At 33.9% G+C, this 57,671-nt stretch carries 55 protein-coding genes (2 of these 55 running past the window's edge); 32 read left to right on the top strand and 23 right to left on the bottom strand.

What is annotated here, in order from left to right:
* From ES675_RS05570 to ES675_RS05600, 7 genes are all read left to right on the top strand, one after another.
* On the top strand, positions 1–499 hold the 3' end of the coding sequence (locus tag ES675_RS05570; RefSeq protein WP_066248436.1) for an O-acetylhomoserine aminocarboxypropyltransferase/cysteine synthase family protein. The gene continues 797 nt to the left of window position 1, outside the view; the window shows 499 of its 1,296 coding nt (coding positions 798–1,296); the start codon falls outside the window, past its left edge; the stop codon is at positions 497–499.
* 23 nt (positions 500–522) lie between these two features.
* Complete coding sequence (locus ES675_RS05575; RefSeq protein WP_066248439.1) at positions 523–972, top strand: OsmC family protein; 450 nt, start codon at positions 523–525, stop codon at positions 970–972.
* A 3-nt stretch (positions 973–975) separates the two neighbouring features.
* On the top strand, positions 976–4,374 hold the full coding sequence (gene thrA, locus ES675_RS05580; RefSeq protein WP_066248445.1) for a bifunctional aspartate kinase/homoserine dehydrogenase I: 3,399 nt from the start codon (positions 976–978) through the stop codon (positions 4,372–4,374).
* Positions 4,375–4,505: 131 nt separating this feature from the next.
* Complete coding sequence (locus ES675_RS05585) at positions 4,506–5,765, top strand: pyridoxal phosphate-dependent aminotransferase (RefSeq protein WP_066248448.1); 1,260 nt, start codon at positions 4,506–4,508, stop codon at positions 5,763–5,765.
* A gap of 44 nt (positions 5,766–5,809) precedes the next feature.
* Positions 5,810–6,901 carry an acyloxyacyl hydrolase gene (locus ES675_RS05590; RefSeq protein WP_066248449.1) on the top strand — a complete coding sequence of 364 codons (1,092 nt, stop codon included), beginning with the start codon at positions 5,810–5,812 and terminating at the stop codon, positions 6,899–6,901.
* A 3-nt stretch (positions 6,902–6,904) separates the two neighbouring features.
* The gene (locus ES675_RS05595) at positions 6,905–7,657 is read left to right on the top strand and encodes a head GIN domain-containing protein (RefSeq protein ID WP_066248453.1); all 753 of its coding nucleotides are present in this window, start codon (positions 6,905–6,907) and stop codon (positions 7,655–7,657) included.
* Positions 7,658–7,724: 67 nt separating this feature from the next.
* On the top strand, positions 7,725–9,083 hold the full coding sequence (locus ES675_RS05600) for a hypothetical protein (protein ID WP_148367290.1): 1,359 nt from the start codon (positions 7,725–7,727) through the stop codon (positions 9,081–9,083).
* 27 nt (positions 9,084–9,110) lie between these two features.
* On the opposite strand, the gene gldA is transcribed toward ES675_RS05600, so the two are convergent.
* Positions 9,111–10,004: a gliding motility-associated ABC transporter ATP-binding subunit GldA gene (gene gldA, locus ES675_RS05605; RefSeq protein ID WP_066248609.1), complete on the bottom strand. Its 894-nt coding sequence runs from the start codon at positions 10,002–10,004 to the stop codon at positions 9,111–9,113.
* Positions 10,005–10,314: 310 nt separating this feature from the next.
* Between gldA and ES675_RS05610 the strand changes: the two genes are divergently transcribed.
* The 10 genes from ES675_RS05610 to rlmN all read left to right on the top strand — a co-directional run bounded on the left by ES675_RS05610 (position 10,315) and on the right by rlmN (position 19,784).
* Positions 10,315–11,139, top strand: coding sequence for a prephenate dehydratase (locus tag ES675_RS05610; RefSeq protein ID WP_066248461.1), 825 nt, complete (start codon positions 10,315–10,317; stop codon positions 11,137–11,139).
* A complete protein-coding gene (locus ES675_RS05615; protein WP_066248463.1) occupies positions 11,139–12,281 on the top strand; it encodes a pyridoxal phosphate-dependent aminotransferase in 1,143 nt (380 codons plus the stop codon). The genes ES675_RS05610 and ES675_RS05615 overlap by 1 nt, the downstream gene beginning before the upstream one ends.
* Before the next feature lie 4 nt (positions 12,282–12,285).
* Positions 12,286–13,137 (top strand): prephenate dehydrogenase, encoded by an 852-nt coding sequence (locus tag ES675_RS05620; protein WP_066248467.1) that lies wholly within the window; start codon positions 12,286–12,288, stop codon positions 13,135–13,137.
* Between the two features lie 88 nt (positions 13,138–13,225).
* A complete protein-coding gene (locus ES675_RS05625; protein ID WP_066248470.1) occupies positions 13,226–14,308 on the top strand; it encodes a bifunctional 3-deoxy-7-phosphoheptulonate synthase/chorismate mutase type II in 1,083 nt (360 codons plus the stop codon).
* Positions 14,309–14,368: 60 nt separating this feature from the next.
* Positions 14,369–15,319 (top strand): ribosome small subunit-dependent GTPase A, encoded by a 951-nt coding sequence (rsgA, locus tag ES675_RS05630; protein ID WP_066248473.1) that lies wholly within the window; start codon positions 14,369–14,371, stop codon positions 15,317–15,319.
* 49 nt (positions 15,320–15,368) lie between these two features.
* Positions 15,369–15,821 (top strand): D-aminoacyl-tRNA deacylase, encoded by a 453-nt coding sequence (gene dtd / locus ES675_RS05635; RefSeq protein ID WP_066248478.1) that lies wholly within the window; start codon positions 15,369–15,371, stop codon positions 15,819–15,821.
* On the top strand, positions 15,821–16,147 hold the full coding sequence (locus ES675_RS05640; RefSeq protein WP_066248482.1) for a nucleotide pyrophosphohydrolase: 327 nt from the start codon (positions 15,821–15,823) through the stop codon (positions 16,145–16,147). Before dtd ends, ES675_RS05640 begins: the two co-directional genes overlap by 1 nt.
* A 145-nt stretch (positions 16,148–16,292) precedes the next feature.
* Positions 16,293–17,522 carry a 3-phosphoshikimate 1-carboxyvinyltransferase gene (locus ES675_RS05645; RefSeq protein WP_066248484.1) on the top strand — a complete coding sequence of 410 codons (1,230 nt, stop codon included), beginning with the start codon at positions 16,293–16,295 and terminating at the stop codon, positions 17,520–17,522.
* Positions 17,523–17,623: 101 nt separating this feature from the next.
* Positions 17,624–18,673 (top strand): tRNA preQ1(34) S-adenosylmethionine ribosyltransferase-isomerase QueA, encoded by a 1,050-nt coding sequence (gene queA / locus ES675_RS05650; protein WP_066248611.1) that lies wholly within the window; start codon positions 17,624–17,626, stop codon positions 18,671–18,673.
* Between the two features lie 70 nt (positions 18,674–18,743).
* Entirely contained in the window at positions 18,744–19,784 is a 1,041-nt protein-coding gene (gene rlmN, locus ES675_RS05655; protein WP_066248488.1) for a 23S rRNA (adenine(2503)-C(2))-methyltransferase RlmN, read from the top strand.
* 55 nt (positions 19,785–19,839) lie between these two features.
* Here the strand turns inward: rlmN and ES675_RS05660 are convergent, their stop codons facing one another.
* Both ES675_RS05660 and ES675_RS05665 read right to left on the bottom strand, forming a co-directional pair.
* Positions 19,840–20,739, bottom strand: coding sequence for a T9SS-dependent choice-of-anchor J family protein (locus ES675_RS05660; RefSeq protein WP_066248490.1), 900 nt, complete (start codon positions 20,737–20,739; stop codon positions 19,840–19,842).
* A 304-nt stretch (positions 20,740–21,043) separates the two neighbouring features.
* Entirely contained in the window at positions 21,044–22,201 is a 1,158-nt protein-coding gene (locus ES675_RS05665) for a T9SS type A sorting domain-containing protein (protein WP_170244072.1), read from the bottom strand.
* A 328-nt stretch (positions 22,202–22,529) separates the two neighbouring features.
* Here ES675_RS05665 and ES675_RS05670 point away from each other — a divergent pair, with 328 nt between their 5' ends.
* The 4 genes from ES675_RS05670 (at position 22,530) to ES675_RS05685 (ending at position 26,016) form a co-directional block, all read left to right on the top strand.
* On the top strand, positions 22,530–23,507 hold the full coding sequence (locus ES675_RS05670) for a polyprenyl synthetase family protein (RefSeq protein ID WP_066248499.1): 978 nt from the start codon (positions 22,530–22,532) through the stop codon (positions 23,505–23,507).
* Between the two features lie 62 nt (positions 23,508–23,569).
* Positions 23,570–24,151, top strand: a complete 582-nt coding sequence (locus ES675_RS05675; RefSeq protein ID WP_231931256.1) for an RNA polymerase sigma factor — start codon at positions 23,570–23,572, stop codon at positions 24,149–24,151.
* Positions 24,138–24,908, top strand: a complete 771-nt coding sequence (locus ES675_RS05680) for a hypothetical protein (RefSeq protein WP_066248504.1) — start codon at positions 24,138–24,140, stop codon at positions 24,906–24,908. The genes ES675_RS05675 and ES675_RS05680 overlap by 14 nt, the downstream gene beginning before the upstream one ends.
* 28 nt (positions 24,909–24,936) lie before the next feature.
* Positions 24,937–26,016, top strand: a complete 1,080-nt coding sequence (locus ES675_RS05685; RefSeq protein ID WP_066248506.1) for a hypothetical protein — start codon at positions 24,937–24,939, stop codon at positions 26,014–26,016.
* Between the two features lie 63 nt (positions 26,017–26,079).
* Here ES675_RS05685 and ES675_RS05690 read toward each other — a convergent pair whose 3' ends face one another.
* Positions 26,080–27,909 (bottom strand): Xaa-Pro dipeptidyl-peptidase, encoded by a 1,830-nt coding sequence (locus ES675_RS05690; protein WP_066248509.1) that lies wholly within the window; start codon positions 27,907–27,909, stop codon positions 26,080–26,082.
* Between the two features lie 131 nt (positions 27,910–28,040).
* Here ES675_RS05690 and dnaG point away from each other — a divergent pair, with 131 nt between their 5' ends.
* Positions 28,041–30,002, top strand: a complete 1,962-nt coding sequence (gene dnaG, locus ES675_RS05695; RefSeq protein WP_066248512.1) for a DNA primase — start codon at positions 28,041–28,043, stop codon at positions 30,000–30,002.
* Here dnaG and ES675_RS05700 read toward each other — a convergent pair.
* Both ES675_RS05700 and nadE read right to left on the bottom strand, forming a co-directional pair.
* Positions 29,997–30,623: a response regulator gene (locus ES675_RS05700; RefSeq protein ID WP_066248514.1), complete on the bottom strand. Its 627-nt coding sequence runs from the start codon at positions 30,621–30,623 to the stop codon at positions 29,997–29,999. The two genes, dnaG and ES675_RS05700, sit on opposite strands and share 6 nt — an antisense overlap.
* Positions 30,624–30,716: 93 nt before the next feature.
* On the bottom strand, positions 30,717–31,505 hold the full coding sequence (nadE, locus tag ES675_RS05705; protein WP_066248518.1) for an NAD(+) synthase: 789 nt from the start codon (positions 31,503–31,505) through the stop codon (positions 30,717–30,719).
* Positions 31,506–31,598: 93 nt separating this feature from the next.
* Here nadE and gldB point away from each other — a divergent pair, with 93 nt between their 5' ends.
* The gene (gldB, locus tag ES675_RS05710) at positions 31,599–32,564 is read left to right on the top strand and encodes a gliding motility lipoprotein GldB (RefSeq protein WP_066248520.1); all 966 of its coding nucleotides are present in this window, start codon (positions 31,599–31,601) and stop codon (positions 32,562–32,564) included.
* Positions 32,557–32,889 (top strand): gliding motility protein GldC, encoded by a 333-nt coding sequence (gene gldC, locus ES675_RS05715; protein ID WP_066248523.1) that lies wholly within the window; start codon positions 32,557–32,559, stop codon positions 32,887–32,889. Before gldB ends, gldC begins: the two co-directional genes overlap by 8 nt.
* A 132-nt stretch (positions 32,890–33,021) precedes the next feature.
* On the opposite strand, the gene ES675_RS05720 is transcribed toward gldC, so the two are convergent.
* The 8 genes from ES675_RS05720 to ES675_RS05755 all read right to left on the bottom strand — a co-directional run bounded on the left by ES675_RS05720 (position 33,022) and on the right by ES675_RS05755 (position 41,879).
* Positions 33,022–33,819, bottom strand: a complete 798-nt coding sequence (locus ES675_RS05720) for a neuromedin U (protein ID WP_066248526.1) — start codon at positions 33,817–33,819, stop codon at positions 33,022–33,024.
* 228 nt (positions 33,820–34,047) lie between these two features.
* Positions 34,048–35,325 (bottom strand): rod shape-determining protein RodA, encoded by a 1,278-nt coding sequence (gene rodA / locus ES675_RS05725; protein WP_066248529.1) that lies wholly within the window; start codon positions 35,323–35,325, stop codon positions 34,048–34,050.
* Positions 35,326–35,337: 12 nt separating this feature from the next.
* The gene (gene mrdA / locus ES675_RS05730) at positions 35,338–37,260 is read right to left on the bottom strand and encodes a penicillin-binding protein 2 (protein ID WP_066248533.1); all 1,923 of its coding nucleotides are present in this window, start codon (positions 37,258–37,260) and stop codon (positions 35,338–35,340) included.
* The gene (locus ES675_RS05735; protein ID WP_066248538.1) at positions 37,260–37,763 is read right to left on the bottom strand and encodes a rod shape-determining protein MreD; all 504 of its coding nucleotides are present in this window, start codon (positions 37,761–37,763) and stop codon (positions 37,260–37,262) included. The genes mrdA and ES675_RS05735 overlap by 1 nt, the downstream gene beginning before the upstream one ends.
* On the bottom strand, positions 37,756–38,580 hold the full coding sequence (mreC, locus tag ES675_RS05740) for a rod shape-determining protein MreC (protein ID WP_066248543.1): 825 nt from the start codon (positions 38,578–38,580) through the stop codon (positions 37,756–37,758). The genes ES675_RS05735 and mreC overlap by 8 nt, the downstream gene beginning before the upstream one ends.
* A gap of 11 nt (positions 38,581–38,591) precedes the next feature.
* The gene (locus ES675_RS05745) at positions 38,592–39,620 is read right to left on the bottom strand and encodes a rod shape-determining protein (RefSeq protein WP_066248546.1); all 1,029 of its coding nucleotides are present in this window, start codon (positions 39,618–39,620) and stop codon (positions 38,592–38,594) included.
* 158 nt (positions 39,621–39,778) lie between these two features.
* Positions 39,779–41,311, bottom strand: a complete 1,533-nt coding sequence (gene purH / locus ES675_RS05750) for a bifunctional phosphoribosylaminoimidazolecarboxamide formyltransferase/IMP cyclohydrolase (RefSeq protein ID WP_066248550.1) — start codon at positions 41,309–41,311, stop codon at positions 39,779–39,781.
* Positions 41,312–41,423: 112 nt separating this feature from the next.
* Positions 41,424–41,879 (bottom strand): GAF domain-containing protein, encoded by a 456-nt coding sequence (locus ES675_RS05755; protein ID WP_066248553.1) that lies wholly within the window; start codon positions 41,877–41,879, stop codon positions 41,424–41,426.
* Positions 41,880–41,973: 94 nt separating this feature from the next.
* Here ES675_RS05755 and xrtF point away from each other — a divergent pair, with 94 nt between their 5' ends.
* The 7 genes from xrtF (at position 41,974) to ES675_RS05790 (ending at position 46,717) form a co-directional block, all read left to right on the top strand.
* A complete protein-coding gene (xrtF, locus tag ES675_RS05760; protein ID WP_066248558.1) occupies positions 41,974–42,522 on the top strand; it encodes an exosortase family protein XrtF in 549 nt (182 codons plus the stop codon).
* Complete coding sequence (locus ES675_RS05765) at positions 42,519–42,947, top strand: exosortase F system-associated membrane protein (RefSeq protein WP_066248560.1); 429 nt, start codon at positions 42,519–42,521, stop codon at positions 42,945–42,947. Before xrtF ends, ES675_RS05765 begins: the two co-directional genes overlap by 4 nt.
* Before the next feature lie 66 nt (positions 42,948–43,013).
* Positions 43,014–43,415 (top strand): HYC_CC_PP family protein, encoded by a 402-nt coding sequence (locus ES675_RS05770; RefSeq protein ID WP_231931257.1) that lies wholly within the window; start codon positions 43,014–43,016, stop codon positions 43,413–43,415.
* A 125-nt stretch (positions 43,416–43,540) separates the two neighbouring features.
* Positions 43,541–43,750 (top strand): heavy-metal-associated domain-containing protein, encoded by a 210-nt coding sequence (locus tag ES675_RS05775; protein ID WP_066248563.1) that lies wholly within the window; start codon positions 43,541–43,543, stop codon positions 43,748–43,750.
* A gap of 1 nt (position 43,751) precedes the next feature.
* Positions 43,752–45,989, top strand: coding sequence for a TonB-dependent receptor plug domain-containing protein (locus ES675_RS05780; RefSeq protein ID WP_066248566.1), 2,238 nt, complete (start codon positions 43,752–43,754; stop codon positions 45,987–45,989).
* A gap of 57 nt (positions 45,990–46,046) precedes the next feature.
* Positions 46,047–46,403 carry a heavy-metal-associated domain-containing protein gene (locus ES675_RS05785; protein WP_066248568.1) on the top strand — a complete coding sequence of 119 codons (357 nt, stop codon included), beginning with the start codon at positions 46,047–46,049 and terminating at the stop codon, positions 46,401–46,403.
* A 107-nt stretch (positions 46,404–46,510) separates the two neighbouring features.
* Positions 46,511–46,717 (top strand): putative signal transducing protein, encoded by a 207-nt coding sequence (locus tag ES675_RS05790; RefSeq protein ID WP_066248571.1) that lies wholly within the window; start codon positions 46,511–46,513, stop codon positions 46,715–46,717.
* Between the two features lie 18 nt (positions 46,718–46,735).
* On the opposite strand, the gene ES675_RS05795 is transcribed toward ES675_RS05790, so the two are convergent.
* The 9 genes from ES675_RS05795 to miaB all read right to left on the bottom strand — a co-directional run bounded on the left by ES675_RS05795 (position 46,736) and on the right by miaB (position 56,919).
* Entirely contained in the window at positions 46,736–49,090 is a 2,355-nt protein-coding gene (locus ES675_RS05795; RefSeq protein ID WP_148367292.1) for a hypothetical protein, read from the bottom strand.
* A 174-nt stretch (positions 49,091–49,264) separates the two neighbouring features.
* The gene (groL, locus tag ES675_RS05800) at positions 49,265–50,893 is read right to left on the bottom strand and encodes a chaperonin GroEL (protein ID WP_066248580.1); all 1,629 of its coding nucleotides are present in this window, start codon (positions 50,891–50,893) and stop codon (positions 49,265–49,267) included.
* A 125-nt stretch (positions 50,894–51,018) separates the two neighbouring features.
* Positions 51,019–51,294: a co-chaperone GroES gene (locus tag ES675_RS05805; protein ID WP_066248585.1), complete on the bottom strand. Its 276-nt coding sequence runs from the start codon at positions 51,292–51,294 to the stop codon at positions 51,019–51,021.
* A 159-nt stretch (positions 51,295–51,453) separates the two neighbouring features.
* Complete coding sequence (gene secG / locus ES675_RS05810; RefSeq protein ID WP_066256321.1) at positions 51,454–51,807, bottom strand: preprotein translocase subunit SecG; 354 nt, start codon at positions 51,805–51,807, stop codon at positions 51,454–51,456.
* Between the two features lies 1 nt (position 51,808).
* Positions 51,809–52,783, bottom strand: a complete 975-nt coding sequence (locus ES675_RS05815) for a hypothetical protein (RefSeq protein ID WP_066256318.1) — start codon at positions 52,781–52,783, stop codon at positions 51,809–51,811.
* Position 52,784: 1 nt separating this feature from the next.
* Entirely contained in the window at positions 52,785–53,291 is a 507-nt protein-coding gene (locus ES675_RS05820; RefSeq protein WP_066256315.1) for an LptE family protein, read from the bottom strand.
* Between the two features lie 20 nt (positions 53,292–53,311).
* Complete coding sequence (locus ES675_RS05825; protein ID WP_066256311.1) at positions 53,312–54,580, bottom strand: sigma 54-interacting transcriptional regulator; 1,269 nt, start codon at positions 54,578–54,580, stop codon at positions 53,312–53,314.
* 4 nt (positions 54,581–54,584) lie between these two features.
* On the bottom strand, positions 54,585–55,472 hold the full coding sequence (locus ES675_RS05830; RefSeq protein WP_148367294.1) for a hypothetical protein: 888 nt from the start codon (positions 55,470–55,472) through the stop codon (positions 54,585–54,587).
* A 4-nt stretch (positions 55,473–55,476) separates the two neighbouring features.
* A complete protein-coding gene (gene miaB / locus ES675_RS05835; RefSeq protein WP_066256303.1) occupies positions 55,477–56,919 on the bottom strand; it encodes a tRNA (N6-isopentenyl adenosine(37)-C2)-methylthiotransferase MiaB in 1,443 nt (480 codons plus the stop codon).
* A 151-nt stretch (positions 56,920–57,070) separates the two neighbouring features.
* Here miaB and ES675_RS05840 point away from each other — a divergent pair, with 151 nt between their 5' ends.
* On the top strand, positions 57,071–57,671 hold the 5' portion of the coding sequence (locus tag ES675_RS05840; RefSeq protein WP_066256298.1) for a hypothetical protein. The gene runs 173 nt beyond the window's last position; only the first 601 of its 774 coding nucleotides appear in the window; its start codon is at positions 57,071–57,073; its stop codon lies beyond the right edge, outside the window.

Genomic DNA, 57,671 nt, shown 5'->3' on the forward strand with positions numbered 1-57,671 from the left:
GCGTGATTTTGGTGGTGCATTGAGTCCAACCAATGCTTTTAATATTATTCAAGGTTTAGAAACATTGCCCATAAGAATTAAACAACATTCTCAAAATGCATTAGCATTGGCTAAATGGTTGGAAGAACAAGAAGAAGTAAGTTGGGTAAATTATCCGGGTTTAGAAAGTAGTAAATACAAATCTTTGGCAGATAAATATTTGCCAAACGGGCAGAGTGGTTTAGTGACTTTTGGTGTTAAGGGCGGATTTGAATCAGCAAAAACTATTGCAGACAACACGAAGTTATTTTCATTATTAGCCAATATTGGTGATACAAAATCCTTGATAATTCACCCAGCGAGTACAACTCATCAGCAATTAGATGAAGCGCAACAAGCAAAGGCAGGCGTAAGTCAAGATTTAATTAGGTTGTCAGTTGGTATTGAAGATCTAGAGGATTTAAAAGAAGATTTAAAAGCTGTTTTTATAATAATTAACGAATCCATTTTACAAGATTAATTAAATTTTTATAGATACTAATTATGAGCGATTTAATATTTAAAGTACAAGGAGAAAGTGCTTCTCCTGCAAAATTCATTGCAACAACAAGGAATTTTAAATTAGTAATAGACGAACCAGAAGATTTAGGTGGTACAGATGAAAATGCAAATCCTGTAGAATATATTTTAGCCGGTTTAGCTGGATGTGTAAACGTGGTTGGACACTTGGTGGCCAAAGAATTAGGGTTTACAATTAATACCTTAAAAATTGAAGTTGAAGGAAATATAAATCCAAATAAACTATTTGGAAGGTCTAATGACGAAAGAGCCGGGTTTAAGGAAATTAGTTTAAAGCTAATTCCAGAAACAGAAGCGTCTATTGAAACATTGGTAGCTTGGTTGAAAATAGTTCAAGAGCGCTGCCCTGTTAAGGATAATTTATTGAATGCGACTCCCGTAAGTCTTGAGGTTGAAAAACAATATGCCATTTAAAGCATGTCAAAATTAGAACACATCCAAATTCCAAATTTCAAATTAGAAACTGGTAAGGCAATTACTTTAAAATTGTCTTACCAATTATTTGGAAAACCTTTAGGTACAGCTCCAATTGTGCTTGTTAACCATGCGCTTACTGGAAATAGTAATGTGTCTGGAGTAAATGGTTGGTGGAAAGACCTTATTGGAACAGCCAAAGTTATCGATACGCAGGTATATACGGTTTTAGCGTTTAATATACCGGGAAATGGTTATGATGATTTTATCATTAAAGACTATAAGGGTTTTGTTGCCAAAGATATTGCAGCGCTGTTTTTAGAGGGGTTAAAAGCACTTCAAATTCATAAGTTGTTTGCCATTATTGGCGGCTCTTTAGGTGGTGGAATTGCTTGGGAAATGTTAGTTCTGAAACCAGATTTAGCAACACATTTTATTCCAGTAGCCACCGATTGGAAAGCGACTGATTGGCTTATTGCCAACTGCCAAATTCAAGAACAATTTCTTGTCAATTCTAGCAATCCGGTACACGATGCGCGCATGCACGCCATGTTATGCTATAGAACGCCAGCGTCGTTTAAGGAGCGATTTCAACGAACTAAAAACACCGATTTACAGATTTTTAGTGTCGAAAGTTGGCTGTTGCACCACGGTAAAAAATTGCAAGAACGCTATCAGCTGGCATCTTATAAATTAATGAACCAGTTATTAAAAACAATTGATGTTACTAAAGGTGGTGAGTATAGTTTGAAAATTTTAGATCGCATTCAGGCCAATATCCATATTATAGGTGTCAATTCGGATTTGTTTTTTACAGCTGAAGAAAACCGCGAAACACAAAAATATCTAGCCTTAACACATCCCAATGTGACTTATAATGAAATCCATTCCATTCACGGACACGATGCGTTTTTAATAGAATTCGAACAATTAGAAAAAATTATTTCAGGAATTTTTAAACCTGAAACAAAAAGAAATAGAATGAAAGTATTAAAATTTGGAGGGAAATCTTTAGCAAATGGCAACGGATTAGAAACTGTTCTTTCCATTATTGAAGCAAAAGTAAAAAACAAGCAGAAGATAGCAGTTGTTGTTTCTGCCAGAGGAAATGCCACCAATGAATTAGAAGTTATTCTAGAAAAGGCAGCTACCAAACAAGTATATAAACCAGAATTGGAAGCATTTAAAACCTACCAAATGGAACCTTTAAAATCTGTTGATTTTTCTGAAGAATTTTCAAAAATAGATACACTTTTAGAAGGCGTAAGCTTACTTGAAGATTATAGCGAAAAAATTAAGGATGAGGTTTTATCACATGGTGAATTACTCGCAACAAAAATTGTTACACAGTTATTACGTGAACGCTACATAAAAGCACATGCAACAGATGCAAGAACTTTAATAAAAACCGATGAAAACTTTGGAGATGCCCAACCTATTTTAGCTGTTTCTGAACAGAATGTAAAAGCGCATTTTGAAAAATATAATAACGATACGGTTCATATTGTTTCCGGGTTTATTGCTTCCAATTTAAAAAATCAAACAACGACTTTAGGTCGGAACGGAAGTAATTATACAGCGTCCTTACTCGCAAATTATTTAGACGCCGAGGAATTGGAAAGCTACACACATGTAAATGGAATTTACACGGCTAATCCTGAATTAGTCGCCGATGCTAAAACAATTAGTCAATTATCTTATGAAGAGGCGAATGAGCTTGCTACGTTTGGAGCTACTATATTACATGCTAAAACAATCGTTCCTTTAATTGAAAAAAACATCAATCTACGAATTTTAAATACGTTTAATTCTAAAGATCAAGGAACTTTAATAACATCAAAAACAACCGTGGATGGTATTAAATCGCTTTCAGTTTTAGATCATGTGTCTTTAATAAATTTTGAAGGCAGAGGACTTTTAGGAAAAGTAGGTGTAGATGCCAGAATATTTAAAACCTTAAGTACACATCATATTAGCGTCAGTATTATTGCTCAAGGCTCGTCAGAGCGTGGTATTGGTTTTATTGTTGCAGCAAATAGAGCAAAAGATGCTGTTGCTGCTTTGGAACATGAGTTTGAACATGAATTTCACACGAATGACGTGCATAAAATTTCAATTATAGACGATGTTTCCGTTATTTCAATCATTGGATTGGATTTAAGTAAATTTCATGAACCCTATAATTCGCTTATAAAAAACCAAATTGTGCCTTTACTATTCAATAATACCATTTCTGGTAAAAATGTGAGTTTGGTGGTTAAAAAAAACCAATTGCATAAAGCTTTAAATGTTATTCACGGACAGGTATTTGGCGTAGCAAAAAAAATAAATATCGCCATCTTCGGAAAAGGCTTGGTTGGAAGTACTCTAATTGATCAAATTTTAGAAAATACAGCGTCTATTTTAAAGCGAAGGAACATTCAGTTAAAGATATTTGCGATTGCGAATTCCAAACACGTTTTGTTAGATGCTTCAGGAATAGGTGAAAATTGGAAGCGCAATTTAGAGACGAATAGTATTGCAAGCTGTTCTGCTCAAACTATTATCGACTATGCTAAAAAGCATCATTTAGAAAATTTAATTGCTGTGGATAATACCGCAAATCCTGATTTTATTGATCATTATATGCCTTTGGTGGAAGCTGGTTTCGACTTGGTGTCTTCTAATAAAATTGCCAATACGGTTTCTCATAATTTTTATAAAACCTTAAGAACTAAATTAGCCGAAAACAAAAAAGAATACCTATATGAAACTAATGTAGGTGCAGGATTGCCTTTAATAGATACCATTAAATTATTACATGAATCTGGTGAGAATATCACAAGAATAAGAGGTGTTTTTTCTGGTTCCTTAAGCTACTTGTTCAATACGTTTTCTTCAGAAAGCAGGCCTTTTTCAGAAATTCTTCAGGAAGCCATTGATAGAGGATACACAGAACCTGATCCAAGAGAAGATTTATGTGGCAATGATGTGGCTAGAAAATTATTGATCCTAGCTCGTGAGTTGGATTTAGAAAATGAATTTGAGGATATTCAAATAGAAAACCTAATTCCCGAAGAATTTAGGGGTATTCCAGCTTCACAATTTTTAGAAAATTTAGATGCTTTAAACACATCATTTCAAAATAAAAAAGAGGCACAGAAGCCAGATCACGTATTGAGATATATTGGTGATTTATCGGGAGATTTATTTCAAAGTAAAGGGCAGCTAGACGTACAATTAGTTTCTGTGCCTAAAAATTCATCTTTAGGAGCATTAAAAGGTTCAGATGCTATTTTCGAAATATTCACCGAGTCTTATGGCGAAAGACCTTTGGTTATTCAAGGTGCTGGTGCTGGAAAAGAAGTTACGGCTAGAGGTGTTTTTGGAGATATTTTACGATTGGCTAAAAACAGCAACTAACTGAAATTTGTCAATTATAAATGGGGAAATTGAACGGGTCTTTTAATTAATAAATCAAATTTCTATCCAGGAGAAATAATGTTTATTAATATGACTAAGAATCCTTATTTTTGACAAAACATGATGTATTTATGAAGATATCTAAATTAGCCGAAGGTTTAAAAGGTTCGGAGATTATTAAAATTGCTGGTGAAGTGAATGCTTTAAAAGCACAAGGAGAAGTGATATATAACCAGACTATTGGCGATTTTGATTCAGATATTTTTCCAATTCCAGACTTACTAAAATCAGAAATTGTTTCAGCATATCATGATAATCAAACTAATTATCCGCAGGCAAATGGTATGGAAGCTTTGCGTGTTACCGTATCTGACTACTTATCAAGAAATTTAAAATTAGACTATTCCAAAGATGAAATTTTAATTTCTGGAGGAGCAAGACCTTTAATTTACGCAGTTTATCAAACTATTTTGGATTTGGAGGATACGGTTTTGTATCCTGTGCCTTCATGGAATAATGATGCTTATACGTATTTATCACGAAACAAAGCCGTCATCCTAGAAACCAAGGTTGAAAATAATTTTATGCCAACGGCTTCTGATATAAAACCACATATTCAACAGGTTAATTTAATTGCTTTATGCTCACCATTAAATCCAACAGGAACGACGTTTACTAAAGAAGCACTTTTGGAAATTTCAGAACTCGTTATTGAAGAAAACAAACGTCGAACCAGCCAGGATGAAAAACCGCTTTATGTGTTATATGATCAAATTTACTGGCAGTTAACGTATGGCGAAACCATACATTACAACCCTGTGGAATTGGTGCCTGCCATGCGTGATTTCACCATTTTTATTGATGGAATTTCTAAAGCATTTGCAGCAACTGGTGTTCGTGTTGGTTGGGCTTTTGGTCCTGTACATGTTATTAATAAAATGAAAGCCTTATTGAGTCATATTGGTGCTTGGGCACCCAAAGCAGAACAATTGGCAACCGCTTCGTATTTAAATCAGACGGAAGCGGTTGCCGACTATCTAACACATATTAGAACCGAGTTAAATGATAGATTAGTTTCATACTACCAAGGTTTTAACGCATTACAAACTAAAGGGTTTCCTGTGCGCGCCATACAACCAGAAGCTGCTTTGTATTTAACGGTTCAGTTTGATTTAATAGGGAAAACAACGCAAGAAGGAACAACTCTTAAAACCATTCAAGAAGTGACTAGTTTTCTACTTCATGAGGCTAAATTAGCTATTGTGCCTTTTTATGCATTTGGGACTTCTACAGATTCCAATTGGTTCAGATTATCGGTAGGAACAGCAAGAAAAGAAGATATTGACACGGTTTTTGAACTGCTAGAAAGTGCACTTCAGAAATTAATATAAGATGCTTTTAAGAAATTACATACATTTGCGCCACAAGTTTTAGAATGAAGCACCTTTTTACTTTTTTATGTTGTATCTGTTTTGTTGCGCTTTTTGCACAAGATAAACCGACGAACTCCTATTTCGACTTAAATTATTTTAAGGGAAATATAGCCCTTCATAATAATGATATTTTACATCTTATTAAAGGGCATCCGGAAGGTTTTATATTAAGTTGGAATAAAAAAACTTTCGGAAATGAAGATTGGGAACAACGTTATGGCTATCCAGATTATGGTGTTTCTTTTGCTTATCAAGATTTAAAGAATGATGTTTTAGGGACAAACTATTCACTGTATGCACATTATAATTTCTACTTTTTAAAACGGAATTTAATGTTGCGAATTGGGCAAGGTTTGGGCTATACAACCAATCCGTATGATAAATTGGAGAATCCTAGAAACAATGCCTTTGGAACATCACTTTTAAGTAGTACCTATTTGATGTTGAATTACAAACGCGAACGTATTTTTGATAAGTTTGGACTTCAAGCTGGATTTAGCTTAATTCACTATTCCAACGCTAACGTGAAAGCGCCAAACACCAGTGTTAACTCCATTGCATTTAATCTAGGTGTTACTTATAATTTAGATGAAGTAGATTCTGAATATCAATACACCATTACCAAAGAAAAATTTACGGAACGCATTAAATATAATCTAGCTTTTAGAAGTGGAATTAATGAAAGTGATGTGGTAGGAAGTGGTCAATTTCCATTCTACATTGTTTCGGCTTATGCTGATAAACGCTTAGGACATAAAAGTGCCATTCAGTTTGGTGCAGATGTGTTTTTCTCCAAATTTCTAGAGGAATTAATTTATTATAAATCCGTTTCATTTCCTGAAGAGGATGTTACAGGTGATGAAGATTGGAAGCGCGTTGGATTATTTGTAGGTCATGAATTATTTATCAATAAAATGTCCATTGAAACCCAATTGGGCTATTACGTGTATTATCCGTATGATTTTGAAGGGCAAACCTATATTCGGATTGGCTTAAAGCGTTATTTTGGCAAAAAATGGTTTGGCGCATTAACCTTAAAATCTCATGGTGCTAAAGCTGAAGCTGTTGAATTTGGCGTCGGAATCAGATTGTAATTTATGATTAAAAAACTCACATATTTCGTTGTATTATTTGCACTTTTCTCCTGCAGTAGTGAAGATGCAAACGATTGTTTTCAAAACCCAGGAACAACTATCCAGCAAACAGTTTCGGTGTCAGATTTTGAACGCATTTTAGTAAATCGTGATGTGGAACTTATTCTAAACGAAGCTCCAGATTTTTCCGTTATTATTGAAACGGGCGAAAATTTATTAAATGATGTGCAAGCTATTGTTGTTGGTAATCAACTGCAATTAACCGATAATAACACCTGTAATATGGTTCGGGATTATGGCACAACTAAAATTTATGTGTCGGCTCCAAATATTAAAGAAATTAGAAATTCGTCACAGTTTGATGTGTCATCAAATGGTGTATTGAATTATCCAAAATTAAAACTTGTTTCTGAAAATTTCAATCAAACGGACGCCTTCACTATAGGTGATTTTAGACTGATAGTAAACACCACAGATTTAATAGTGACGTCCAATAACTTATCTTCCTTTTATATATCTGGAAGTGCTGATGATGTAACTATTGGTTTCTATTCTGGAATTGGTCGATTTGAAGGCCGTAACTTAATGGCTCAAAAAGTAAAAATTTATCATCGTGGTAGTAACGATATTATTGTGAATCCTATACAAGAACTTAAAGGTGATTTATATGGAACAGGAGATCTTATTTCAGTTCAAACGCCTCCCATATTAGAAGTTGTACAGCATTATCAAGGTCGCCTTATTTTGGAGGATTAAATACTCATGATTATGACCAAATTGTAATATGAAGTTTAAAAGTGTTTTTTACGATTCTTCAATTAACTTGAAATCTATTTCTAAAAATAGAATTATTTTGGCCATTGTGTTGTTAATCGCTTCGTCTTTAGTTATTTACTCTTTCTTTTATATTCTAAGAGAGACATTCAGGGTAATGACAAGTGGTTTTGATGATTTCCCGAATATTATTTCAGAAGAAAACAGGAACTATTATAATCTATTTTTTGCCTTTTTATCTGTTGTGTTTGGTAATTCTATTGCATTCAATTATGTTTTCAGTAAACCCCAAAAAATTACCCATAGATTTAATTCAAAACGAAAACGACTATTAAACGATAACATTTTTTTAAGTTTTAATTTCTCATACTGGTTTGCAAAAATTGGGCTCTCTTTCGGTGTGTTTGCAATGTGTTGTATGGAATTTGAATTTTTTCCTTATTTCAAGCAATTCTCATTTCTTCTTATACTAGTACTCTATTTAGAATCATTAAAGTCCTTTAGTTTTTTCTTAAACAATAAAAATCGCTTAAAATTTATAGTGTTACAAGTTCTATCTTTGTCAATTATATCTTTCGGGTTAAGTAAAATTAACGTTATTGACTATAAGGGATTAGATAATGTGATGCTCGAGAACAACCCTATAATAGATTTGCCTTATTCTATTTTTTCTAGTGAGTTAAAGTCCAGAATAAATCATAATATTAATATAAAATTGAAAGAAGATAGTTTGGGAATTCTACATTTTTATAGTCACAGAGTAAAACATACTTTGGACGATTTACCAACTTTTATAAATGATGAAAGAAATTATAGACGCGAAGAAACAATTCACTTTTTAACCATTCGCATTGAAGCAAACAAAAATTTAAAGGTTTATAGTTTAAAGCGATTCGAAAAAATGCTGCTTAATTCAAATCAGAGATTAATTTCATACGGTGTACAAACAGATGAAACCGTGTTTCCGAGATATGAGCATAAGGAAATTAGAAAACGTTTAAATGGAGACTTATTAAATATGAATGATGCTATAAGCTTATTGCCAGCATTATATTTTGATTATGATTTGCGAGATTCAACTAGAACCAAGTTAAAGGATAGTGTTTTAATTTCAATCGGTAAGAACATTTCTTGGAATACTAAATTAGTATTTAATGATGATTTAATTGAGAAATTTAAAAGCAGACAATCTAAAAAAACTGTTTTTATTTATCAGATTGAAGATGTCGCTACATATCAAAACTATATAACGGTTCTTTCGTCGCATTTCGAGGCAATAAATCAATTGCGGAAGGCAAAACAAACTACTTATAATGAAAAAATTTACTTTCAATCAAAGGAATATGAGGATGAACAATATAAGTTAAGGGAAGAATTTCCAATCATAATTATGGAAGTTTTGAAATAAGAATCCTAAAGTGAATTACTTTAATATCTATTTTGTCAATTCCCGGAACAAACTTTCCAAACTCGCATTTTTCTGATTTAATTGAAGAATTTTCAATTCGTTATCATGAGCAAAATCGAATACATGAGAGCGCATATCTTCTGAAGTAGCAAAGGTGATTTCATAAATAAAATCATGAACATTCACGACATCTTTTACATGTGGTAATTTCTGTAGAAAAACGGTTTCTACACGATAATCAAATTCCACGATTACTACCTGTTCTTTATCATCGCGTAATTCTTTCAACGTTTTATTAGCTACAATTTCACCTTTATTGATAATGATAACGCGGTCGCACATGGCTTCCACTTCTTGCATAATATGTGTAGACAAGAATACGGTTTTTTCTTTACCTAACGATTTAATTAAATTTCGAATATCCACCAATTGGTTTGGATCCAGACCAGTTGTTGGTTCATCTAAAATCAAGACATCCGGATTGTGTAATAAGGCATTTGCTAAACCCACACGTTGTCTATATCCTTTGGAAAGTTGACCAATTTTTTTATGCACTTCAGGCGTTAATCCTGTTAATTCAATAACGTCTTGAATACGCTTTTTATCCACACCATAGACTGATGCATTAAAAGCCAAATATTCCTTCACGTATTGATCTAAATATAGCGGATTGTGTTCCGGTAAATACCCAACACTTTGCTGAACATTTTGTTTTTCTGAATTAACATCAAAACCATTTACTTTAGCGTCACCTTCAGAGGCTTCAATATAGGTAGTTAAAATTTTCATCATGGTAGATTTTCCAGCACCATTTGGGCCTAAAAACCCCACGATTTCAGATTTATTAACTTTAAAAGAAACTTGGTTTAACGCTTTTTGAGAGCCGTATAATTTGCTGATGTTTTCAACTTCAATAGACATAAAGTAATTACGTTTTTTCAAAAATAACATATAAATATGAAATGGAACGTACAACGAAAACCTTATATTCTTAAAATAAATAAAAAAGATTTTGTTTATTCAATTTATTAACTAATTTAGCCTTTCAAATTATGAACACAAGTACGAATAACACATATCACAATTGGTATTATTTCTTTTTTAACAAAAGGAACGAGACGCTGTATGTGTAATTTTTAATCATAAAATTAAACTATTTAAAGTCTCGATGTAAATCGGGACTTTTTTTGTTTACACTAGTTTGGTTTTGAAATTTAATAAAGAAAACAACATGACAAAGGCAGTGGCCATACAAGGAATACAAGGTTCATTTCATCATATTGTTGCAAAGCAATATTTTGGAGATTCAGTCCTATTATTGGAGTGTTTATCATTCGATGAAGCTGTAAATTCCTTATTAAATAAGGAAACAGATGCGGTTGTTATGGCGCTTGAAAACTCCATAGCAGGTTCTATTATTCCCAATTATGCGTTAATAGATACGCATGATTTACATATTGTAGGTGAGCAGTATTTGGATATTCAACACCATTTAATGGCTTTGTCAGGACAAGAAATTCAGGATATTAAAGACGTGTATTCGCATCCTATGGCTTTGTTGCAGTGTAAAGCATTTTTTAAAAAACATCCACATATAAAGCTGATTGAAGATAAAGATACAGCTGAAGTGGCTCAAAGAATTCAAACGCAGCAATTAAAAGGCGTTGCAGCTATTGCAAGTCAATTAGCAGCCGATTTATTCAAGTTAGAAATTTTAGCCAAAAGCATTCAAACCATTCAACATAACGAAACTCGTTTTGTGATTGTGAAACGTGATAATGCAGACTCTTCAAATGAAGCAACCAACAAAGCGTCTTTAAAATTCGAATTAGAACACAAACGTGGCAGTTTAGCAACTATTTTAAATGTTATGAGCGATTGCCAATTGAATTTAACCAAAATACAATCGCTTCCAAAAATTGAAACACCTTGGAAGTATGCTTTTTTTGTGGATGTCACTTTTGATACCTACAGCAATTTCCAAAAAGCACTCTCAATATTAGAAATCATGGCCGAAGACTTCAAAGTTTTAGGTCACTACAAACACGCGAAATAATGATTGAATTAGCCAATCGCTTACAAACTGTAGAGGAATACTACTTTTCGAAAAAATTACGAGAAGTAGCATTGCTTATGGCAAACGGAAAACCTATAATTAATTTAGGTATTGGAAGTCCGGATTTAAATCCGCCACAAAAAGTTATAGATGCTTTAACGGAAAGTTTCAAACACCCTAAAGCTAATCAGTATCAAAGATATCAAGGGTTACCAGAATTTCGTGAAGCCATTGTGTCTTTCTATAGAGATCAGTATGATGTGTATTTAAGTCCTTCCACAGAAGTCCTTCCGTTAATGGGAAGCAAGGAAGGTATTATGCATATTTCTATGGCATTTTTAAACCCAGGAGATCACGTGTTGATTCCTAATCCAGGTTATCCAACCTATACATCGGTAACTAAATTAGTGGGAGCGGAACCTGTTTTTTACGATTTAACGGAATCTTCAAATTGGCTTATAGATATTGAGGCGTTGGAAGAACAGGATTTATCTAAAGTAAAAATTATGTGGGTTAATTATCCGCACATGCCAACAGGAACGAATGCAAGTAATGCTTTTTTTACGCGACTTATTGCATTTGCCAAACGGCATAATATTTTAATAATTAATGATAATCCATACAGTTTTGTTTTAAACAAGGAACCAAAAAGTATGCTTCAAATTGCAGGCGCTAAAGACGTGTGTTTGGAATTAAACTCTTTGAGCAAAACCTTTAATATGTCTGGTTGGCGCGTAGGTATGGTGCTTGGAAGAGCGGAATATATTAACGCTATTTTAAAGGTGAAAAGTAATATGGATTCTGGCATGTTATTTGGCATTCAGAAAGCAGCTATTCAAGCTTTAAATTGCTCTAAATTATGGTACGTGAGTTTAAATCAGGTTTATGAAGAGCGACGGCAACTGATCTGGAAATTGGCTGATGCACTCAATTGTACCTATAATAAAAATACGAGTGGGATGTTTGTTTGGGCCAAATTACCACCTTATATGAAATCGGAAGAGTTTGTAGATTTATTATTAAAAGAGAAAAACATTTTTATAGCACCAGGAACCGTTTTTGGAAGTAATGGTGAAGGTTATGTGCGCTTTTCATTATGTGCAAGTACCGAAATAATTGAAGAAGCGTTAGCTAGAATTTAATACTATGAAAAACATATATATTATAGGTGTTGGATTAATAGGCGGAAGTATAGCCAAGGATATCAAGCATTTGAATCCTGAAATTACCATTTTTGGAATCGATTCCAGTACGGAAAATTTAGATGAAGCGTTAACACTTCAAATAATTGATCAGAAAGCTACATTTAGTGATTTAAAAAATGCTGATGCCGTTATTGTCGCCATTCCTGTTGATGCAGCTGTCAATGTATTGCCAGAAGTTTTAAATTTAGTACATGATGATGCGTTGGTTATGGAAGCTGGCTCAACCAAAGTCGCTATTTGTAAGGCTGTTGAAAACCATCCAAAACGTCGAAATTTTTTAGCAACCCATCCTATTGCTGGAACGGAGTTTTCTGGACCAAAAGCAGCATTGGAAGGTTTGTTTCAAGGGAAAACAAATATTATTTGCGAAGTAGAGAAAACGGCTTTCAATTTGCAAGAACGTGCATTAACTATTTTTAAAATTATGGGTATGCGTATTCGGTATATGAATCCGGAAGCACATGATAAGCACATTGCTTATGTATCTCATTTATCCCATATTAGTGCATTCATGTTAGGGAAAACGGTTATTGAAAAAGAAAAAAATGAACGCGATATTTTTGATATGGCAGGAAGTGGGTTTGCATCTACAGTGCGATTGGCAAAAAGCTCTCCAGATATGTGGACACCCATTTTTAAGCAAAATAAAACCAATGTTATAGAAACTTTAGATGAATATATTCAAAACTTAACCACGTTTAAAACGTATTTAGAAACGGATCGTTTTGAGGAAATTCACAAAGAAATGTCGGATACAAATTACATTAAAGATATATTAAACGGAATACAATAAATTGAAATCAAATTCCAAAAACTAAAATCCAAAACGGATTTACTTTAAAAGCGATTGGGGTTTGTTTTTCGAAATAAAAAAGAAGATTATGGAAAATAAAAAAGAATTAGGAACTTGGTTAAATAACTTCGGATTAGATCATCCGTTAGTAATTGCTGGACCTTGTAGTGCCGAAACGGAAGAACAAGTTTTAAAAATAGCGCATCAATTAAAAGATACAGATGCAACAGTTTTAAGAGCTGGAATTTGGAAACCACGGACAAGACCTGGGAATTTTGAAGGTGTTGGTGCTTTAGGATTAAAATGGTTACAAAAAGCTAAAGAAGAAACAGGTATGTTGATTGCGACGGAAGTTGCTAACACAAATCACGTGGAATTAGCGTTAAAACATGATGTTGATGTACTTTGGATTGGTGCGCGAACAACAGTTAGTCCGTTTATTGTTCAAGAAATTGCAGATGCGCTAAAAGGAACGGATAAACCTGTTTTGGTGAAAAACCCTGTGAATCCAGATTTGGCTTTATGGTTAGGTGCTGTTGAACGTTTCTACACAGCTGATATTAAAAATTTAGGTGTTATACATCGCGGGTTTTCAACCTATGAAAAAACACGTTATAGAAATAATCCAGAATGGCAATTACCAATCGATTTGCAACATCGTTTTCCAGATTTACCGCTAATTTTAGATCCATCGCATATTGCTGGTCGTCGTGATATTATTTTCGACTTATGTCAAACGGCTCTCGATTTAAATTATGATGGTTTAATGGTAGAAACTCATTTTGATCCAGACAATGCGTGGAGTGATGCTGCACAGCAAATTACACCAGCAACGCTTGTTCAATTTATGGACGATTTGAAGATTAGAAAAGAAACAGGTGAAGCCACCGAATTCAAGAATAAAATCAACACCATGCGAACGCAAATTGATGTGATTGACCATCAGTTAATTGATATGTTAGGCAAGCGTATGAAAGTTGCTGATGATATTGGATCGCTTAAAAAAGCACATAATGTAGCCGTTTTGCAAACCAAACGTTGGAATGAAATATTAGGTAAGATGATTCTCCAAGGTGAAGAAAAGAATCTTAGCGAAGAGTTTATTTTACGTGTTTTTAAAGCCGTTCATCAAGAATCCATAAACCATCAGGAAAAAATTATCAAGAAGTAATTCATGTGTTTTTTTTCCGATTAATTTTTCGCTATAAATTAATATCGCATCTTTGTAATAATGACAGGAATCGTTTATAAATCTACAGGAAGTTGGTACACCGTGAAAACGGATTTAGGTGCCGTTTACCCATGTCGTATTAAGGGTAAATTTCGAATGAAAGGAATCAAGAGCACCAATCCGGTAGCTGTTGGTGATCGTGTGGATTTTGATCTGGATTATGACAATAACGAAGAACCTGTTGGTGTGATTACCGTGATTCACGATCGGAAAAATTATATTGTTCGAAAATCGGTTAACCTATCCAAGCAAACCCATATAATTGCCGCCAATATTGACCAGGTTTTTTTATTGATAACTATTGATAATCCACCAACATTTACCAGTTTTATCGACCGGTTTTTGGTGACGGCTGAAGCGTATTCCATCAAAACAGTTCTACTTTTTAATAAAGTAGATACCTATGATGAAGACACGTTGAATGAGGTGAAATATCTAGCACATGTGTATCGAAAAATTGGATATGAATGTATCGGTATTTCGGCAACAACCGGAAAAAATATTGAAAAGGTTAAAGATTTAATGACTGGGAAGGTTAGCATGTTTGCTGGACATTCAGGAGTTGGAAAATCTACTTTAGTCAATGCCATTGAGCCTGAATTGGATTTGAAAACTAAAGCCATTTCAACGCAACATTCGCAAGGGCAACACACAACGACTTTTGCTGAAATGTTCGATTTAAGTTTTGATGCTAAAATTATTGACACGCCAGGAATTAAAGGCTTTGGTGTGGTAGATATGGATAAGGAAGAAATTAGTGATTATTTTCCAGAGTTTTTCGCTTTAAAACAAGACTGCAAGTTTAATAATTGTATTCATGTTGAAGAACCACAATGTGCTGTTAAAGATGCCTTGGAAGCTAATGAAGTTGCTGCATCGCGTTACCGAAGTTACCTACAAATTCTAGAAGGTGATGAAGATCATTTCCGAACAGAAGAATGGATGAAATAATTTCTAAAAACTGATAAATAATATCCCCAAAAGTTAATTTCTTATTTAGATGAAAGCAGTTATTCAAAGGGTTTCTCAAGCAAGTGTTACAATTAATGATAAGAAAGTAGCGTCCATAAATTCTGGTTTATTGGTGTTATTAGGCATTGTAAATGCCGATACAGCCGAAGATATTACATGGCTTTCCAATAAAATTGTGAATATGCGTATTTTTCAAGATGCAGAAGGCGTCATGAACAATTCCATATTAGATAATCAAGGGGATGTTATTGTAGTCAGTCAATTTACTTTACATGCCAATACTAAAAAAGGCAACAGACCCAGTTATATAAAAGCAGCAAAGCCAGATGTGGCTATTCCGTTGTATCAGGATTTTATTAAGCAAATAGAGGCTGATTTAGGGAAGCACATTCAAACGGGTGAATTTGGTGGAGATATGCAAGTCGCATTAATTAATGATGGACCTGTTACAATTATTATGGATACTAAAAACAAAGACTAATGAATATTGAAAATGCACAATTAGCCGTTGATGAATGGATAAAAGAACATGGCGTTCGGTATTTTAACGAGTTGACCAATATGGCACAACTAACTGAAGAAGTTGGGGAAGTTGCTCGAATTATTGCCCGTCGTTATGGTGAACAAAGCGAAAAAGAAAGCGATAAAAATAAAGATTTAGGCGAAGAATTAGCCGATGTCGTTTTTGTGGTTTTATGTTTAGCAAATCAAACGGGTATTGACTTGCAAGCTGCTTTCGATAAAAAATTAGATATCAAAACGAAACGCGACCATGAGCGTCATCAAAATAATCCGAAGTTGAAATAATGTAATTGTTTTGTAATAAGTGACGGTTATGATTTTGTATGTAGATTAATTTTATCAATATGTTGCTCCTCCGGAGCTTTTAACCTGCAAATAATGCAAGTGCTATTAATATATCGCTCCTCTGGAGCATAAATTTGTTAAATTAATGAACCTCATACTTCAAAAATCAGTAATCAAAAGTCAGCAATCTCCAATCAACATCACAGGTTCAAAAAGTGAATCCAACAGATTGTTATTGCTACAAGCTTTGTATCCTGAAATTCGGATTCGTAATTTATCAAATTCAGACGATACGGTTTTTATGGCAAAAGCTTTGTCTAGCCATTCCAATTCAATTGATGTGCATCACGCTGGAACAGCCATGCGGTTTTTAACCGCTTATTTTGCGGTTCAAGAAAACCGAACGGTTACTATAACAGGTTCCGAGCGCATGAAAGAACGGCCCATTCAAATTCTGGTTGATGCTTTAAATCAATTAGGTGCAAATGTTTCTTATCTTGAAAATCCAGGGTTTCCACCTTTGCAAATAGAAGGTCAGAAACTAACTAAAAATCAAGTGACTATTAAAGCAGGTGTGAGTAGTCAATATATTTCGGCTTTATTACTCATTGGATCTAAATTGGAGAATGGACTGCATGTAACGTTAGATGGAGAAATTACGTCCATTCCATATATAAAAATGACGCTTCAACTATTGAATCAAATTGGTGTGGAAACCTCTTTTGAAAAGAATCTCATTCAAATTAAACCATTAAAAGAATTAAAGGAAAGGGAATTAACTGTTGAAAGCGATTGGTCTTCAGCTTCCTATTTTTACAGTTTAATAGCTTTAAGTACCATAGAAACTGAAATTTCTTTAACATCCTATAAAATGGATAGTTTGCAAGGCGATTCTGTTTTAGCCGAAATTTACAAACAATTTGGTGTATCAACATCTTTTCATGAGAATCGCATCACACTAAAAAAAGTAGCCGGAATAAATTCTTCTGTAGAAATAAAATTAGATTTAGTTAACGCACCAGATATTGCCCAAACTATTGCTGTTTCCTGCTTCGGTTTAGGAATAGCGTGTCACTTAACAGGTTTACACACGCTCAAAATTAAAGAAACGGATCGGTTAGTGGCTTTAAAAACAGAATTAGAAAAATTAGGCGCTACTGTAATTATTACGGAAGATAATTTGCAATTAAAAGCAACGTCCACCATAAAAAAAGATATTGCCATAGATACCTACAACGATCATAGAATGGCTATGGCTTTTGCACCATTAGCATTAAAAACAGACTTGGTTATTCATGACGCTGGCGTGGTTTCAAAATCATATCCGTCATTTTGGAACGACTTGAAAGCCACTGGAATTAGGCTATCTGAATAATAAATGGCTAAATACTTGACAACGCCTACTTTCAGGTTGTATATTTGCAACCTTTGCGAGTAAAATTATTAACTTCTAAAACATATACGTCTATCAAAAAAATGAAATTATCGCATTTTAACTTCGAGTTACCTGAGGAGTTATTAGCGGAATATCCTTCTGAAAACAGGGATGAGTCACGTTTAATGGTATTAAACAGAAAAGATCAAACGATCGAACACAAAATGTTTAAAGATATTATCGATTATTTTGAAGAAGATGATGTCATGATTTTAAACGACACCAAAGTTTTTCCAGCTAGACTATATGGAAATAAGGAGAAAACCGGTGCGCGGATTGAAGTGTTTTTATTGCGTGAGTTAAATGAAGAACAACGCCTTTGGGATGTGTTGGTAGATCCAGCTAGAAAAATCCGTATTGGTAATAAATTGTATTTCGGTGAAGGCGAATCTTTAGTTGCTGAAGTCATTGATAATACCACCTCTAGAGGTAGAACACTTCGTTTTTTATATGATGGTTCTTATAGAGATTTCAGAGTAAAATTAACAGAGCTTGGAGAAACACCACTTCCAAAATACATCAAGCGTGAAGTGGAGCCGGAAGATGAAGAGCGTTACCAAACTATTTTTGCTAAAAATGAAGGTGCTGTAGCAGCTCCAACAGCTGGTTTACATTTCTCGAGACATTTATTAAAGCGTTTAGAAATTAAAGGTGTTAAGTTTGCGGATGTAACCTTGCATGTTGGTTTAGGAACGTTTAACCCTGTTGAGGTTGAAGATTTATCCAAGCATAAAATGGATAGTGAAGAAATCATTATTAAGAAGCCGACAACGGAAATTATTAATAAAGCGATTAAAGAGAAAAGACGTATTTGTGCAGTTGGTACAACGGCTATGCGATCTGTAGAAAGTGCTGTTTCGTCTAGTGGAACCTTGAATGAATTTGATGGCTGGTCCAATAAATTTATTTTCCCACCTTACGATTTTAGTATCGCAAATTGTATGATTACCAATTTCCACACACCAAAATCAACACTTTTAATGATGGCTTCAGCTTTTGCTGGTCATGAATTTATTAAGAAAGCGTATGATGAGGCTGTTAAAGAAAAGTACAAATTTTATAGCTATGGTGATGCCATGCTAATTATATAATAAACATGTTTAAAAGCCTTGTTTTTACAAGGCTTTTTTATTTTATTTTTTTACGTTTTATAGATCTTATATGAGTGATAAAAAAGACATACGCGCTTTAACCAAAGACCAATTGCGAGGCTTTTTTGAAAAAGAAGGTGATCAAGCATTTCGTGGTAATCAGGTTTATGAATGGCTTTGGAGTAAATCGGCACATACCTTCGCCGATATGACCAACTTGTCCAAAGAAACACGTGCTATGCTTGAAAACAACTTTGTTATTAATCATATTAAGGTGGATGACATGCAAAGGAGTAGTGATGGCACGATTAAAAATGCTGTTAAGCTACATGATGGGTTAATTGTGGAATCGGTTTTAATACCTACTAAAACGCGTACAACGGCTTGTGTATCTAGTCAGGTTGGTTGTAGTTTGGATTGCTTGTTTTGTGCTACGTCTCGTTTAAAACGTATGCGTAATTTAAACCCGGATGAAATTTATGACCAGGTGGTTGCTATTGATAGAGAAAGTCGTTTATATCATGACAGGCCGTTAAGTAATATTGTGTTTATGGGAATGGGTGAACCGCTTATGAACTATAATAATGTACTGAAAGCCATTGATAAAATTACATCACCTGAAGGTTTAGGTATGTCGCCAAAACGCATTGTGGTGTCCACATCAGGTGTGCCTAAGATGATTAAAAAAATGGCAGATGAAAAGGTTAAATTTAAATTAGCCGTTTCCTTACATTCTGCTATTGATGAGGTTCGAACCACTATTATGCCCTTTAATGCTACGTTTCCATTAAAAGATTTACGTGAAGCTTTGGAGTATTGGTATGCCCAGACAAAAAATAGAATTACCTATGAGTATGTGGTTTGGAAAGGAATTAATGATCAGAAAAAGGATGTAGATGCCTTAATAGAATTCTGCAAGTTTGCGCCTAGTAAGGTGAATTTAATTGAGTACAACCCAATTGATGATGGTATGTTTCAACAAGCACATGATGAAGCTATTGATATGTATGTAAACATGCTAGAAAAAAATAATATTACAGTTACCGTAAGGCGTTCACGAGGTAAAGATATTGATGCCGCTTGTGGGCAGTTAGCCAATAAGAGTTCATAAAAAAAGGCTACTTAATTATAAGTAGCCTTTTTAATTTAATAGTAGTTATTTATAATTATTCAATAACCACTTTCTTTCTTTTTTGTGCGTTAGAATTCGCATCTGTAACCTCTACAATATAAATTCCAGAAGCTAAATTACCAGCATCAATGTTTTGAGATTCTAAACGTGTATTTCCGTTAAGAACTTCTTGTCCTGCAATATTCAATATGCGATAGTTAGCCTCTCCTTGAAGATTAGAAATGGTTACTACTTTGTCTTTACAACCGATAAACATGGAATTTAAAGCAAATTCGTCCGTGCTTAATAAAGATGTGTCAACCGAAAAATCATCAATCATAAATCCAAATTGATCGTTAGATATACAGTTTATACTAAAGTAAACAGCAGTGTCGTCGTAAGTTGAAGGTAAGCTGGCAGTGAATTGTCTCCATGTATTGTCGTTTGGCGGAACACTTTCTGGATTCGCAGAAATAATTGTAAAGCTAGCTGGTGACGTATCTGTGGTAGATATGCCTACAGTAAACATTTCTTCTGAATACGTTGCATCACATGCTTTATACCAAAAAGAAACAGTATTTCCACTGGCTGCTAATGTTACTTGAGGAGATATTAGCCAGTCGTTATTCACAACGCCTCCAGCAGGTACAGCAGCAAAACAAACCATTCCTTTGGTGCTATTGTACCCTTCCCAGTTGCTCGTAGCTGAAGAGGTTAAAGGAGGTGTCGTAGCTGTGTAATTAAATACTTGAAATGATTTTGCACTTGCGCTTTCAGGAAACGTTACACCATTGAAACCATATGTAGGTAATCCGTCTACATCAATTAAAGTCCATGATCCTACACCAGTAATAGCAAAATCTGTATAAGATTCAAAATCATCTTCAAACAAATTTGTTTGAGCACTCAACGAGTAGCAAATTAATAAGCTTAATAGTAAAGTAATTTTTTTCATAATATTATAATTTTCGAGATTAATATATAAAAATACAAAATTTTAATTATTTAAGCGATTTTCGTACGATTTTAACATGTCACCTAATTTGTAGTTATATCATGTTAGTGTTTATGCAGTTCTTTCAATTACGTCATTATTTCAATAATCCTAATGGCTGTTTGCAATTAGTAGAACATGGAAACCATGGTATAGCTTATTATCTGATTTAATAGTAAATGTTTGAAGTTTGCAGATAAAAGTCCATAAAAAAAGCGCTACTTTAATTAAAAAGTAGCGCTTTTATGTTTAATTAAAATAGTCGTTATTCTTTAACAATTTTAATAGTTTGCTTTTTACCTTCAGCCGAAATATTCATAAAGTAAATACCATTGCTTAATGTTGATACATTAATTGTATTATTTATAATATTTGCTTCATTTACTTGTAACACACGTTGACCTAATTGATTAATTACTTCAACGGTATTAATGTTTAAAGTCGTTTTAATAGTGACATTGTTGTTGACTGGGTTTGGGTAAACTGAAAACAATTCAAGCGTTTTTGTGTCAACAGATAAAGCTGGATCTACTTCTGTTGTAAAACTCCATATGCTAGATCCCACTGCTTCTCCAGCAAGATTTTTAGCAATTACTTGCCAGAAGTATTCTGTAGAGTAATCCATACCGGTAATATTTACCATATCATTTGGTGTATTCCCTAGTAAATTAAGATTATTAGCGGCATCACCTAAATAAATATCATAAGAAGTTGCAGCATCGCCAGTAGTAGCTGGCTCCCAATCAAAAGCAACTAGAAAATTACTAGCACTGTTATCTATAACCACATCAACCGCTCCGTCTGCCGGTGTTGGTGTTATTGCTGGATTTGGAACAGAACCTGTTGGCTGCTGAACCATTACATTGTCTAATGTCCAATAATAAGACCAGTCGCCTACCCATCTAAATCTAACTTGTGCATTAGTTACACCAGCTAATTCAGCAGAAACATCAATTGTTACAGCGCCAAGAGTAAAATAGTCAGGCGCAGGTACTGTAGTCTCATCATAAACAGCAACTTGTACCCATGATGTACCATTATACACTTCTACATAACCTTCTCCGCCATATTCTGTAAGAATAAGATGATTAAAAGTTAATTTTATCACGGTTAATGCTGAACAATCAAAAGCAGGACTTATTAAAGCCGCATTTTCTGGTGCACTATCATTACCATAAGCATCACTATTGAACATTGGATAGCTGCCAGAAAATCCAGCCGCACTGTATAAAACATCATTTGCCGCACCGAAGAATGGCGCTTCTCCACCTGTTTCAAAAGTCCAAACGCCTCCAGCTGCTAAATCCGTGTTAGACCAACCTGTTGGTGTAGAAAGACCAGCATTAAAATTTTCGTCTAAAACAACCTGTCCAAAAGAAAAGGAAATAGACAATAGAAATAAAAATAAAGTAATTTTTTTCATGTTTGTTAATTTTAATTTTAAAAAAAAGTTAACGCCAAAGGTATTGTTTATTTTCACAAATCCCATAAGATTTAGGCTACAAAATAAATTTCTAAAAAGCTACTCGAATCCTTTTATTGAAAGGCCTGTATCAGGAAAGCAGGAGTTCACTGATTTCGTGTTAGTTATGCCGTTTTTATTTAAGATTTGGGTTCTAACCTTCAAATTCAAAACACCCTTAACGGACAGTTGTTATGGAATATTTTAAATATGTGTCTACCAGAATCAATGTTAGTTTTTCACAGGCTTTTTTAGTAATTTCGCCATTCCACAATAGCCATATTTGCTTTTGAAAATAGTAGAACAAATAAAACAGCCGGTAGATTATGAAATGGAACTTTTCGAACAAAAGTTTCAGTTGGCTATGTCTTCTAAAGTGGCGCTGCTAAATAGGATTACCCATTATCTTGTTAATAGAAAAGGAAAACAAATGCGACCTATGTTTGTGTTTTTGGTTGCTAAAATGGTTTCCAATGGCGAAGTTAGTGAGCGTACATATCGTGGTGCATCCGTTATAGAATTGATTCATACAGCAACTTTGGTTCATGATGATGTGGTGGATGATAGTAATAGACGACGTGGTTTTTTCTCTATAAATGCGCTTTGGAAAAATAAAATTGCCGTTTTAGTTGGCGACTACCTGTTATCCAAAGGTTTATTACTCTCTATTGATAATAATGATTTCGACTTATTGAAAATCATTTCTATTGCTGTACGTGAAATGAGTGAAGGTGAATTGCTTCAAATAGAAAAAGCCCGAAAACTCGATATTACCGAAGCTATTTATTATGAAATTATCCGTCAAAAAACTGCAACTTTAATTGCAGCTTGTTGCAGCTTGGGTGCCGCATCAGTAAAACCAGATTCAGATCATGTAGAACGTATGCGTAAATTTGGAGAGCTTATTGGTATGGCGTTTCAAATTAAAGATGATTTGTTTGATTATGGTACCGAGAAAATTGGTAAACCTACAGGTATTGATATTAAGGAACAAAAAATGACCTTGCCCTTAATTTATGTTCTGAATACCGTTTCTAAAAAGGATAAAAATTGGATTATCAATTCCATAAAAAATCATAATAAAGATAAAAGAAGGGTAAACGAAGTCATTGCATTTGTTAAAGAAAACGGTGGTTTAGATTATGCCATTGTTAAAATGAAAGCCTTTCAAGAGGAAGCTTTACAAATACTTAATACCTATCCCAAATCCGATTTTCGCGATTCATTAGAACTTATGGTGAATTACGTTATTCAACGCAAAAAATAAATTTTTTTTAGCGTCAGGCAACCTTTAGTATAAAATTTGCGTCTTTATTAATAGAAGCTCTAATGAAAGCAATTTTGAAGGTTATTCAACTACATAAAAATAATACGACCCTTATTAAAAAGGCGGCTAAAAATGATCGCGAAGCGCAACAGGTGCTTTTTGATACTCATGCGCCTAAAATGTTAAGCGTTTGCAGATATTATGTAAAAGATTTCCAAAAAGCCGAAGAGGTCATGCTCAACGGATTCCTTAAAGCATTTACACATTTAAAACAATTTCAGGACACAGGAAGTTTTGAAGGTTGGTTGCGAAAAATAATGGTTCGTGAAGCTATTTCTTATTTGCGTCAAGCTAAAAAAATTGAATTTCCAGTAGATGATTTAGAATCTAACCAATACCAAGAAAGTTATAATAATGTGCATAGCAATATGGATGTGGCTCAAATTCAACAATTAATTGATGAGCTTCCCGAAGGTTATAAAATAGTTTTTGTTATGTATGCTATTGAAGGCTACAAACATCAAGAAATTGCAGATATGCTTAGCATTACGGAAGGCACCTCTAAATCACAATTATTTAAAGCACGAAAGCAACTTCAACAACAATTACAAGTACTTAATTCATCGCATTATGGCACCAAATAAATTTGAAAATAATATAAAGAAAACATTGGAGGAACGTCAAATTCAACCGTCTTCTAATGCTTGGAATCAGTTATCGGATTCATTGGATAAACAGAATAAAAAATCATCAAATACATATATCTGGTTTATGGGTATTGCAGCAAGTATTATTGGTTTGTTGTTTGTGGTGAATACTTTTCAGCCTTTTCAAGAAATAGAAAACACATCAAATCCAGTGGTAGTCGAAACATCTTCTGAAAATAATCTGGAGATTGATTCCAAAGTAGAAACAACAAAAATGGTTACTATCTCTGAAGAAGAGAATAAAAGCCTAGTTGAAAATTTAGCGACGGATATTCCCACTAACAATCAAACGTCAAAAAGACAAAAAGTATCAGCTAAACGTTATACATCGGTTGATAAAAATGAAGCGCGTGAAATGACTACAAATAATACGAATGTAGTCGAAAAAATATCTAATAAATCTAAACAAATAATTAACAATAATACATCTGAAAATACGATAGCCCAAAGCGAAGTTTCCAACGTGATTGTTGATTCCGATTTAAATTCGGAAGTAGATGCCTTGTTGAAACAAGCAACATCCAAGGTTTCGTCTGTTTCAGGTTCAGAAGAAACAGACTATAATATTAACCCAAATAATTTATTAGAAGACGTGGAAATGGATTTGGAAAAATCATTTCGAGATAAAGTTTTTGAAACAATAAAAACAAACTTCACCATTGTAAAAACAGCGGTTGCCGACCGTAATAATTAATAATTCATCAATTTCAAATCAAACAGTTATGCAAAACAGTATCAAGTATTTAGTAGGCTTTATGCTCACCTGTGTCGTATATGTTAATTACGCACAAGAAGTAAATAACAGCGAAAAAATTGAACAGCTCGAGAACCAGAAAACGCTAGTTCAAAATGAAGAAAAAGAGCAGTTAAAACAAGCCGTAGAAGCTATTAATGTCCGCTTGGATAATAAGGAAATTTCTTATGAAGAAGCTTCCAAATTAAAATCAGCTGCGGCGGAAAAACATGCTTTAAATATTGAAAACAGATTAGCAATTATTGATAATCGTAAGGCATTATTAGAACGTAATGCATATGTTACACAGGATACTGGCGCTAATCTAGACGGTTTTACACTCGAAATTGGAAAAAATAAAGATTCTGATGAATACGACTTAAAGAGTATTTATATTGGCCCAAAAACAAAAAAGAAACCTGTTGTTTATGACCGAAGAACTACGAGCGATTTAGTATTTGCCATCGGGTTTAATAATGCTATTATTGATGGGCAATCCTTAAACGATTCCCCATATAAAATAGGCGGTTCAGGATTTGTGGAATTAGGTTGGGCTTGGAAAACACGTATTTTTGAAAACACGAATGCCGTTCGTTTTAAATACGGTTTATCTGTGCAATGGAATAAATTAGACATTAAAGATAATTTGTATTTCACGGAAGAAAATGACGTGGTTACACTGGAAGAGCACCCACTAAACTTAAGTAAATCGAAATTTAGAACAACCAATTTGGTCATTCCAATGCATTTTGAATTTGGACCATCTAAAAAAATAGAACGTGATGATTACTTTAGATATTCTACTTATAAGAAATTCAAATTCGGAATAGGAGGTTATGGTGGTATTGTCATGCAGTCCTTACAAAAATTAAAGTATGATGAAAATGGCAGTAAGCAAAAAGATAAATTTAAGGATTACAACACCAATAATTTTGTGTACGGTTTAAGTAGTTATGTGTCTTGGGGAAATGTTGGTATTTATGCTAAATATGATCTATCAACCATATTTAAAGATCAAGCCATTGATCAAAACAATATTTCATTAGGATTGCGCTTTGATATGGATTAGATATAAGTGTTATTTGAATTAGTAAAAAAGGCTTCAATGTAATTGAAGCCTTTTTGTTTGTTGTTATTTAATTGCTTTTTCCAAAGCATCTTTACCGCCAACTATTGGAAGTTGTAACGTTGTATTATCTAAATCAATAGTTAATTCCGTTCCAGGTTTTGGCAATATGGTGTATTGATTATCACTAGAAAAAATCATTAATCCAATTTGTTGTCCTTTAGGAATAACTTGATCATCTGGTTGTAAATCGAAATTTACAGTATAAAACTTACCGGGTTTCAATGGTTCACTCTCGGAAATAGATTTATGGTTCTGAGGGTCTGCCCAACCACGCGTTATAATGTTGTCCGTAATTTTTGCGCCTTTTTCTCCATTCCAAGGTAAAGACACTAACCAAACAGATAAATTGGCTGCCGGTTTACTGCTAGCAAGCGTAACGGATATTTTGGCTAAACCAGAAATATGTAAGTCTTCCGTTAAAGTTGGTAATGCGTATAATAACCTGTTTTTAGATTCCGTTGCTTGTGCTAAATCTATTCCCGAAACTGTTGCGTCATCAACCACTATTTCGTGTCCTTGTTTTTTTGCTGCTATAGGTGTTAAACGACCTGCAGTCATGCCACCTTTTCCTAAATGAAGTGTTACATCCTTGGCATCAGGATTTGGATAATCTTCATAAGCAGTAGGTTCTTGTCTGTCGTCATTTTCACGAACAATCCATGCTTTCGCATCATTTTCTACACCATTATCAACACCATGTAAATAATGTGTAAACCAACGATTCATCATAGACATTGGAGGTGGACCTCCATGACCAAACTGGTGATAATAAATTTGTACCGGTAATCCCATGTCTTTAGCGGCTTGATAAATCCGGTAGCTGTGTTCTGGCATCACATTCCAATCGTTAAAACCATGAGACATCAATAAAGCGGCTTTCATAGGTTCCATCTGATTTAAATAATCACGTCCAGCCCAAAAATCATTATAATCGCCTGTTACGCGATCCATGCCATTTTTCATCTCCGTATCGCGAACCATCTTATTATTATAAGCGCGTTTTGATTCGTCACCACTATGAATAAAATCATATAACACATCAATATCTTCACCAAGATAACCACCCGGAGAGCGTACCAAACCATTGGAACGATAATAATGATAGTAAGATGTATTTGGTGCTACAGGAATTATAGCTTCCAGACCTTCAACACCTGTTGTAGCAGCCGCCAAAGGAATAGTTCCGTTATAACTTGTTCCAGTCATACCTACTTTTCCAGTACTCCAAAATGCGTCAACGGTTTCATTACCATCTGGTGTTGTATAACCTTTAGCACGTCCATTTAACCAATCAATAACCGCTTTTGGTGCTAACGACTCATTGATGCCACCAACAGTAGGTGAGCCTTGTGATAATCCCGTTCCGGGCGATGAGGAATGAACCACAATATAACCACGTGGAACCCACGTACGAATTTGTGAATTTGAAATAATAGGTCGTTCACCAGTACGTTTTACCTCTACTCTGGTTCTTGGCTTTTCTACCGCTCCAAGTTCATGATTTACATTCCAGAATAAGCCATCAACTTCACCAGCAACACCAGCATAATATGGACTAGATTCATATACAATTGGTAGCTTTAAGCCTTCGGTATCGGTTTGTTTAGGTCGTGTAACTGCTACATGCATCCGGTCCATTTTACCATCACCATCGGTGTCAAAGGTAGTTTCAACCCATAGGTCATGACGAATCCAATCATCTACATTACTAAAGGCTTCAACTATTTGCGCTTCGCCATTTTCAAAAACAGGAACTGCTTTTTCTTGTGCTTGAACATTGTAAAGCCATAGAAAGCTTAATAAAACGAGAAGTGAATATGTGTTTTTTTTCATAAAAATAATTTGTAAAAAATAAGTAGAACAAGTTAGCTGTTTTTATCAACAATCTCAAATTAGGGTTTGTAATAAATTTTAATTCCTATAAGTTTATAGTACTTTTACCAATCTTAAATTCACTTTGTAAATTGATATCAAAATCCACCATAGACCAAGTATTTGAAACTTCTCGTGTAGAGGAGGTTATTGGCGATTTTGTACAATTGAAAAAATCGGGTAGTAATTACAAAGGTTTAAGTCCGTTTAGTGATGAACGTTCACCAAGTTTTATGGTGTCGCCAGTAAAGCAAATTTGGAAAGATTTTTCAAGTGGCAAAGGAGGGAATGCTGTGGCTTTCTTAATGGAACATGAACATTTCACCTATCCAGAGGCTATAAAATATTTAGCGAATAAATACAATATTGAAATTGAAGAAACGCAGCAGTCTAATGAGGAAAAGGAACAGGCTGATGCGCGAGAAAGTTTGTATTTAGTAAGTGAATATGCGAGCAAGTATTTTCAAAACATCTTACATAAAACAGATCAGGGAAAAGCTATTGGTTTAAGTTATTTTAAGGAACGTGGTTTTACTGAAGAGACGGTCAAGACCTTCGATTTAGGGTATTCTTTAGATGAATGGCAGGCCTTTACCGACGACGCTTTAAAAAAAGGCTATCAATTAGAATTTTTAGAAAAAACGGGTTTAACCATTGTAAAAGGCGAAAAACAATTCGATCGATTTAAAGGTCGTGTTATGTTTCCTATTCAGAGTATGAGTGGTCGCGTTTTAGGATTTGGAGGCCGTATTTTAACAAGTGATAAAAAAGCAGCCAAATACTTAAACTCACCAGAAAGTGACTTGTACCACAAGAGTAAAGTGTTATATGGTATTTTTCACGCCAAGCAAAGTATTGCTAAAGAAGATAATTGTTATTTGGTAGAAGGGTATACTGATGTTATTCAGTTTCATCAACGTGGTATTAAAAATGTTGTGTCTTCATCAGGAACGGCTTTATCGCCAGAGCAAATCCGATTAATAAATAGGCTTACCAAAAACATTACCGTTTTGTTTGATGGTGATGCGGCAGGTTTGAGAGCTTCCCTACGTGGTATTGATTTAATCTTGGAACAAGGCATGAATGTTAAGATTTGTACGTTTCCTGCTGGTGATGATCCAGATAGTTTTGCCAAACAAAATACATTGGAGGAAATCACCACGTATTTAGAAGATAAAGCACAAGATTTTATTCAGTTTAAAGCATCGCTTTTGGTTAAAGAAGCAAAAAACGATCCTATAAAAAAGGCCGAAACCATCCGTGATATTGTAAACAGTATTGCAAAAATTCCAGATCGGATAAAAACGGAGATTTACATTCAGGAATGTGCCCGAATTATGGATATCAGTGAATCGGTTTTGTTTAGCACTTTGGCACAAATAACAAAAAAGGAAACCCAAGAAACTAATAAGCAGTTTAAGCAAGAGCAAAAAGCTTTTGATGTTATAAAGAATGAACAACAGTCTGCAAAAAAGGTTGATGTTCAATATGAATTAGAACGGAAAATTATTCAAATTCTCTTACTTTATGGGAATAAAACGGAAGATTTTGAAGATTTAATTCTGAAGGAAAACGATACGAATGAATTGGTTTTGGAACCTGTAAAGCACCAAGCAAAAGTATTTGAAAAAATATATTTAGACTTACAGGAAGATGAAATGCAATTTACTAATGACACCTTCAAAGATTTATATTATACCATTATTGAAAGTTTAAATCAAAACCCAGATTTACAAATTGAGAACATAGTTAATACAGTTGAACCTTTAATGGCTTCGGAAATCACCACTATTTTAATGGAAGACGAGCGTCATTCGCTTTCAGATTGGGAACGTAAAAATATTTTCCCAAAAGCTAAAAACACGACTGTTTCACAATTAGTTAGCGAAACTATTTTAAGTTTACGCTGTTATTTAATAGACTTGAAAGTGCGCGAATTTCAACAAGAAACGTTAAGTAATAAACTTGAAACGAACCGAAACATTTTAGAAGAAGTCAAGGATTATTCGAGTTTAAAAATGCTGCTTTCAAGAAAGCTTAATCGCGTTTTATAACTCTAACAGTTTTGCGCGACTAATTAAATCAACAATATTACTGACATTTAATTTTTTCATGAGTCGTGCTTTATAAGTGCTCACGGTTTTTTCATTAATGTCTAATTCTTGAGCTATTTCTTTGTTCTTACGGCCTGAAGCTAATAGTTTTAAAACTTCAATCTCGCGCATGGAGAGCTTCTTATAATAGGAGCCAGATCTAGAACCACGTCTTTTCGAGGACATTTGCTCGGCAATGTCATTACTTAAATAAACACTTCCTTCATAAACCTTTAAAATAGCTTCTTTAATGGTCATAATATCTACACTCTTCATCAAGTAGCCTTCAGCACCAGATTTAATGGTATTTATAGCATAAATTTCTTCTGGTTGTGCACTGAACATGATGGTTTTAACTTTCGGAAATTCTTTACGTAAACGACGCAAAGCCGTAATACCATTTAGTTTAGGTAAATCTATTTCACTTAAAATAATATCAACAGGATGTTGTTTTAGGAAGTCAAAAATGGCTTCGCCATTATTGACACCGCCTACAACTTGAATCTGTGGTGAGGTTACAAATAATAGTTCGAGCCCTTTTCTAACAATAGGGTGATTATCTACCACCAACAATTTGATCATAATTATTAAATTATAAAATTAATACTAATGAGGCGTTGCTATTTGTTGAAAGTATATCATAAAGATAGGAAATATCTGAAACATTTTTAATTATTATTTTAAATTATTTGGGATTTCACAAATTGGTATCGCATTCATTTTATGCTTATTAGCATTATTCAAGCGTTTATATATTTTGAAAACAGTGTGATTCCGGCCTTCAAATTCAGTCTCTTTTCTCCCAGCTTCATCCATGGTCATGGCCCATTCTAACTCGGGATAAGAGGCGCCAATCTGGTCTTCGTCACTTCGGGAATCGCCAAATAAACCATCACTTGGCGCAGCCTTCATTATGGTAGCAGGTACGTTTAAAAATTGACCTATAGCATAAACTTCAGATTTCATTAAATCGGCAATGGGGCTTAAATCCACACCGCCATCACCATACTTGGTGTAAAATCCAACGCCAAAATCTTCAACTTTATTTCCTGTTCCTGCAACGAGTAATTTTTGCAGTCCAGCATAGTAATATAGCGTCGTCATGCGTAATCGTGCGCGCGTGTTTGCTAAAGCCATATCTACAATGTCTTGATTGCCTTCTAAAGAAACTTCGGTTTTAAATTCTTCAAAAACTGGTGTTAAATCGGTTTGGGTATCGCGAACGTTTGGATATGTTTTCTTAAGAAAGGCTATGTGTTCTTGTCCACGTGATACGTGGCTTTGTGCTTGATGGATTGGCATTTCAATACACAAAACATCTAAACCTGTCTTGGCGCAAAGGGTTGAGGTCACTGCCGAATCTATTCCACCTGAAATACCTACAACAAAACCATTAACTTTAGCGTTTGTAGCATAATTAGTGAGCCAAGTTACTATGTGATCGATAATTTTTTCTGTTTGCATTTAATGGATTTTTTAAACAAAGTGATGTACCTTTGCCTCACAAAAATATAGCAATCGTTGGACTAATAAAAATTAACAACCTATAAGTTTTTTATGAAGTATTTAGTAAGTTTTCTTTTAGTTTTCTGCCTCTTTTCTTGCGAACAAGAAAGCCAAGTTGAACAGGACATTGAAAAGATAGATGTTAATTTTACAGTGGAACGTTTTGATAAGGCTTTTGGAAATGCAACTCCTGAAGAATTGCCAAAACTTAAAGCTGCTTTTCCATTTATGTTTCCAGAGCAGTATCCTGATGAGTTTTGGGAAGCACGAATGCAAGATACGTTGCAACAACAATTAATGACAGAAAGTAGTCAAATTTTTGATGATTTCAGTCAAGAGAAAGATGACATTACTAGACTTTTTCAGCATGTAAAATTCTATTTCCCAGAATTTAGAATTCCGCGAGTTATTACAACCACATCATCCGTAGATTATAGAAATAAAGTAATTGTAACAGATACCTTAGTGTTAATTTCTATTGACACGTATTTAGGAAAGGATCATAAGTTTTATGATGGAATTTCAACTTATTTAAAAGCTAATTTTGAAAGGAATCAGATGGTGGTAGATTTAGCTGCTGCTTATGCCGAAAAACAGGCCTATCAAACGGCAAGAAAAACCTTGTTGGACGAAATGATTTATTATGGGAAACAGCTGTATTTTAAAGATATGATGATTCCATTTGTTTCAGATGCTGATAAAATAGGCTATACAGAAACGCAATTAGAATGGGCCGTTGAGAACGAATGGTTTATTTGGAATTATTTTATTGGCGAAGAATTGCTGTATGATACCAATGCCAAATTACCATCCAGATTTATTAATCCTGCGCCTTTCTCCAAGTTTTATTTGGAGCAAGTAGATAATGAATCGCCAGGTAGAGTTGGTCAATATATAGGTTGGCAAATAGTTAAATCCTATATGGCGAATAATGATGTAACTATAAAAAGTATGTTAACGGCAGAACCTTTAGAAATTTTTAATAATAGTAAATATAAACCAAAAGATAATGGCTAATTTGAAATCAACGATAGAGCTAACAGTTGAATTAGATGAAAATCGTGTACCCGAACATTTAACCTGGACAGCCCAAGATGGTGGTATAGATAATGAAGAAGCAAAAGCAATGTTACTGTCTGTTTGGGACAATAAAAAGCAAGAAACGTTGCGTATTGATTTGTGGACTAAAGATATGCCTGTTGATGAAATGAAATTGTTTTTTCATCAAACTTTAGTTGCTATGAGTGACACGTTTAATCGTGCCACTCAAGATGAAAAAATGACGGCAACTATGAAGGATTTTTGCGATTATTTTGCTGAAAAATTAGAGCTAAAGAAATAGGAAAACGTTTTAAACAGCTTGTTGTTACCTGATAATCATTTAGAAAAACATTCGTTTTTCATTTTAACGGAAAAACTTGGGAACATGCTTATATTTGAATTGCAATGAAGAAAACGCATCACGCGTCACGTACTACTTCGAATTTATAATAAAGCTGGCTTCTACTTGAATCAACCAATCAGCATCCGAAGAGTGTGCAACATATTTATAAACACTCCCTTTTAAATTAAGTGGTAAATAGCGGTTTTGGGTAATTAATTTTCCTACTCCAGCTCCTAATGGAATAGTCCATTGCTTATTGCTCTCCGCATTCCAGTTTGCAGTAATATTGGGGCTAGAATAGACATACCAACCGTTTTTTAAATTCTTTGATAGTATAATTTCAGAATTCAAAAAATTAACCTTTTCTGTATTACTATTTCCCGCAATCGACAGAAAGTTTTGTAGCCTAAACCCGTAGGTAAAAGTATTTGCTTGCTTTATAATGACAACTGTTGGACTTACAGAAAGCTTATCAAACCCTAAAGATTTATTAATCGATGGAAACAGAATAGCAGGGCCAAATCCCCAAGTAAAATTGCTGATTTTTGAAGGTGTTATGACGGACATAATTTGGATATTTCCAAAACCATTTTCATAACCTCTAATTGAAGGCGCATTTATCACTGGTATTTTAACGTTATTTATAAGGAGCCATTTTTGAGATATTGCCGTAGGAATTGTGGTTTGTAATTTTAAAACATTCATATTTTCATTAGAAATAGAAAGATTATAATGAAGTGGAATAACCGCCAAATTGGCAATTGGACTTTGTATTTTGTACTCAAGACTTGTGAGATCGGAATTATAATCTTCAGAACCGAACTTTTCTTGTGTGTAAACAGGAAGTAGAAATAACCAAAAACATAGCAATAGTGTAAATTTTTTCATAACTGTATTTTTAAATTAATACTGAATTGAATTTATTGACTTACGCTATAAGTAATCAGAGAGTATTATAAAGATAGAAAAACAAATTGTAATAATTTGATAATCATACATTTAAATATAAAATTAATTTTACTTTTTTATGAATTAAAATTTTAATACGTTTCTAGTTGAAGAATATTTAATGAAATGAACCTACAGATATATGATGCAAAATTACATCAAGTATGCTTACCACTCATTAATCCGATTAGAATCCAGCTTAATAAAAATAAATAGTAAAATGGTAAAGCCCCAAAGTCCGGAACCACCATAACTAAAAAAGGGTAGTGGAATACCAATGGTAGGAATTAAGCCCATTACCATGCCTATATTAATCATGAAATGAAAGAATATTATGGAGGCAACGCTATAACCATATACGCGACTAAATTGCGATTTTTGGAGTTCCGCCAAATGGAGGATTCGTAATAATAGGAGCACAAAAACTAACACGACAAAGGTGGTTCCTGCAAAGCCCCATTCCTCACCAACAGTACTAAATATATAATCGGTATGTTGTTCGGGAACAAATTTTCCAGTGGTTCGTGTGCCTTCTAAATAGCCTTTGCCTTTCCAGCCACCAGAACTAATAGCTTTTTCAGATTCATAGAGATTATAAAGAATGTCGCGTTGCATTTCTTGAATTTTCACCGGATCCTTCTCTAATCGAAGCCATAAACTAATCCGATCCTTTTGATGCGCTTGTAAAATATTCGTATAAAAAAAGTTTATTGAAAAGGAGATAATAGCAGCCGCAATTAGCATAGCTAATGGTTGTAATAACGATGGTCGCCGTTTTCTTAAAAAATGAAATGCAAATATTAAAACAGCCGAAGCTACAATAGTAATTATAATGCCAAATTTTAAAGCGGCTATAGATATAAATGCCAAAACTAAAACAATAGATAAGTAAATTTTTGGTAAGCCTTCTCTATATAAAACAAAGAAAAAAGAGGTGTAAACAAGTGTGCTTCCAGCATCGTTTTGCATGAGCACTAAGATAGCAGGAAGTGCTATTATAATGCAAAGGCGTATTTGATCTTTAAAGGTCTTAATATCGGTATTTAAATCACTAACATATTTGGCAACCGCTAAAGCTGTGGCTGCCTTAGCAAACTCACTAGGTTGAATAGTCATACCACCAATACCATACCATGAAATAGCGCCATTTACTTTTTTTCCAAAGAGAAACAACCCAATTAAGGATAGCATGCTAATCAGGTAAATAACACTCGAAAACCGTTCATAAAATTTGGCTTCAATAGATAATATTAAGACAATAAGAAAAAACGTTAATATAATAAAAATGAGCTGCTTGCCGTATGGCTGCGAAAAATCAAAATAATCTATAGTTTCACCAATATGAGAAGCTGATAAAATGTTCATCCAACCAAACCCAACTAACATCATAAATAAAACGATGGTAATCCAGTCAAACTTAAAATATCTGTTTGTTTCTCTTGTCATAAAAATTAATTACTAATGTAATTTGCTTTTTAATTTTTCAACTTCTTCAGGTGGAATTGGTTGAAAAGTGGATTGCCTATTAATTTTGAATGGTACACCAGAATACGGTTTCAAATATTCATGTTCCAGACTATAGGTTAAAATCCAGTCTTGTAAATCGGTTCTTGTAATGGTTTCATTAATATATTTTTCAATCATTAAACTGGCAATTTTTCCAGCATAAGTAGAACCGTAATGGCCATTTTCAACAAAAACAGCAATGGCAATTTTAGGATCATCTTTAGGTGCAAATGCTATAAATAAGGAATGATCTGTTAATTGTGTTCGTTTGCCTTCTATTATGGCAAAATTTTCGGCAGTTCCCGTTTTTCCACAAATTTCAATACCAGGAACACGCAATGAACGTGCAGTTCCATTATTTTCATACACATCAAATAAGCCTTCTACTACAGGTTCAAAATATTTTTTATCAACGGTTGTATAGTTTGGTGTGGTAAACTTCGGGTCTAATTTTTGACCTTCAATATGCTTAATAATATGTGGTGTATAATAAAACCCGCGATTCGCAATTGTAGCGGTCATATTGGCTAAATGTACAGGTGTGACTAAAATTTCACCTTGACCAATGGAGTTTGAAATAATAGTAGTAGCACCCCAATTAAAATCGGGATACCATTTGTCATAATACGCACCATCTGGAATGTTTCCTTTTTTTCCGATAGGTAAATCGGTTCCTAAAAACTGCCCTAAACCAAAGCTTTTTACATGCTCGCTCCATATATCCATAGCTTTGCTAGAATTAGGAACAATATCCAAACTACGTCTAAATATGGTGGCAAAATAGGAGTTACAGGATTTAGCAATACCCGTTACTAAATCGCGATTGCCACCACCGCAGTGGCATGCCATTGTTCCCCGACGGCCATAACGGTAAACACCAGAGCAAAACACGTTAGTTTGTGGTGTAATTACGCCTTCTTGTAAAGCGGTTAAGGCAACAATAGCTTTAAAAGGCGATCCAGGTTCGTGAACCCTTAAAAGTCCTTTGTCTATTAGTGGTAAATGAATACTGTCATTATATAATTTGGTGTAGTTTCTAGAGCGTTTTCGTCCAACCAATAAATTTGGATCATATGAAGGTGCTGAAACTAAAGCCAAAATCTCACCCGTTTTTGGTTCTAGAGCAACTATACCACCACGTTTGTTGGACATGAGTAATTCACCATATTCCTGTAATCTTTGGTCAATAGTAATGGTGATGTCTTTACCTTGTTTAGGTATGGTATCATGAATGCCTTCTTGATATGGCCCAATATCCCGATTGAAACGATCTTTTTGAATGAATTTAATACCTTTTACACCACGCAACTCTTCTTCATAAGATAATTCTACACCTTGCTTTCCAATTAAATCACCCATAATATAATAGGGATTTTTTTCAATCTGACTTGGCGTAGCTTCAGCAATAAAACCTAAAACATTGGCGCCAACCGTTGTTTGATAATCACGAAGCAGACGTTTTTGAATATAGAACCCTTCGTATTTTCGCATTTTTTCTTGCAACACGGCATAATCTTCTTTTGATAAATGGGCTATAAAAACATAGGGTAATCTAGGCGAATAATTATAAGCACGCTTATAGGTTTTTATAAACTGCTCTTTTGTTATTTTTAAAAGTGAACAAAATTCGGTTGTATCCAATGGTTTTACGTCACGAGGGATAACCATCACATCATAAGATGGCTGGTTGCCTACTAAAAGCTTATTATTTCTATCGTAAACAAAGCCACGTTTTGGGTAATCGTATACTTTACGAATAGCATTGTCATTTAGGATATCATGCGCTTCTGCGGAATATATCTGCAAATAGAATAGCCTACCAATAAAGGTAAAACCTACTAGAATAATAATAAAAAAGAGTAAAAATTGTCGCATTAAGTTTTCCTACTGAATAAAATGGTTGTTATTAAACACAGTATAATAGTGAATATACTTGAAAATAACGTTTTTTGGAGCACCAAAATTATGTCATTAAAGTTAAATATTTCTAAAGCGAATAGAATGAAGTGGTGAATGAGAATTAAGATGACAAAATAAATGACTTTGGCTCCAAAATCGACATTTTTAAACTTAATAGTATGATGCTCATAGACTGATCCAAAGCAGAATTTAAGCACAACGGGCCTAATAAATGCTGTAGTTACTGCTGCAGCGGCATGAATACCTCCTGAATCTAAAAAAACATCAATTGTCAATCCCAAGGCAAAACTTAATAAAAGAAAAATAAGGCGGTTGTTATTTACAGGAAATAGTAAGATAAAAATAACATAAACATACGGATTTATAAACCCTAAAAAGTTAATATGATTTAATACCAAAACCTGCGCCAAAACAAGCACAATAAACTGAACGCTAAATAAAAGGACGTTATTATTCATTGTTAGGTTTTAGTAAACTGTTTATCTCTGATTTGTCAATATTTTCTATAATGTACACATATTCAATATCGGTCATGTCATTAAAAAGCTTGACGTCTATCGTGTAGAAATTTTCAGCAACATCTAATCTGAAATCTTGAATCGTTCCAATAGGAATTCCTTTTGGAAAAATTACCGAACGCCCAGAAGTTACAATAGTATCACCTTTTTTTAAGGGTGCAATTTTAGAAATTTCATTCAACTGAACAACGTGTGGCGATTTGGTATCCCACATCAATGATCCAAAATGATTGGTGTTTTTTAATTGGGCACTAATTTTAATGTTGGTATTTAAAATGGATAAAACCGTTGCGAATTTGTTGCTCGTTTGATCTACTATTCCTAAAATTCCATTTGGTGTAATAACACCGAAATCTTGTTGAATGCTATCACGTTTTCCGCGATTAATAAGTAAGACATTATTTTTTACAGAATAACTATTTTTTATCACACGCGCCGTTGTAAACTTATAATTCACACCTGAATAAATACTGTCTGATCTAAAACTAGAGTTAATAGTATCGTTTGGCGTGTATAGAATAGAATTTAAACGTGCGTTTTCTTCTTGTAAAAGTTGGTTTTGCGATTCTAAATTGAAATAAACGGTTAAGTTATTTACGGAATTATAAACACCGCCTGTAACAAAATTAGCCGAATTTATAAACTTACTTTTATGATAAGAATGTGATTGAATAGTGAAAACAACGGCAATAAAAAGCAACAGGAAATACAACAAAAAAGTTTTGTTTCTTAAAAAGAATTTAATGATTTGTTGCATGATTTAGTATGCTATTTTATCAAGACGCTTTTAAACTTTGATAAATTTTTAAGAGTGATACCTGTTCCACGTACTACTGCACGTAAAGGATCTTCAGCAATGTACACTGGTAAATCCGTTTTTTGCGATAAACGCTTATCTAATCCACGAAGCATAGAACCACCACCAGCTAAATAAATACCGGTATTATAAATATCGGCAGCTAATTCTGGAGGCGTTTGAGATAGTGTTTCCATAACAGCATCTTCAATACGTAAAATAGATTTATCAAGTGCTTTAGCAATTTCACGGTAGGAAATTTGTACTTGTTTTGGCTTACCTGTTAGTAAATCACGACCTTGAACACTCATGTCTTCTGGAGGTAATTCTAAATCTTCGGTAGCAGCACCAATTTGAATTTTTATTTTTTCAGCAGTACGTTCACCCACATATAAATTGTGTTGTGTACGCATGTAATAAATAATATCATTAGTGAAAACATCACCAGCAATTTTAACCGATTTATCACAAACAATTCCACCTAAAGCAATAACGGCAATCTCGGTAGTACCACCACCTATATCCACAATCATGTTTCCTTTCGGTTGCATAATATCCACGCCAATACCAATAGCTGCAGCCATAGGTTCGTGAATTAGATAGACTTCTTTACCATTAACACGTTCACAAGATTCCTTAACCGCACGCATTTCTACTTCTGTAATGCCTGAAGGAATACAAACAACCATGCGTAAGGATGGTGGAAATAATTTTTTCTTAAGGGCAGGAATATTTTTTATAAACAGACTTATCATTTGCTCACTCGCATCAAAATCAGCAATTACACCATCTTTTAGTGGTCTTATTGTTTTAATGTTTTCATGAGTTTTTCCTTGCATTAAGCTGGCTTCTTTTCCAACGGCAATTATTTTCCCAGAAATTCTATCGCGTGCAACAATAGAGGGACTATCTACAACCACCTTGTCATTATGAATAATAAGAGTGTTTGCAGTACCTAAATCTATCGCAATTTCTTCGGTTAAGAAGTCAAAAAATCCCATGTGCTTAAGTCGTTTATTTGAGGGTTGTTAATCAAATCTTGTAAATGTAATAAAAGTATTGCAATTATTATCTGTGGTTTACTTTTTGGATGATTTTTATATCTATTTTATTTGAAATTTCATTGAAAGCAAAAATGAATTTCACTTTCATAAAAATATTAGTGTTTAAAATGACGTGTTCCTGTCATAACCATGGATACATTATTTGCATTACAATAATCCACACTTAACTGATCTTTTATAGAGCCACCTGGTTGAATAACTGCTGAAATTCCTGCATTATCAGCAATTTCAACACAATCAGGAAACGGGAAAAAAGCATCACTTGCCATAACAGCACCTTTCAAATCGAAATTAAAAGATTGTGCTTTATGAATAGCTTGATTTAAAGCATCCACACGACTGGTTTGTCCTGTTCCACTAGCACATAATTGTTTGTTTTTTACTAATACGATGGTGTTGGATTTAGTATGCTTGCAAATTTTGGATGCAAAGATTAAGTCTTCTAACTCACTTTCGCTTGGATTATTGTTGGTAGCATACGTTAAATTCGTAATAGTATCTGTTAAACTGTCACGCTCCTGAACCAAGACACCATTTAAACAAGTTCTAACGGTTGTTTTTGGTAGGGCAATATCATTTTGAGTTAGTAAAATACGGTTCTTTTTACCTTTTAAAATTTCTAAAGCTGATTCAGAAAAAGAAGGTGCTATAACCACTTCACAAAATAAACTATGAATATCAGTTGCCGTTGCGTCGTCAATTTCGGTATTAGAAATTAAAATGCCTCCAAATGCCGAAACAGGATCGCCAGCTAAAGCATCCGTATACGCTTGTTTTACGGTGTTTCTTTGTGCGAAACCACAGGCGTTATTGTGTTTTAAAATGGCAAACGTTGGCGCTTCACCTTTAAATTCGTTCATTAAATTTACAGCAGCATCTACATCTAATAAGTTGTTGTAGCTTAATTCTTTGCCATGAAGCTTGGTAAACATAGCGTCAAAATCGCCAAAGAAAAATCCTTTTTGGTGTGGGTTTTCGCCGTAACGTAAAACTTGACCATTGTTTTCACTTAATTTAAAACTGGCAATCTCATGATCCTGGTTGAAATAATTAAAAATAGCCGAATCGTAATGAGATGATACATTGAAGGATTTTGCGGCAAAACGTTTTCTGTCTGCTTCCGTTGTTTCCCCTTTTTGAGTTTCTAGCAACTCTAAAAATTCGCTGTAATCATTTACTGAAGCGACGCAAACCACATCGGCATAATTTTTAGCTGCAGCGCGTATAAGTGAAATACCACCAATATCAATTTTCTCAATAATATCTTGCGTATCGGCACCCGAAGCTACCGTTTTTTCAAAAGGATATAAGTCTACAATTACTAAATCTATTTGCGGAATATTAAATTCTACTAATTCTGCAACATCACTTGCATTATTTTGTCTGTTTAAAATACCGCCAAAAACTTTTGGGTGTAATGTTTTTACGCGACCACCAAGAATAGACGGGTATGAGGTTACATCTTCAACAGGAACGACAGGAATGCCTAAATCCTTAATGAATTTTTCGGTTCCTCCTGTGGAGTAAATCGTAACGTTTTGTTGGTGTAATGTTTTTACAATTGGCGCTAATCCATCTTTACTGAAAACAGAAATTAATGCCGATTTAATAGTTTTAGTTGTACTCATGTGTGTTGTGTTGTTTTATGCCTGCAAAAGTAGGGAATTACATTAAAAAAAGTTGTTGTGTTTCGGTTTAAAACACAACTGTTTTTCAACTTAAAAAGGAAGTTATTAACAGTTATAAAATTGTAGCAACTTTTTTACAGACAAACTCCAAAAAACGTTCATCCATATCTGTAAATGGATCTGCTGTGTTGGAATCGATATCAATTTGTCCAATATTCTGACTATTCACAAAAATAGGCACGACAATTTCAGCCTTTACAGTTATGCTACAAGCAATATAATTATCTTGAGCTGACACATCGGGAACCACAAAATTCTGATTGCTAATGGCAACTTGACCGCAAATACCTTTTCCAAATGGAATAATGGTATGATCTGTAGGCTCACCAACATAAGGTCCTAATTTTAATTCGTTTTTATCACCATTTTTAAAATAAAAACCAACCCAATTATAATACGGAATTTCTTTTTCAAGTAAAGCGCAAACGGCTAACAATCTGTCATCTACAGGTGTTTCTGTTTGTTTAATAATTTCAGTTACTGCAGGTTTTAATTCTTGGAGTGTCATTAGTTTTTTAAGTTTCGGCAAAAGTATTTAAATTGCAGTGATTTATACGTGTCAATTTGTATAACTTTAACAACGAAAGGACTAAAATTTAAGCGTGAAAAAACTACTTCAAAAATACAAATCCGTTATTAAGTTTATTCTCACGTTTTTGTTGGTTTATGCGGTTTTGACGTTTGGGTATAAATTTTATTTGCAATTATCAACTGGGGAAGTCTATTATCCAGATTATATGACACATATTGTGGCGCAACAAAGTGCAGATTTGTTGCAAACATTGGGTTATGAGGCGCACGTTTTACCACATCCAAACGAAGCGTCCATGAAACTTATGATCAATGAGGAATATGTAGCACGTGTTATTGAAGGGTGTAATTCGGTAAGCGTTATCATTCTATTTATGGCATTTATCCTGGCTTTTTCAGGCCAATTTAAAACAACCGTTATTTATATTTTAGCCGGAAGCGTTTTAATTTATGTTGTCAATTTGTTTCGTGTGGTGATACTTTCCGTTGGATTATATCATTATCCATGGCGAAAAGATATTTTGCATACCGTCATTTTTCCTGCCATTATTTATGGTATGGTTTGCTTGCTTTGGGTCGTTTGGGTTAACCGATTTTCAAAAATAGCATCCAAAAAATGAGTAAAGCATTAACTTATTTAACCATTTGTGTTTTAGCTACATTGTTAGTGTTAATCCGTGTATTTGAACAGCAGTTGTTTTATGATCCGTTTTTGGCATTTTTTCAAAACGATTATCTTTATATTGATTCACCAAGACGTGAAGTATTTAAGCTCACCGCTTTTACCAGTTTGCGTTTTCTACTGAATACGGTTTTGTCTCTCGGTATTTTATTTGCCATTTTTAAAGATGTTAGCGTGCTTAAATTTTCGGCTTTGATTTATGGTGTTGCTTATGTGATACTCATTTTATTATTTTTGTATTTTGTAATTAATCCGAAGCAAGATGATTACTATTTGTTTTTTAATACGCGACGCTTTCTAATTCAACCACTTATTTTATTACTACTTATTCCGGCTTTTTTCTATCATAAGAAGAATGCCTAGCATTAATCAGCCTAAAAAATTATTTTATCAAACCCATTTATTGTAAATTTGCAGTGCAATTACGGTATGATAAAAACACTAGTATATAAATCATTTTCTGCAAGCATGGCTTTGTTAGTCTTGTTTTCAACAGTATCTTTTACTGTTGAAAAGCATTTTTGTGGCGATGTTTTAATAGATGCAGCCGTTTTTGATACCGCTGAAAAATGCACATCAGACAGTTATGAGCTAAAAGCAGCCATGGATTGCTGTAAAGACACGATTGATGTTATTAAAGGTCAAGATGAATTAAGTGTGAAGACGTTTAATGACTTAGATTTTGACCAGCAGTTGTTTTTAGCGACCTATACGCATACCTATATAAATTTATTTGAAGGACTGCCACAATTGGTTATTCCTCATGAAAATTATCTACCTCCCAACTTGATTTCCGATATTCAGATTCTGGATCAAGTTTTCATCATTTGATTATTTAACGATTTTTATTTTATGAGTTTTGAACTCATAAAATGCCATTGATTTTGTTATTCAATGTTTTTCATTGATTAGCAAAGCAACTTATAAATACGTTAAATTTTAATTCAAAATTACTAATGATACAAACATATACCATTTCAGGTATGACTTGCAGTGGCTGTAAAAATTCAGTTGAAGATGCGCTAATAAAATTGGATGCAATTCAAGATGTTCAAGTCAATTTGGAATCTTCAGAAGCAAGTATTACTTTGAAAAACGAGATAGAATTGCGCACATTACAAGAAGCACTTCCTAAAAATTTCACCATCAAACCAAATCTTTCCTAACATGAAAAAATTATTATTTATTTTAGGCTTTATGCCATTTTTGGTTATGTCTCAAAATGATTTGAAAGGTGTAATTTTAGAAGCCAATCAAGATCAAAAAGATATTCCTGTGGCTGGTGCTAATGTATATTGGTTGAACACAGCAGTTGGAGCAGTCACGGATTTTGACGGGAATTTTACCATTCCATATCAATCGGATTATAAAAAATTAGTCATCAGTTTTGTGGGTTATAAAACGGATACGATTTCTGTTAATTCTGCCAAACCCATAAACCATTTATTAGAACCAACAAGTGCATTGGATGAGGTTGTGGTAACATCAAGAAACAAAGCTACGGCAAAATCATATTTGCAATCCCAAAATATAATGGTTGTAAGTAGTGACGAATTATTAAAAGCAGCCTGTTGTAATTTGGCCGAAAGCTTTGAAACCAATCCATCTATTGATGTCAATTTTGCGGATGCCGTTTCGGGAACACGACAAATAAAAATGCTGGGATTAACAACGCCTTATATTTTAATTGCTACAGAGAACATTCCGTCAATTCGTGGAGCATCACAAGCATATGGATTAAGTTTTATACCAGGCACATGGGTGGAAAGTATTCAAATTGGTAAAGGAGCCGGAAGTGTGGTTAATGGTTTTGAAAGTATTGCAGGACAAATAAATGCAGAGCTTGTAAAGCCTACAACGGATAAAAAATTATTTGTCAACCTATATGGTGGCAGTAATGATCGTTTTGAATTAAATACTCATGTTAATACCAAAGTAGGTGAAAAATGGGCAACCGGTTTATACCTTCATGGCAGTACTCAAAATACAAAACATGATGTAAACGGCGATAATTTTATGGATATGCCAACCTACAATCAGATTAATGTAATGAACAGATGGCAGTACACAAATCCTGAAAAAGGTATTGTTAGTTTTATTAATTTGAAGTATTTAAACGATGGTAAGCAAACAGGAGAGGTTAATTTTAATCCAGACACAGACAAAGGAACTACGAATGCTTGGGGAAGTGAAATTGATACCGAGCGCTATGAATTATCTGCAAAACTAGGTTATGTAAACCCGAACATACCCTATCAAAGTATTGGTGTTCAAACAGCTTTTAGTAGACATGAACAGGATTCTTATTTTGGTTTGAACGTTTATGATATTGTTCAAAATAGTTTATATGCCAATGCAATTTACAATACCTTAATTGGTGATACACGTCATAAAGTAAAAACAGGATTAAGTTTTACTTATGATCATTATGATGAGTTGGTAAACACGCAAGATTATGAGCGAACAGAATCATCTGTTGGTGCATTTTTTGAATATAATTATGACAATTTAGATAACCTAAACCTAACAGCTGGTGTTCGTGTCGATCAGCATAATTTACTCGGATTTTTTGTAACACCAAGATTACATTTGCGTTATACACCTTGGGAAAAGTCAGCTTTTAGAGCATCCGTTGGTCGTGGAAAACGCAGTGCTAATATCTTTACAGAAAATCAGCAAATGTTTGCAACATCAAGAGCTATTAATATTATTAATTCTGGAGGTGCTGTTTATGGGTTGGATCCAGAAGTTGCATGGAACTATGGTGTATCCTTCCTACAAGGGTTTAATTTGTTTGGACGGAAAGGTGATGTGACTTTTGATTATTACCGAACCGATTTTCAAAATCAAATAGTGGTAGATTATGAAAACCCACAAGCGGTTAGTTTTTATAATTTGGATGGGGACAGTTTTGCCAATAGCTTTCAAGCGGAGGTGAATTATAATGTGTTTGATCGTTTTGATTTGCGTTTAGCTTATAAGTATTACGATGTTAAAACGCAATACCAATCGGGTAAACTGGATAAACCATTAACGCCAAAACATCGTTTATTTGCGAATGCTGGTTATGAAACAAACCTTTCGGATACAGGTGGTCATTGGAAATTTGATGCCACTTATAATTGGTTAAGTAAGCAGCGTTTTTCGTCCACGCAAACAAATCCGTTAGCGTATCAATTACCAACTTATACACCAACGGTTGGAACTTTAAATTTGCAGGTCACCAAAGTGTTTTCTCCTAAATTTGAAGTATATTTAGGTGGCGAAAACGTAACTAATGTACGTCAAGATAATCCAATTGTTGCAGCCGATGATCCGTTTGGCGCCAATTTTGATACCACATTTGTATATGGACCCGTATTTGGTAGTATGTATTACGCCGGATTGCGATTTAAAATTAATTAAGAATAAAAAATAATAATCAGATTTCTGCTTTTGCAGAATTCATAATTGTAAAACAAAATGAAAAAATTAGGAATATTAATAGTCATGCTTTTTGGTTTAACAGCCTTTTCACAAGATAAAAACGCCAGGGCCTCTATAGAAGTAGATGGTGTTTGTAATATGTGTAAAGAACGCATTGAGAAGGCGTGTATTAGAACAAAAGGTGTAAAATCGGCTGTATGGAATGTAGAGACTCATGAGTTAAAGCTGATTTTTGATGAACGTAAAACCGATTTAAAAACCATTAATCAAAGTATTGCTGATATTGGTCATGATACCAAAGAAATTAAAGCAAACGATGAGGCCTACAACAGCCTTCATGCCTGTTGTTTATATAGAGATGAAGTAGTACAAGATGATCATAAAGATGATTAAATGATTGTAAATTAATAAGAAAGCCCAAACGGATTGTTTGGGCTTTTTTTATGTTGGGAGTTTCCATTAAAATGATTAACTTACTATATCATTAAAAAAGAAGAACCATGTCAAGAAAACTAATCCTATCCAGTAATTCTCAAGTGCAAGTTTCAGGTGTAAAAAATGCCTTGGACGAAGCCCAAATTGCGTATTTTGAAATTAATAAATCTGATTCTTCCTATCCGGGAATTTTAGGTCAAATTGAAATTCATGTTCATGATGCTGATGAAGCCGAAGCTTTATTAGTAATTAAGGATTTGGTAAACAATTAACCGTTTCTCTTTTTCCTTTTATTTTAATTTAATAGTTTCTACTTTCGAAATTAAACTGCCATCTTCACACATACCTTCAATATAGAGATTTATTTCATTGTAGAAATAGTTCGGGATATTGAATACAAATTCGCCATTCTGATTGGGTGTCACATTCGGAATCCAATTTAAAACGCCCATTTTTGAAAATGCATCACGTTTGGTTGTGTTGTACATTGGCGCATAGTAGCTTTTAGGCATAGAGTAGCCTATTTTAATGGCATTGCTGCTAAACTTGCCTTTCGGATTGCTTTTGGATCTGCCGCCATCTTTAGTGAAAATGTTTATGGTGCCTCCAGCGCCATCAATACCATAACCTGTTTTTGCGACAAATAATTTTTCGACTTCTGCAACCGTTAAATATTGTATAAGTTCTAATTGATCTGAAACAATAATACCGTCCAAGTATACATTCGGGCTTAATCTACCTTGTAAGTTAGAGCTTCGCCTAGAAAGTAGTTTTATGGTAGATTGTCCAGATTCTATTACATCAAAACCATTACTTCGTATAACATCTAGAATCCGTGTTGAAAAGTTATAAACGTTCTTTAAATCTACAGAACGATTATTAACCCCTCCATTAATCATGAATTTTTCTTGTCTCGATTCTTTCTTAATTTTAAACATTATGGTGTCCAATTGGGTAATCGTATCGTCATAAATAAAACTATCACTATTTAAAATAATACTAACCGGTTTTTTAATGATGTTTTTGGTGTCAAGCGAATCATTTTCAAAGGTAGGGTACACATTATAATATACTCTAGGGGTTACTAATTTCCCGCGTTTATTCTTCGCACTCAAGGAAACTACCGAACTATCCATTAATGATAAATGTTCAAAACTGAAATAGGAGTCTTTAACTTCAGTAGATATCATTAATTCATTGTTAGCTGAAAAAAGTACGATTTCTTTATACTCATCAGCATTTGTTTCATTGATTTTTCCTTGTATTTGAAAGCCAGCTTCAAAATTATATTTTGCAATTTGTGGTACATGAAAGATGGTATTCCATTCATAACGACTCCAGCCTTGTGTAAGCAGCAATAAATCTAAATTATAATTGGTTTTTCGCTCGTTATCTTTAAAATATGCTTGTGGATTATCGACTGAACCTTTAATATATGGTTGTAATAGAAATGCTGAAGTAATGGTATTGCTATTGTTGTAAGATTCTGTTGAAGCTGGTAAAACAGAAACACTCATGTATTTTTTTAATGTATTTTTTTTATTCGAAACCAATCTGATTTGCGTAGAATCATAACCAACTTTTTTTCCTAAAAATGACACATCATGAATTAAATTTTCAGTTTTATGAAACACCAAGCGCTCTAAAACAGGTTGGTTTTTTTCATTAAAAACAGTTAGAATATTCATGCCACTATACAAATCAGTTTTCGGAATTGCTATAGTATATTCAAAGGTGTTAGCTTCAAATTTGATGTCTATTTTTTTAAGAAGCCCATCTCTATGAATCAATAAGTAGTGCGGTTTTTCCAATAAATATGGTAAGGTGCGTTTATTGGTTTTTACACTAACAAATAAGGTGTTTTGGTTAAGCGTATTTACAGATAGTGACAAACCTGTAACATCTGCTTTTTGCATATTTTGATTAATATTAGAACCGTTTTCTAATGTAGCTTCAACCGTATAGGTTTCATTTTCTGAAACTAACATGCTAAATTTTCCTATACCAAAGTCGTTACTCTTAAAGGTTGAAATGGTATTCCCCTTGCTATCTCGTACTTTTCCGGATGTTATAATTAAAGGGTCTCCGTTAATATCTGTCCCTTTAAAACCAATACTGTTATTTGTGTTTTGAAGTAAATGACCCCCTTCAGGTAATAATTGGAAATCGTATTTTTGCTCGCTTTCAGTTGGGTTTTCAGAATTTGAATCACTACCTATAATTTCAAATTGATGAAGACTGTAATGAGGTTCATTAAAGTTTTTCATCCAATTGGTTGTCACCTTTAAAAAATAGATGCCAGGAAAATAATTATCTTTTAAGTTGAAGTTTCCATGCGTTACACCATTTTCAGCATAGAACATTTTTTTTTCAATTAAAATGCCGTCAGCATCATAAACGCTAGCATGCACATTACTCGTTGTTAAATAGGGCTTTTGTGTTTGTGTATTATAAATGTACGTTTTAAACCAAAGCTCTTCTGAATTTGAATACTTCGATTTATTAACCTGTGTATAAATAGTTTCAGGTTGGAGTTTGTAGTAATCCAGATATTTGTTTTCAACGAAATTAAACTCTGGGTTTTGTGCAATGCCATAAGTTGAACAAAGCACAAATAGTAAGAAAGCTACTATGTTTTTAATCATCATTTTAGGTTAAAGTTATGAATGAGGCTTTTATGAGATTAAAAGTACTGTTTTTATTAATAATGAAAAAACGGTTTCCCGTCAATAATCCATTTTTTTCATGAATGGGAATAAAAAACGCCTCAATTTCTTGAGGCGTTTTTAAAATTATAATTTAAGTTATGAAGCTTTGGACTACATCATGCCTGGCATTCCGCCACCGCCCATTGGCATAGCAGGTGCATCTTCTTTAATATCAATTAAAGCACATTCAGTCGTTAAAATCATTCCTGCAACAGAAGCCGCATTTTCTAATGCTACACGTGTAACTTTTTTAGGATCGATAATTCCAGCTTTTAGCATATCAACATACGTTCCTGATTTGGCGTCAAAACCAAAGTCTTTTTTGCCTTCTAATACTTTAGCAATTACAACGCTTCCTTCACCACCTGCATTTTCAACAATGGTTCTTAAAGGTGCTTCAATAGCACGTGCTACAATTTGGATACCTGTAACTTCGTCTAAATTTTCAGCTGTTAATTTTTGTAATAAACCGATAGCTCTTACAAGCGCAACACCACCACCAGCAACAATACCTTCTTCAACGGCAGCTCTAGTTGCGTGAAGTGCATCATCAACACGGTCTTTTTTCTCTTTCATTTCCACTTCACTTGCGGCACCAACATAAAGTACAGCAACACCTCCAGCTAATTTAGCTAAACGTTCTTGAAGTTTTTCCTTATCATAATCGCTTGTTGTAGTTTCAATTTGCGCTTTGATTTGGTTAACACGATTTTTAATAGCGCTAGCATCACCAGAACCATTTACAATAGTTGTATTATCCTTATCAATAGTTACTGTTTCAGCAGTTCCTAACATGCTTAAATCGGCATTTTCTAATGAAAAACCACGCTCTTCAGAAATAACAACACCACCTGTAAGGATAGCAATATCTTCTAACATAGCTTTACGTCTGTCTCCAAAACCAGGTGCTTTAACAGCAGCAATTTTAAGTCCACCACGTAATTTATTTACAACTAATGTTGCAAGGGCTTGACCTTCTACATCCTCAGCGATAATTAATAATGGTCTTCCAGATTGGGCAACTGGCTCTAAAATTGGAAGTATTTCTTGTAGGTTTGAAATTTTCTTGTCGAATAATAAAATGTATGGATTTTCTAAATCAGCAACCATTTTATCAGAATCAGTAACAAAGTAAGGAGATAAATAACCTCTGTCAAATTGCATACCTTCCACAACGTCTACATAGGTTTCCATTCCCTTAGCTTCTTCAACGGTAATTACACCTTCTTTTCCAACTTTACTAAACGCTTTAGCAATTAAATCGCCAATAGTTTCATCGTTGTTAGCAGAAATAGAAGCAACTTGCTTTATTTTTTCAGAAGAATTCCCTACTTGTTTTGCTTGTTTGGCAAGGTCTTCAACAATAGCAGCAACGGCTTTATCAATACCGCGTTTTAAATCCATTGGATTTGCACCTGCAGCTACGTTTCTTAAACCTTCTTTTACAATTGCTTGAGCCAATACGGTTGCTGTAGTTGTACCATCACCAGCTAAATCGTTGGTTCTACTAGCAACTTCTTTTACCATTTGTGCGCCCATATTTTCAAGCTCGTTTTCAAGCTCTACTTCTTTAGCAACCGTTACACCATCTTTGGTTACTTGTGGTGCACCAAAACTTCTACTAATTATTACGTTACGACCTTTTGGCCCTAATGTTACTTTTACTGCATTTGCTAATGCATCCACACCACGTTTTAAACCGTCGCGTGCGTCAATATCAAATTTTATATCTTTTGCCATAATGAATAATTTTATTTAAAATTTTTAAATCTCAAAATTCAAATACTAAATCCCAAGCGGATTTACGATATGTAAATTTTAGGTTTTTGAATTTTGCTTTTTTATTTTTTGGAATTTTGCTATTGTTATACAATTGCAAGTATGTCGCTTTCACGCATAATCAGGTAATCTTTACCTTCTAATTTTAATTCCGTTCCTGCATATTTGCCATAAAGAACAGTATCGCCAACCTTAACAGTCATAGGCTCATCTTTGGTGCCTTTTCCTGCTGCCATTACTTTGCCTTGTTGTGGTTTTTCTTTTGCATTATCTGGAATAATAATTCCTGATGCTGTTTTAGTTTCAGCTGCTTCTGGTTCAATAAGAACACGGTCTGCTAATGGTTTAATTTTTAATGCCATTTTTTTATGTTGTTTATTAATTATAAAATTGTTTAGTGCTTAAGGACTGTACTAAAAATGTGCCAATAGCTATATACTGACAAAATTTCATTCATTCCCTTTAGGGTACAAAAAAAGCCAACTGAAAAGTTGGCTTTTTTTATTTTTTTGTAACACGTTCTAGTTAGAAGCGTCTGGTGTTTCAGTGCTTTCATTAGTTGCGGCTGGAACAGCTGGTGCAACAGGAGCAGGTTGTTGTGTATTGATTTGCTCAATAGCTTTTGATTCTGCAGTTCCTGTTCTGCTAATAGTAACATTAGAAACTAAAATTAACACCAACATAATTGTTGCTAGTGTCCATGTGCTTTTGTCTAAAAAGTCTGTTGTTTTTTTAACACCACCTAGTTGTTGTGTGCCACCACCACCAAAAGATGATGATAATCCGCCACCTTTAGGGTTTTGAACCATTATAACTACTATTAGTAAAAAGGCAACCACTACAATAAGTGCTAAAAATATGGTAAACGTACTCATGTTATTCGTTATTTTGTTCTTGTAATTGTTTTACTGCTTTAATTTGGTCTGCAAAGAAACCACTTTTTTCTGGATATTTCAAACTTAAAATGTTGTAAGATTGAATTGCCTTTTTATAGTTCTTTTGCTCTAGGTAAATTCGTGCCAAGGTTTCAGTCATTAAGGCTTCTGGCTGAATCATTTGCGCATCGGCAATATTGGTGTTTACCGTGGTTTTTTTACTAGGTTTTAACTTCGGGTTTTTAGTGATGAATTCATCAATTAAATCAAACTTTTTACTGCGTTCTGTTTCCGAATCGTCTGTGTTTTCTATTACACTTTCAATTGTTTTTTCGCTCTCTATGTTATCAGTTTCACGATTTATAGGTTCGAAACGCGTGAGCATTAACCATTCATTAAACGAATGTTTTTCTTGATGATCAAACTGTAACGGTTGACCTAATTTTAATACATGGTTAGGAGAAGTTGAATCATCTGTAGCCGTTTCAATAGCATTATCTTTTGAATCAGCTTCAATTGGTAATGCATCATCTATTTGAAAATACGCTATTGGTGGTTTGCTGGTTTTAAGTTGAAATAATTCTGGATCTAATGTGCCTTCCGTATCTGTAATTTGTTGCTTTAATACATCATCAACCCGACTTCTTTTATCAAATGACATATCTTCAGAATCGACTTCAATAGATTTAATATGGTCTAAATGTTGCTTAATATGCTGTGATATTTCATTTTGCAAAAAGGCTTCTGATGTAATAAAATCGAATAAAATACTTCTATCGGTTGTATATGCAGCCGTTACCTTTAACTCATTATTATATTTAATACTAGACTTGGATTTTAATCCTTTTAAATAACTAGCACGAGCCGCTTGAAAATAAGGATACTGCTCCACAATTGCTTTTATTTCCGCTGTTTGTTCAAGCGAAATATCTTTCGGTTCTTGGATGATTTTAGAAAATTCAGCAGCTGTTATCATTTTACCATTTTGCTAATGTTGCATTAAAAATATCTTGAGTAATACGCTCAAAAATTTCAGCTAAAGCGGTATCTTTTTGAGAGCCTGTCAATAACGCCGCTCCAGCATAATCATAAAAAAAAGAGAAACGTTGTTCTAAATAGTCTTCCTCGTCTTTCAAGTTATAAAATCGAACATTTACAGTAACGTTCAATCGGTTTTGAGCTGCTGTGTTATTTGCTGTTGCTGTAGTTGGCGAGATACGGTATTCTGTAATTTCACCTTCGTATACCAAATCACCACCAGATTTCACTAAATCTAAATTGGTTTGATTAATCAGTAAATCCGTTAGCGCATTCGTAAAATCCCGATCCAAACCAGGTTCTACTAAAATGGCATTATTTTGAAAATAATTGACTTGAAATGTTTTGACATCAGCAGCAATGGAAGCACCGGTAAACGAATAGGCGCCACAGCCTAAAAAGGTGATTAAAACAAATGCTGATAAAACTACTTTTATGATTTTCATAAATTAATTTTTAAAACCAATTACAGGTCGTATTGTTTAATTTTTCTATATAATGTACGCTCGCTAATGCCTAATTCGGCAGCCGCTAATTTACGTTTTCCGCTATGGCGTTCCAACGATTTTTTTATAAGTTCTAATTCCTTATCATGCAAGGACAGCGTTTCTTCTTCTTCAATTTCTTCAGCAAAATGGTATTTGTCTGTTGCTGTTTCAATAGGATCTTCAGAATACGTATCATTCGGTTTTTCAGGAATGGAAAGCACTTCTAAATCTTCATAAGCTTCCTGCGTGTCATCATCTACTTCGCCATAAATTTTATCAATTAGGCCTTCATTTTTCTTCTGAACTTCAGAACCGTTACCGGTTTTCATCAGTTCCATGGTGAGTTTCTTTAAATCGTTTAAATCACTCTTCATGTCAAAAAGTACTTTATACAAAATTTCCCGTTCACTACTAAAATCGCTTTCAGATTTAGTGGTTTTAATTACAGCAGGTAATTGGCTACCTTCCGTTGGTAAATAATGACGTAATGTTTCTACAGAAATTTCTCTTTTTTGTTCTAAAACGGAAATTTGTTCGGCCACATTGCGCAACTGTCTAATATTTCCATTCCAACGGAATTTCAATAATATAGCTACAGCTTCATCTGATAATTTGATGGTTGGCATTTTATATTTTAAAGCAAAATCACTAGCAAACTTTCTGAATAATAAATGAATATCATCTTTTCGGTTTCGTAATGGCGGTAAATTAATTTCAACGGTACTTAAACGGTAGTATAAATCTTCACGAAATTTTTCTTTTTTAATAGCATCAAACATGTTCACGTTTGTAGCTGCCACAATACGTACATTGGTTTTCTGTACTTTACTGGAACCTACTTTTATAAATTCGCCATTTTCTAAAACACGTAACAAACGTACTTGTGTGGTGAGTGGTAATTCACCGACTTCATCTAAAAAAATGGTGCCACCATCGGCAACTTCAAAATAACCATTTCTGTTAGCTGTTGCACCTGTAAATGCACCTTTTTCATGTCCGAAAAGTTCACTATCAATAGTGCCTTCTGGAATGGCACCACAGTTTACAGCAATATATTTACCGTGTTTTCTGTGCGATAAGGAATGGATAATTTTAGGAATACTTTCCTTACCCACACCAGATTCACCAGTTACTAAAACCGAAATATCTGTTGGTGCTACTTGAATGGACTTTTCTATGGCACGATTAAGTGTTGGGTCGTTTCCAATTATGCCGAAACGCTGTTTGGTTGCTTGTATTGATTCCATTGGATTAATAATAGGTAAACGTTAATGTTTCAATAGTTTGTTGAGACTGTAAGTTGCTGATAGTTGCTGAATATGGGTAGTCAAAAATATTATAATTGTAAGTATATGACTTATTGTGATAGTTGTCTATAAGAATGTTATTTGGGGAAATTAAGATTAAATTTTTTATGTTGATTCTAAAGTGCCCCTCGATAAGTAAAAGCCAAATGGCATTTTGTTTTAAAGATACAGCAAATGGGTTTACTTCATTATCATAAGTAAATATAAAGGACTCATTTCTTTCAAATCCGTATAGAAATTCGATACCATATCGCAATAAATTGTCTTGGTTGTCGTATTCAAAATTAAGTAGTGTGTAGGTTGTGGTGTTTCCTGCCTGTAATTGATTTATACGATACTCTATGATTTTCTCCAATTTATTGGTTTCAAATGTGATAATGATTTCGGCATCACCAGCAGAAAAGAATTCATAATCAGGAACCACAAAAGATAAAACACTATTATTTATAGTTATGATAGATTCAAAATTGACGTTGTTATCGGTGTTATTATAACCCACACGGATAGGAATATCGCCAGAAAACTGTATTGACGAGGTTAATGTAGCACCAGATTCAATAAACTCTTTATATTCAATTAATTGATTACTCGAGTTATAAGCGTAGTCAATGAATCTGTCATTTTGGTAATAATCCGTTACAATCTTATTAAACGACTGTAATCGGCCTGATGTGTTAAAGTCAAAGTCTTCCGTAAGCCCGTCATAGATACGTTCTTTATGCATTTTTTTTAATATTGGCGTTTCTGATATCTCGGTATTAGTAACCGGATTATCATCTGACGAACATGAATTTAAGGTTAAAGCTAACAATAATAAGATTGAATGTTTCATTGTATTAGTGATTTGAATACCCAACAGCCTCACCAATCAGGGTAGCTGTGGTACAATCGTTTATTTTTACGTTTACAAATTCGCCAACCTTATAATGTTCTTTCGGAAAAACTACAACTGTATTTTGTGAGGTACGTCCAGACCATTGTAAATCTGATTTTTTGGATGCTTTCTCAATCAACACTTCATGAATTTGACCTAAATTAGCCAGTGTTTTTTTATGACCATTAGCACGTTGCACATCAATAATTTCTTGTAAACGCCGTTTCTTCGTGGCCTCTGGAACATCATCTTCCATATTTCTACCAGCCATGGTTCCTGGTCTTTCCGAATAGGCATACATAAAACCAAAATCGTATTGTACAAACTCCATTAAGCTCAACGTGTCTTGATGATCGGCTTCTGTTTCTGTTGGAAAACCAGCAATCATATCCTGACTAATAGCGCAATTTGGTAAAATACGTTTAATATTGGTGATGAGTTCCATATATTCTTCACGTGTATGCTGCCTGTTCATTTCCTTTAAAATGCGGTTGCTACCACTTTGAATTGGTAAATGAATATGGTTACAAATATTTTTATATTTCGCCATGGTTTCTACAACATCCAACGTCATATCTTGCGGATTAGATGTAGAGAAACGAATGCGCATTTTTGGTTGTGCTTGGGCACATTGTTCTAATAATTTTGAGAAATTGATAGCTGTTGCTTTTTGCATGTCGCTAGCTTTTTCAAAATCTTTTTTCAGTCCACCGCCATACCATAAATAGCTGTCAACATTCTGACCTAATAGTGTAATTTCTTTATAACCTTTGCTCCATAAATCGTTTACTTCCTCCATAATACTTTGTGGATCCCGACTACGTTCACGACCGCGAGTAAAAGGAACAACGCAAAATGTACACATATTATCGCAACCACGCGTAATGGAAACAAATGCTGTAATACCGTTTGTGTTTAAGCGTACCGGAGAAATGTCGCCATAGGTTTCATCCTTAGATAACATAACGTTTATGGCATCACGTCCAGCTTCAACTTCAGAAAGCAGATTGGGCAAATCTTTATAAGCATCTGGACCTACAACGAGATCTACTATTTTTTCTTCTTCTAAAAATTTATGTTTTAATCGCTCTGCCATACAACCCAAAACACCCACTTTCATCTTCGGATTTATCTTTTTTACGGCGTTGTATTTTTCTAAACGCTTTCGAATGGTTTGTTCAGCTTTGTCACGAATTGAGCAGGTGTTTACTAAAACCAAATCAGCTTCTTCTAGCTTTTGGGTTGTGTTGAAACCTTCGTTGGTAAGAATGGAAGCCACTATTTCACTATCGCTAAAATTCATAGCACAGCCGTAACTTTCAATAAAAAGTTTCCGTGTATTGGTTTCTTTTGCTTCTAATATAAGGGTTTCACCTTGTTTTGATTCGTCTATAATCTTCTCCATAAATGCATCTGAAATGAGGTTCAGTCAATAAGTATGCAAAGTTACAATTATTTTTTACACTGTGACAAAGTGTCATATAATAAAAAATAATTTTGCGCATCCTATATAATTAGCCGTAATTTGAAATCTATCACTAACTAATTAACTACTTATGAACACAATGAATTCACTTTTAGAAAAAATCGCGAATGCACCTTCGTTAGATTTTGGAACTATTTTTAGCGACGCTTTTGATTTGTTTAAGAAAACTTGGGTACAAGGCTTTTTGTTGCAAATTATAACGTTCATTATTGTATTACCTTTTATTCTGTTATTATATTTACCATTGTTGGGTATAATTATTTCTCAAGCAACAACAGGGGATCAAGATCCTGAAGCGTTTCAGGCTTATTTTGCAGGTTTGGGAATTATGTATATGCTGTTTTTTATAGCAGGTATATTAGTGCTAAGTGTTGTTTCGCTAGCATTGAATGCAGGTTTTTTTAGAATTATGAAACGATTAGACCATAATGAGCCTATTAAAACATCAGATTTCTTTTATTATCTAAAAGGAAAATATTTTGGAAAGCTACTGATACTGATGTTTGCATCTTTATTTATTAGCTTAATAGCTGTTATGCTTTGTGTATTGCCTATAATTTATGTTGTTGTTCCCATATATTTCTTCTCCATTATTTTTGCCTTCAATCCAGAATTACCTGCTGGTGATATTATAAAGGCTAGTTTTAAATTAGGAAACAAAAAATGGTTAT

Origin of the sequence: Algorimicrobium algoritergicola (assembly GCF_008086165.1) — a bacterium.
GTDB lineage: Bacteria > Bacteroidota > Bacteroidia > Flavobacteriales > Flavobacteriaceae > Algorimicrobium > Algorimicrobium algoritergicola.

Bases quoted from the DNA above. Each gene is read 5' to 3' on its own strand.
- ES675_RS05575 (WP_066248439.1), top strand. From the start codon at position 523: ATGAGCGATTTAATATTTAAAGTACAAGGAGAAAGTGCTTCTCCTGCA.
- thrA (WP_066248445.1), top strand. From the start codon at position 976: ATGTCAAAATTAGAACACATCCAAATTCCAAATTTCAAATTAGAAACT.
- ES675_RS05585 (WP_066248448.1), top strand. From the start codon at position 4,506: ATGAAGATATCTAAATTAGCCGAAGGTTTAAAAGGTTCGGAGATTATT.
- ES675_RS05590 (WP_066248449.1), top strand. From the start codon at position 5,810: ATGAAGCACCTTTTTACTTTTTTATGTTGTATCTGTTTTGTTGCGCTT.
- ES675_RS05595 (WP_066248453.1), top strand. From the start codon at position 6,905: ATGATTAAAAAACTCACATATTTCGTTGTATTATTTGCACTTTTCTCC.
- gldA (WP_066248609.1), bottom strand. From the start codon at position 10,004: ATGTCTATTGAAGTTGAAAACATCAGCAAATTATACGGCTCTCAAAAA.
- ES675_RS05610 (WP_066248461.1), top strand. From the start codon at position 10,315: ATGACAAAGGCAGTGGCCATACAAGGAATACAAGGTTCATTTCATCAT.
- ES675_RS05615 (WP_066248463.1), top strand. From the start codon at position 11,139: ATGATTGAATTAGCCAATCGCTTACAAACTGTAGAGGAATACTACTTT.
- ES675_RS05620 (WP_066248467.1), top strand. From the start codon at position 12,286: ATGAAAAACATATATATTATAGGTGTTGGATTAATAGGCGGAAGTATA.
- ES675_RS05625 (WP_066248470.1), top strand. From the start codon at position 13,226: ATGGAAAATAAAAAAGAATTAGGAACTTGGTTAAATAACTTCGGATTA.
- rsgA (WP_066248473.1), top strand. From the start codon at position 14,369: ATGACAGGAATCGTTTATAAATCTACAGGAAGTTGGTACACCGTGAAA.
- dtd (WP_066248478.1), top strand. From the start codon at position 15,369: ATGAAAGCAGTTATTCAAAGGGTTTCTCAAGCAAGTGTTACAATTAAT.
- ES675_RS05640 (WP_066248482.1), top strand. From the start codon at position 15,821: ATGAATATTGAAAATGCACAATTAGCCGTTGATGAATGGATAAAAGAA.
- ES675_RS05645 (WP_066248484.1), top strand. From the start codon at position 16,293: ATGAACCTCATACTTCAAAAATCAGTAATCAAAAGTCAGCAATCTCCA.
- queA (WP_066248611.1), top strand. From the start codon at position 17,624: ATGAAATTATCGCATTTTAACTTCGAGTTACCTGAGGAGTTATTAGCG.
- rlmN (WP_066248488.1), top strand. From the start codon at position 18,744: ATGAGTGATAAAAAAGACATACGCGCTTTAACCAAAGACCAATTGCGA.
- ES675_RS05660 (WP_066248490.1), bottom strand. From the start codon at position 20,739: ATGAAAAAAATTACTTTACTATTAAGCTTATTAATTTGCTACTCGTTG.
- ES675_RS05665 (WP_170244072.1), bottom strand. From the start codon at position 22,201: ATGAAAAAAATTACTTTATTTTTATTTCTATTGTCTATTTCCTTTTCT.
- ES675_RS05675 (WP_231931256.1), top strand. From the start codon at position 23,570: ATGAAAGCAATTTTGAAGGTTATTCAACTACATAAAAATAATACGACC.
- ES675_RS05680 (WP_066248504.1), top strand. From the start codon at position 24,138: ATGGCACCAAATAAATTTGAAAATAATATAAAGAAAACATTGGAGGAA.
- ES675_RS05685 (WP_066248506.1), top strand. From the start codon at position 24,937: ATGCAAAACAGTATCAAGTATTTAGTAGGCTTTATGCTCACCTGTGTC.
- ES675_RS05690 (WP_066248509.1), bottom strand. From the start codon at position 27,909: ATGAAAAAAAACACATATTCACTTCTCGTTTTATTAAGCTTTCTATGG.
- ES675_RS05700 (WP_066248514.1), bottom strand. From the start codon at position 30,623: ATGATCAAATTGTTGGTGGTAGATAATCACCCTATTGTTAGAAAAGGG.
- nadE (WP_066248518.1), bottom strand. From the start codon at position 31,505: ATGCAAACAGAAAAAATTATCGATCACATAGTAACTTGGCTCACTAAT.
- gldB (WP_066248520.1), top strand. From the start codon at position 31,599: ATGAAGTATTTAGTAAGTTTTCTTTTAGTTTTCTGCCTCTTTTCTTGC.
- gldC (WP_066248523.1), top strand. From the start codon at position 32,557: ATGGCTAATTTGAAATCAACGATAGAGCTAACAGTTGAATTAGATGAA.
- ES675_RS05720 (WP_066248526.1), bottom strand. From the start codon at position 33,819: ATGAAAAAATTTACACTATTGCTATGTTTTTGGTTATTTCTACTTCCT.
- rodA (WP_066248529.1), bottom strand. From the start codon at position 35,325: ATGACAAGAGAAACAAACAGATATTTTAAGTTTGACTGGATTACCATC.
- mrdA (WP_066248533.1), bottom strand. From the start codon at position 37,260: ATGCGACAATTTTTACTCTTTTTTATTATTATTCTAGTAGGTTTTACC.
- ES675_RS05735 (WP_066248538.1), bottom strand. From the start codon at position 37,763: ATGAATAATAACGTCCTTTTATTTAGCGTTCAGTTTATTGTGCTTGTT.
- mreC (WP_066248543.1), bottom strand. From the start codon at position 38,580: ATGCAACAAATCATTAAATTCTTTTTAAGAAACAAAACTTTTTTGTTG.
- ES675_RS05745 (WP_066248546.1), bottom strand. From the start codon at position 39,620: ATGGGATTTTTTGACTTCTTAACCGAAGAAATTGCGATAGATTTAGGT.
- purH (WP_066248550.1), bottom strand. From the start codon at position 41,311: ATGAGTACAACTAAAACTATTAAATCGGCATTAATTTCTGTTTTCAGT.
- ES675_RS05755 (WP_066248553.1), bottom strand. From the start codon at position 41,879: ATGACACTCCAAGAATTAAAACCTGCAGTAACTGAAATTATTAAACAA.
- ES675_RS05765 (WP_066248560.1), top strand. From the start codon at position 42,519: ATGAGTAAAGCATTAACTTATTTAACCATTTGTGTTTTAGCTACATTG.
- ES675_RS05770 (WP_231931257.1), top strand. From the start codon at position 43,014: ATGATAAAAACACTAGTATATAAATCATTTTCTGCAAGCATGGCTTTG.
- ES675_RS05775 (WP_066248563.1), top strand. From the start codon at position 43,541: ATGATACAAACATATACCATTTCAGGTATGACTTGCAGTGGCTGTAAA.
- ES675_RS05780 (WP_066248566.1), top strand. From the start codon at position 43,752: ATGAAAAAATTATTATTTATTTTAGGCTTTATGCCATTTTTGGTTATG.
- ES675_RS05785 (WP_066248568.1), top strand. From the start codon at position 46,047: ATGAAAAAATTAGGAATATTAATAGTCATGCTTTTTGGTTTAACAGCC.
- ES675_RS05790 (WP_066248571.1), top strand. From the start codon at position 46,511: ATGTCAAGAAAACTAATCCTATCCAGTAATTCTCAAGTGCAAGTTTCA.
- ES675_RS05795 (WP_148367292.1), bottom strand. From the start codon at position 49,090: ATGATTAAAAACATAGTAGCTTTCTTACTATTTGTGCTTTGTTCAACT.
- groL (WP_066248580.1), bottom strand. From the start codon at position 50,893: ATGGCAAAAGATATAAAATTTGATATTGACGCACGCGACGGTTTAAAA.
- ES675_RS05805 (WP_066248585.1), bottom strand. From the start codon at position 51,294: ATGGCATTAAAAATTAAACCATTAGCAGACCGTGTTCTTATTGAACCA.
- secG (WP_066256321.1), bottom strand. From the start codon at position 51,807: ATGAGTACGTTTACCATATTTTTAGCACTTATTGTAGTGGTTGCCTTT.
- ES675_RS05815 (WP_066256318.1), bottom strand. From the start codon at position 52,783: ATGATAACAGCTGCTGAATTTTCTAAAATCATCCAAGAACCGAAAGAT.
- ES675_RS05820 (WP_066256315.1), bottom strand. From the start codon at position 53,291: ATGAAAATCATAAAAGTAGTTTTATCAGCATTTGTTTTAATCACCTTT.
- ES675_RS05825 (WP_066256311.1), bottom strand. From the start codon at position 54,580: ATGGAATCAATACAAGCAACCAAACAGCGTTTCGGCATAATTGGAAAC.
- ES675_RS05830 (WP_148367294.1), bottom strand. From the start codon at position 55,472: ATGAAACATTCAATCTTATTATTGTTAGCTTTAACCTTAAATTCATGT.
- miaB (WP_066256303.1), bottom strand. From the start codon at position 56,919: ATGGAGAAGATTATAGACGAATCAAAACAAGGTGAAACCCTTATATTA.